We start from the raw sequence: 57,671 nt of genomic DNA, 5'->3' as shown, positions 1-57,671 counted from the left end.
CGAGGTCCCGGCGCTGATGTTCACCGAACCGATTCCGACCGCGGAGGTCGACGCACTATGACCAGCAACCTCGACGTCACGGACGGGCACAGTGGCGGGGGAGTACCCGACGAGTTCGCCGGCTACGACGATCTCCCGGCCGTGCAGCGCGGCGGTCGCGACGACAGCCCAGGGGCACCACGTTTCGACGGCGACGTCAGCGCTCTGCCCGATCGTGCCTGCTGGGCCCTCCAGAATCTTCTGACCCGCCGCTTCGTCAGTGGCGATCGTCAGCCCCAACTGTGGGCTTGGGTTGCCGAATACCAGGACCAACTCAGGATCCGGCTATCGGAGCTTGACCTGCGCCTGCGCATCGTCGATGAACTCGAGGTCGCCTTCGTGGAGCAGGCCGGGTATGAGTCACGTTGGGGCAGAAGGATACTCAAACGCGAGGCGATCCACACCTACGATGCGATCCTGGCCCTGCACCTGGCCAAGTACCTACGCGCATCTCGCGACGAGCGAGTGCTGATCACGCGGGAAGAGATCCATGAGTTGTTCGCCGGTGTCACCAACACCATCGACCGCGATCTGGCACTGTTCGACAAACGTATCGAGCACGCCATCGACAAGATGGACGAGTTGGAGTTCTTGCGGAGACATCGGGATGACCCGGACACGTTCACGGTCAGCCCGGTCATCTCGGCGGTGATGACCGCATCGGTGATCACCGACCTGCAAAAGCAGTTCGAGCAGTTCATCGGATCCGGGGAGACCGGCGACGACGCGCCTGCCGCCGAAGCGATCGAGTCGGCCGGAGCTGGTGGCGACGACAACGACGATGACGACGAAGGAGATGATTGGTGAGCGGACCGGTCGACCAATATCACCTGTCCCGACTGCAACTGATCAACTGGGGAGTCTTCGACGGCTACCATTCGATCCCGTTCAGTACCTCCGGATCACTGATCACCGGATCGTCGGGGAGCGGCAAATCCTCACTGCTGGATGCGATATCGCTGGCCTTCCTCCCAGATCACCGGCGCAACTTCAATGCCTCCGGCGACGCGACCGCCGCGGGATCGTCGAGCGGCAAACGCACCGTCGGAAAGTACGTGCGCGGCGCCTGGGGTGAACGCCGGGACGGGACCAACGCCCATCGCGAGATCATGTATCTGCGCGGGACCGGGCCTGCCTGGGCCGCCATCGCCGTCACATATACGTCGAGCTCCGGATCCTCGATCACCGGCCTTGTGCTGAAGTGGCTGGCGGCCGGCAAGATGACCGACGCACACAGTTCGTACTTCGTCCACGACGGCGACGTCGACATCGTCGACGTGTGCAACTCGTGGGCCGGCAACAACTACAACTCGGGCAAGTTCCGCGAAGAGGGCTGGCGAGGTGGGCCGGGCGAAGGCAAGTACCTGGCGACCCTGTACTCCCTGATCGGTATTCGCGGCTCCGACGCAGCCCAGCAGCTCCTCGGTAAGGCCAAATCGCTCAAGAGTGTCGGTGGCCTGGCCCAGTTCGTGCGGGAATTCATGCTGGACGAACCCACCAGCACCGCCGGGATCAAAGATGCGCTCGAGCAGATCGATCCGCTCGTCGAGGCGCGGGAACTCCTCGATGTGGCACGACGCAAGCGCACGATTCTGGGCAGCATCGAAACTCTCCAGGAGAGGTATGCGGCCGAGGCCGCCACGTTCACGGTCCTCGACACCATCGACACCGCCGCGGTGCGCGCCTACCTGAACAACCTGCGTCTGCGCACTGCCGAACCGGAGGTGGCCGACCTCGATGATCACATCGCTCGCCTCGACGCCGATCTCGCCGCACTGACCGGCCAGCACGACCAGCTCCGACAGGATCACAGTCACCTGTTGTCGCGGATCGCCACCTCGACAGGCGATCTCGCCCCGTTGCAGGAGCAGCTCGCGACCGCGCAGAAGGTCAGCAACGAGGCCTCCATGCGACGCACGACCTACGAGAACAAGATCTCGGGCCTCGGCGTCGGTATCCCCGACGATGCCGAGGAGTTCTGGTCACTGCGCGAGAGCCTCATGGAAGAGGCCACCCAGATCGACGGTCAGCTCGACGCGGGTAAGGCGCATTTCGCCGAGACCCTGGCCCGCGAAGTCGCGGCGCGCACCCAGCGTGACGCCGCGCAGGAGGAGCTGAGTCGTGTGGAGCAGGCAGGTTCGGCGCTCCCACGTGCCGAACACGAGATGCGCCGGGCCATCGCCAACTCCCTGCAAATCGACGAATCAGAGCTGCGCTATGTGGCCGAGATGGTGGAGTTGCATCCCGATGAGGAGCGGTGGCGGTCCGCGGTGGAGAAGGTACTCCGCAACGCGGGCCTACGACTTCTGGTTCCCGACAAGCATTTCCGGGCCGCACTGCGTTTTGTGAACAGCCACGACATGCGCGGCCGGATTCAGCTGCATCACGCCGAGAACCGTGCAGCACCCACCGCAGAACCCGGGACCTTGGGCGCGAAACTACGTGCAGTCGATCCGGATCACCCGTGCTCGGCGGAGGCGCTGTCCATCTTGACCCGGTTGGGGAATTACGTTTGCGTCGATTCGCCGGCCGACTTCGCCGATCACGCCAAGGCCGTGACCGACCAGGGGTTGCGAAAGGATTCGGCGAAACTCGCGATCAAAGACGATCGTCAAGCCCTGCGGCCGTCGCAACACATCTTCGTCGGCAACGTCGAATCGAAGATTGCCGCCCTGCGGGACGAATTCGATCACGAGCTTCGCGCCTATGACTCGGCGCGGGAAGCCAGCGCCGAACTCGACCACGACCGGACTGCTCGACAGCAACGTCGCGACGACTGCCGCCGGGTGTGTGAACAGTTCACCCAGTGGAGCGAGATCGATACCGATTCCGCCGACGATCGAGTCGACCAGCTCACCGAGCAGTACGAACTGTTGATGGAGGAACACCCCGACATCGAGGCGCTCCAGCGCAAAGCCGAGGACATCTGGGAGCAGGTGCGATCGGCGATCTCGCAGGCCGCCCTGGTGCGGGACAAGATCGCCACGCACGACCGCCGCCGCACCCAGCTCCTCGACCTCGTCGATCGACTCAAACCCGAACATGTTTCCGCACAGGCGGAGAAGACCCTCGACGGATTCCGAGAGGAATCTCCGGCCGCGCTCGATGTGCTTGCACCCGAGGCCTTTCGGCAGGAATTGATGAAGTCGGTGGTGAAGGATCGCGATCGGATGCGGTCGGACGCCCGCCGTTCACGTGACGAACTCGGGCGCATCCTCGACAGCTACGACGAGGAGTTCCCCGACGCGATCCCGAACGACAGCGACGACTTCGACGAGCGCTTACACGACTATGTCGCGTTGAGCCGCCGGATCGATGAACGCGAACTCCCTGCCGCATACGAGCGCATGCGACGTCTGATCACCGAACAGGCGCCCGGGGCGATCCTCAACCTGCACATGACCGCCGACGCCGAGGAACGTCGCATCGTCGACCAGATCGAGCGGGTCAACACCGGTCTGGCCGCCGTGGCCTTCAATCGGGGCACGCGCCTTCGGCTCCACCCCGGACGGAAGAACCTTGCGGCCGTCGCGGACCTCACCGAGAAGGCACGACAGATCTCGCAACGGACCACAGCTGTCAGCTTCGGCGACGACCAAGCCATCCTCGAGCAGTACGCCGACATCCTGCTGCTGCGAGAACGTCTGGGTGGTAACACGCCCGAGGATCGGCAGTGGACCCGCGACGCCCTCGACGTGCGTAACCGCTTCGACTTCTACTGCGAAGAACACGACGCTGTCACCGGGGAGACGATCCGCACCTACAGCAATGCCGGCGACAATTCCGGCGGCGAACAGGAGAAGCTGATGGCCTTCTGTCTTGCGGGCGCCCTCAGCTTCAACCTCGCGAGTCCACAGGGCGACGACAACCGACCCATCTTCGCTCAGCTCATGCTCGACGAGGCCTTCTCCAAATCGGATCCACAATTCGCGCAGCAGGCACTCTCGGCGTTCCGCAAGTTCGGTTTCCAGCTGATCATCGTCGCAACAGTGCAGAACACCAGCACCATTCAGCCCTATATCGACAACGTGATCATGGTGTCCAAGACCGAGGGGGCCGGCGCACGGCCGGTCGCCACCGCCATGTCGACGTCGATCCAGGCCTTCTCGGACCTGCGCAGGTCCACCGGGGGACAACTACCGGTGTGAGCGCCTACACGCGAGCGGCGACATATCGCGCGGCGTCGAAGGTCATGCCGTTCACCGTGTAGAGAACGTGCAGACCGTTGGGCTGTCCGACGGGGGCGCCGTTGCAGATGGTGTCGCCCGGGATGCAGTAGCGGACCGTCCGGGTCGCGAGCCGCGGATCGATCTTGATCGGGGGCGCCCCGACGTCACGGAGAAAACGATCCGACGGCGGGCCGAACATGACGATGGCCACGACCTTGCTCGCGGCCGCCGCGGGCAAGGGCGGCGGGATCTTGGACGTGTACTGCGCATATCGCGGCGGCAGCGAGATGCCTGCATTGGTTGCGTAGCCCGCCACCACGGCGCCCTGCGAATAGCCGCCGAGGACAATCTTGGTTCCCGGGCACCTCGAGGCCATGTACTTGACGCGTGCCTGCGCGTTGTTCACGCCGCTCACGACGGTCTGGGCGAACGCCAATCGGTTGTTGAAGTTGCTGCTCGCCGGATAATTCACCCCGTAAACGGCCACCGATTTGCCGGCCAGTTGGGTCCGGAGGGCCGCGTCGAAGGCAAGACCGGTCAACCCGACGGGCGGCGCGGGTTCGGCGGTGCCGCGCGCGAACACGACCTCCACGCCGGGGCACGCCTGCGCCTCCGCTCGCGGGGCCTGCGCCGTCAGGGTCGCGGCGCCGACCATGGCCACGCCGAGGAGAACCAGTAGCGAGCGTTTGATCATGCTCTTGGATGCTACGGCGTTCTGACCGGCACGTCTGCGTGTTCGCCGCACCCCGTGACCCGACTGCCAGGTGTCACGTCGCGCGCCGGCGCGGGATTCTGTCCGATTACCTCGAAATCTGATGTGGCGATTGGCAAGAGGTCGAGGTTCTCCCCGAGTTCGGGGATGGTCACGACACGATCCTCCAGGGCGCCCGATCCGATCAACTCGGCCCACCAGGAGATGTTCTTCGCCTGCTTCGCGCGTCGCGCTTGCCCCTTCCAGCGCGTAAGCGCCGGCCTCGCGAGGTACATCGGGGTGGCCGGGTCCTTCGCGACCTCGAGCAACCGCGATTGGCCCTTGTGCCGCTGCACCTGTGCACCATCCCGCCTGACACCCAAGCAGAGTCTGAGCACGTTGACGAATCGATAGGCCCACGTCAACGAGTTGTGGGGGGCATAGCAGACGTCCTCGACGGTCGGTCTCTCGGTCCGCGCGCCAGGAAGGCGGTCACGATCGAATCGGAGTCCCTGCCCCGCGGCCTCGGAGACCATCCACGCGAGCGTGAGATCCGACGGCGCCGACCGATCGAGACCGCCACCGATGTCCGAATGGACACCTTCGAACCAGACCTGCTGCAGATCGGTGGCGGGGTCGGCCTTCTTCTCCCACACGCACGGCTCGAACGTCAGGCGTCGCTCGTCGATGGCCAGCGCCTGGCGTGCGCAGTCGACCTGGTCACTGAGCTCGACATCGTGGAAGGCGTAATTGGATCGGGTCACCCCCGGGATTCCCAGGGCGCCGACGGTGTCGAAGACCCCGATGAACGTGATGCGGGGGCGCCCGTCCGGTGTTGCGAATCCGTACGTGTACTTGTGAATGGCTCGCTGCTGGGCCTCCCGACTGGCGCCCTGAGCCCGGTACGCCTCCAGCGCATCATCCAGAAGGTTCGACGACGACGCGGGCGGGCACGCGAGGTTGTCGCCCGTGAGCAATCCGACCCTCGCGATCATGCCGACCAGACTGCGCGCGGTGTAAGCACCGCGGCTGAATCCGAAGACATAGATCTCATCACCCGGCTCGTAATTCAAGGCGAGGAACCGATAGGCGTCGATCAGGTTGATGTCCAGGCCGCGTCCCAGCGCGCCGCCCAGCAAGCGGTCATACCAGGTTCCGCCGGTACCGACGCCACTGCAGTAATGCACCAACTGGATCGTGTCGTCGTCTGGTCGGGTCGTGATGGCTCGCGCGATCTTCTCGATGTTGGAGATCCGCGGGTCCTTCGACGATTTCCACGTGCCGTCGCAGCACACCACCAGACGTTTCACCGGATATCTCCTCGTTCATTGCATCCCTTGTCGGACAAGATCACCATGACAACGCGGCTGAGTTCGGGCACGAGTAGCGCGCTACCCGAGTGCGGTGCGGTTGACTACTCAGATGCCGATACGCACTGTTCACGGCCACAGCGCGGGACCCTGTCGGTGGCGATCGTCGATGCGGTAGGCGCGCTCAGAGGGTTTCCTTCCATCGAGGCGGCACCCAGGCGTTGTGAACCGGGTTGTCGGCGTGAGCTGTCTGCAGATGGGCGACAAGCGCATCCAGCGACTCGTTGGGGTTGTCGCGCGCCCATACGATCGACATCGGATAGACGGGTGTCGGGTCGACGATGGGGATTCGTCGGAGGTCATAGTGTGCCGGCCAGAGATAGCGTGAACCTTCGCCGACGAAAGTGGAGAGATCTGGTGAGTCGGCGATCTCGGCGAGGAGCACTTCACCGCCGAAGTTCGGCCCGAGCACGTCGATCCGGAGTCCGAACGTGGTGGCGAGCTCGGAGTAGTACGCACCCCAGTCGGTCGTCGAGGGCAGGCCGGGCATCCAGACCCGATGCCGTTCCAGCTCGGCCAGTACGATGACGTCGTTGTCGGCCAATGGATGCCAGGGTCCGACGAGTAACTGGTGGGCATCGTCGATGACATGAGCCGAGCGGAGCGTTCGTGGCAATCGCTTCGTGTTCCACACGGTCCGGAACGTGGCGTCGACGGTTCCATTGGCGACGGCCGCGAAGGCCGCGTCGGTGTCGATGTCGGGAAGGGCGACCACGTCGAGCGTGATGTCGGGGTGCTGCCGATAGAAGGCGTGCACCCGAACGGCCGGTGCGATGCGTCGGTTGATGACGTCGACACGCAGGGGACGGCGCTGCGGTGTGACCGACGCCAGCGCACGGTCCTCGGCCCGCAGCAACTCACGAGCGTGGGGGAGCAGGGCTTGCCCGTCGACGCTGAGGCCGACGCCGCGGGCGTTACGCGTGAGCAGTTGTACTCCCAGGCCGCGTTCGAGGGCCGCCATGCGTTTCGACACCGCCTGCTGAGTGATGGAGAGACGGTCGGCGGCCGCCTGGAACTGTCCGGCATCGACGATCGCGACGAAGGTGCGTACCCCGTCAAGGTCCATGCGACCCACGGTAATGAACAACCAATGGTTGTGCCGCGCCGATCGCCCGGTTGTTTGTGTGTCCGTCTGCATCGGCGTTTCATCGGTCGTGATTCGGACCCGGTTGGCAAGCGGAAGGGGGTCGGCATGGGGATCCGGCGCGCTCTCGGGCGACAGTTCGAGTGCTTGTGGGCGGCCTATGCGGTCAGCACCTTCGGCACCTGGATCGGATTCGGCGCGCTGTCGGTTGTCGCGATCACTGTGTTGGACGCGGGCCCGGCGGAGGTTGCCGCGTTGTCCGCGGCGGGCCTCGCGGTGGGCGCGGTGGTCGCCGTGCCCGTGGGCCCGTGGGTGGAGTTCCGTCGCAAGCGGCCCGTGATGATCGCCGCGGACCTGATCCGGCTGTGCGCATTCGCATCGCTGCCGATCGCATACGCGTTCGGGGTGTTGACGATCGGCCAGCTGATCGCGGTCTCCGTGGTCGCGACAGCGTCGAGGATCGCGTCCGACGCGGCGAGCGGGCCCCTGGTCAAGACGCTCGTACATAGAGACGACCTGCTGACCGCGAACAGCCGATTCGAGTCGACGAGATGGTCGGCGACCGTCGTCGGTCCCACGTTGGGCGGTGCGCTGATAGGACTGTTCGGTCCGTTCGTGACGATCTGCGTCGACGCGATGAGCTATCTGCTCTCCGCACTGGGGGTCGCTGCCATGGGCTCGTCGGAGCCGCAGCGGAAAAGGGCGACCCCGGCACGGTTGACCGATCTCGCCGACGGCTGGCGCATCATCGTCGGTCAGCGCACCCTGCGACGGTTGTTCGCCAACACCGTGTTGGTCAACGGTCTCATCATGGCCGGGGAACCCGTCCTCGCCGTTCTGATGCTCGGCCAACTGAGCTTCCCGATGTGGCAATACGGTCTGGCGTTCTCATTGCCGTGCGTCGGCGGACTCATCGGATCGCGGCTGGCAGGCGCCGTCGTCCACCGGCTGGGCCAATCCAGGGCGTTGCTGGTCACCGGCGTGCTGCGCGCATGGTGGCCGATCGGTCTCGCGGTGGTGGGACCCGGCCTCGGCGGCCTGGCAGTCGTCATGGTCGTCGAGCTGGGTCTGATCGTCTGCTGCAGCGTGTTCAACCCGGTATACGTCACCTACCGACAACAACTCATCGAGACCGAGCAACTCTCTCGGGTGATCGCGGCGTGGTCGATCAGCACCAGCCTGTGCATCGCGGCGCTCACGGCCGCCGGCGGGCTGCTCGCGACGATCACCACTCCTCGCACAGCCTTGGTGGTGGCGGGAGTCGCCTTGCTCGCCACTCCCGCCCTCCTGATCAGACGCTCCGCCGACGTCGCTGTGTCACCCGAGGCGCGGCCGGCCGAGGCCTCCGGAGTCCACTGACCGGAGTCACATCTCAGCTACGGCGGAACGCGAGGACCGGAATGGTGCGAACCCCGGCGGTCTTCTTCTCGTAGTCCGCGAATCCCGGGTAGCGCCGGGCCTGTTCTGCGTAGATACGATCGCGGTCTTCGCCGGTCACTTCGGTCACCGAGACCGCCTGCGTGTCGGTGCCGAGTTCGATCTGGGCCCGCCCGGCCGTGGTGGCGTTGTAGTACCAGGCCGGATTGCTCGGCGCGCCCGCCTTCGATGCGAAGACGTACATGGTGGCGTCATCCTTCTCATCGGGCAGGTACATCATCGGTGTGACGGTCTCCCGGCCGGATTTACGTCCGACGTGGTGGAGCAACAGCATCGGAGCTCCCTCGAAGTTGCCGCCGACCTTGCCTTCGTTCGCCCGGAACTCGTTGATTATCTGGGTGTTCCAGTCGTCGTATTCGCTCATGTGGCCGCTCGCTCACGTCGAAGGGATGGTGACGTCGAGCCTACGGGTGCGTGCCATGCACTGTCTTCGGTCCGCGACCGGCGTGCGAGATTCCGGTCGACGTCTCCGCGAGTAAAGAGTCGGGAACACAGGCCGCGCGGGCGGCATCCAATCCTGGTGGCGAGCATCATCTGACCGGCCGCGTCGAGTTCACCTGCCCCCGCAGGCGCTGTGAGTCCGCACGCCGGAGAGGCGTGCGGACTCACAGATGGTCATGCGAAGTGGTCGTCAGCCTCGTGCCGACTCCAGCGCCTCGTTGAAGGTCTTGCTCGGACGCATCACGGCAGCGGTCATCTCGGGGTCGGGTGCGTAATAGCCCCCGATGTCCACCGAGGCGCCCTGCACCTCGTTCAATTCCGCGACGATGGTGTCCTCGTTCTCGGCCAGCGTGTCGGCCAGCGGGCCGAAGCGCTTCCGGAGTTCCTCGTCGTCGGTCTGCGCGGCCAGCTCCTGCGCCCAGTACATCGCGAGGTAGTACTGGCTCCCACGATTGTCGAGTTCACCGGACGTACGCGACGGACCCTTGTCGTTCTCCAGCAGCTTGCCGGTCGCCGCGTCCAGTGTCTTCGCCAGGATCTCGGCGCGCTTGTCCCCGGTCTTCTTCCCGAGATCTTCCAGACTGACCGCCAGCGCCAGGAACTCACCGAGCGAATCCCAGCGCAGGTGGTTCTCCTCGAGGAGCTGCTTGACGTGCTTGGGTGCCGAACCACCGGCTCCGGTCTCGTACAGACCGCCACCGGCCATCAGTGGCACGATCGAGAGCATCTTGGCGCTGGTACCCAGTTCGAGGATCGGGAACAGGTCGGTCAAGTAGTCGCGCAAGATGTTCCCGGTCGCGGCGATGGTGTCCATCCCGCGGATCACCCGTTCGAGCGTGTACCGCATCGCTCGGACCTGCGACATGATCTGGATGTCGAGACCGTCGGTGTCCTCGTCCTTCAGATAGGTGTTCACCTTGGCGATCAGCTCGTTCTCGTGCGGACGGTAAGGATCGAGCCAGAACAGCACCGGCATACCCGAATCCCGTGCACGCGTGACGGCAAGTTTGACCCAATCGCGGATCGGGGCATCCTTCACGATGCACAACCGCCAGATGTCCCCCTCCTCGACGTTCTGCGTCAGCAGGACTTCACCGGTCGCGATGTCGGTGATGTTTGCGACGCCCGTCTGGGGAACCTCGAACGTCTTGTCGTGGGACCCGTACTCCTCGGCCTTCTGTGCCATGAGGCCCACATTGGGCACGGTACCCATGGTCGTCGGATCGAACGCGCCGTTGGTCTTACAGAAGTTGATCATCTCCTGGTAGATGCGCGCGAAGGTCGACTCCGGATTGACGGCCTTGGTGTCCTTCATACGGCCGTCCGCGCCGTACATCTTGCCGCCCGCGCGGATCATCGCGGGCATCGAAGCGTCAACGATGACATCGCTGGGGGAGTGAAAGTTCGAGATGCCACGCGCCGAGTCGACCATCGCCAGCTCAGGACGGTGCTCGTGGCACTTGTGCAGGTCATCGATGATCTCTTCGCGCTGCGCACTCGGCAGCGACTCGATCTTGCTGTACAGATCCGACAAACCGTTGTTGACGTTGACGCCCAGTTCGTCGAACAGTTCACCGTGCTTGGCGAAGGCATCCTTGTAGAAAACCTTCACGGCGTGACCGAACACGATGGGATGCGAGACACGCATCATGGTCGCCTTGACGTGCAGGGAGAACATGACGCCGGTCTTGTAGGCGTCCTCGATCTGATCTTCGTAGAACTCGACCAGCGCCGTCTTGCTCATGAACATGCTGTCGATCACGTCGCCGTCGTCGAGTTTCACCTTCGGCTTGAGCACGAGTGTCTCGCCGCCCTCGGTGATCAGCTCCATCTTGACCTCGCGGTCGCCGTCGACGGTCATCGACTTCTCACCGTGGTAGAAGTCGCCTTCAGTCATATGCGCGACATGCGTCCGCGATGCCATCGACCACTCACCCATGCTGTGGGGATGCTTACGCGCGTACGCCTTGACGGCCTTGGGGGCGCGCCGGTCGGAATTGCCCTCACGCAGCACCGGATTCACGGCACTGCCCAAGCACTTGGTGTACCGATCCCGGATCCTTGCCTCGTCGTCGGTCTTCGGGTTCCCGGTGAAGTCGGGGATCGCGTACCCCTTCTCCTGGAGCTCCTTGATCGCGGCCAGCAACTGCGGAACCGAGGCGCTGATGTTCGGCAGCTTGATGATGTTGGTGGCCGGATCCTGAGTGAGGCGACCGAGCTCGCCCAGGTTGTCCGGTAGCCGCTGCTCCTCGGTGAGGTAGTCGGAGAACTCGGCGAGGATCCGGGCCGCCACCGAGATGTCACTGGTCTCGACGTTGATGTCGGCCGCATCGGCAAAAGCGCGGATGACCGGCAGAAAAGCCTGCGTCGCGAGCATCGGCGCCTCGTCGGTCAGTGTATAGATGATGGTCGGCTGCTCCGCGCTCATAATCCTGCCTTCGTCTTCAGTTTCGGTCACGCACCACATCGGTCTGCTTGCCTCAGCTTTACCAGTATCGCGCCGGATGAGGCTGGGTGCCCACCAATGCGAGCGATGGTGGGCATCGCTCGGTGATAGATCACCTACGGTCTTACAAGAACCGACAATCGCTTCGACAACCGGGGGAACAATGGCGAGTGATGACGAGGTGGACCGCCCGACTATCGCAGCGTTGCTCAACCGGGCGTCGCGGGAGTTCGGGGACGTCGACTACACCGTCTCACCCAGTGACCGCATGACCTATGCCGAGGCCGAGGAGCGCTCTGCGCTGGTTGCACGGTGGCTGCTCACCCGGCACGTCGGCAAAGGCTGCCGGGTCGGTCTGTTCTTCACCAGCGGCGTCGAATGGACCGTCTGGTGGCTGGCCGTCAGCCGGATCGGCGCGGTCGCCGTGCCGCTGAGCACCCTGTATCCGCCGGCCGAGCTGGCGCGGGTGCTGCGCCTCGCGGACGTACAGGTGCTGGTCGCGCCGACCGAGATCCTCGGCGTCGACATCCCCGACAAACTCGAGGCCGCACTGTCCGGTCTCGACGGTCAGCGCGCCGGTCGGATCCGGCTCACCGCCACTCCCTTCCTGCGCGACATCGTCCTCACCGGTCGATCCGATCGGTCGTGGGCGACCCACTGGCGGCCCGACGACACGTCGTTGGTCGAGCGGGCACTTCTCGACTCCGTCGAGAGCGAGGTCTCGCCCGCCGACGTCGCCCTGATGATCCACACATCGGGCTCCACCGCACTGCCCAAAGGGGTGGTGCACACCCACGGCACCGTCGTTCGGCAGACCTCACAGTGGGTCCAGATGCTGCAGGCGAGCAACGGCGGGGCTGCCATGCCGGTCGTGTTGTGCGCGATGCCGGTGTTCTGGATCGGCGGCATTCTTGCCGCCGCCGGAGCCCTGCACGCCCCGGCGACGGTGCTGACGATTCCTCGTCACGATCCCGGCCCCGCACTCGACCTCATCGAGCGAGAACAGGCCACCGGGTATGTCGGGTGGCCGGCGTTCCTCCAGCAGTTGCGGGGCGACCCGTCGTTCGACGATCGTGACCTGTCGCGCGCCCCGATCCTCCGCGAAGGCCCTGCCGACATCGCCATGATCAACTCACCGCGAGGGCATCCGATCCACCGCACCATGACCGAGACCGCAGGCGGTTGGGCGGCCACCGAGAAGCGGATCGTCGACGGCGACGGTGCTGCGGTCCCGGTGGGCGCGATCGGCGAGCTCTGGATCCGAGGCACCGGCGTGATGGCCGGTTACAACAAGCGGGAACGGTCGGAGGTCTTCGACCCAGACGGGTGGTTCCGCACCGGCGACCAGGTCTACGAACTCCCCGACGACCCGCGGCTCTTCTACGTGGGACGCGACACCGAGATGATCAAGGCGGCGGGTTCGAACGTGTCACCTCGTGAGGTCGAGGCCGTCATCGAGGAGTTCCCGGATGTGGCGCACTGCCTCGTCGTCGGAGTCGACCATCCGACCCGAGGCGAGGAGGTGGTTGCTCTCGTGGTGCCGGCCGGCGGCGCGGTCGATGCCGCCGACCTGGATCGTCGCACCCGCGACCAACTGTCCCGGTACAAGGTGCCGACCACCTGGTTCACCGCGCGTCTCGACGAGCTCCCGCTGTTCCCGACCGGCAAACCGGATCGGCGCGCCCTACGGGCGAAGATGACCGAGGGAACCCTCGGCCTGCGACTCTGAGTCGCGAACCCCCATCTTCCCCCCAACCCCAAAAACCCAGCCGCGACGGTTTCCCTCATCCGCGACCCCGAAATGCCGTCGCGGATGACGGGAACCGTCGCGGCTGGGCGAGGTGGGTTGTGGGAGGGGAAGAGGGGAGGCCTACCGGAGTGCGTCGGCGATTCGCCGCCACTGCGCGCGTGGGACCGCCCGCTGGTCTGCCTGCAGCACCTGCAGGCAGACGTGGTCGGCGCCCGCGGCACGGTGTTGGTCGATCCGCGCGAGCACGGCCGACTCGTCTCCCCACGCGATGATCGCATCGAAGAGCCGGTCGCTGACGGAGTCCAGATCGTCGTCGGAGAAGCCGAGGCGGCGTAAGTTGTTCGCGTAATTCGGCATTGCCAGATAGCCGCGCAGCCATGGGGTGCCGATCGAGCGAGCCTCGTCACGATCGGTGGTCAGGACCACGGTCTGTTCCGGTGCGAGCAGGGGACCGTCACCGAGAGACGTTCGGGCGATCGCGGTGTGCTCCGGCGTCACCAGGTACGGGTGCGCGCCACGGCTGCGCTCGGCCGACAGGGCGAGCATTTTGGGACCGAGGGCCGCCAGCACCCGACTGTCGGTCGGGACCGGATTCTCCGCGTCGTCGAGCCCGTCCAGGAAGGCCTTCGTGGTAGCCAACGGCTTTCGGTAGCGCCCGGCTTCCTGCGCGTCGATCAGGGGCGCGTGGCTGATCCCGAGCCCGAGCAGGAACCGGGGGCCGTGCTCGGACGTCAGTCGCGCATGCGCCGCAGCCACCTCGTGCGGCTCGTGCATCCACATGTTGAGAATCCCGGTCGCGATGACGACGTTCGTGGTCGCGCCGAGCAGATTGGCGACCGAGTCGAGAACCGGACCACCCACATCGGGGATCCACAGGGCCGTGAAGCCCAGTTCGTCCAGTTCCGATGCAGCGTCCGCGGCTTCGCCCGGATCTCCGTAGCGCAATGGCGAACTCCAGATACCTACCCCGTTGAGATTCACGTACCCGACCCTACTGGTCGACGGAGCCCCATTCTGGACAGATTCTTCGATCACCGATCTGACAAAAGACTTGAAGATGAAGCCGACTTCAACTATATCTCATAGGACTCAGATCACAGTGTCCGGTTCCGCCGCATTGCGTCACACCCATCCGCCCCGGACGGTCGCGACGCGCTCATCAACGAAAGTGGTGTCCTTCGTGAGCTGTTCACGGATCGGTGCGCGACCGCACCATCGAGTCCCCGGCCAGGGGACGACTCGCGATCGGGTGTCGACGTGACCCCGCCCCGGGAGCCCGGGCAGGCCATGTCGCTCTTCGACGTCGCCGGGAAGTCTGTCGTCGTCACCGGCGGAACCCGCGGCATCGGGATGATGATCGCGCGGGGCTTCCTGCAGGCAGGAGCGCGCGTGATCATCTCGTCCCGCAAGGCAGAAGCCTGCGAGCAGGCGCTCACCGAATTGTCCGCCTCGGGCGATGTGGCGGCCCTGGCCGCCGATCTGTCGACCCCGGTCGGTGTCGAGGCGTTGTCCCGGTTCGTGGCAGACGAATTCGATCGAGTCGATGTCCTCGTCAACAATGCGGGCGCCACCTGGGGTGCGCCAGTCGACGAGTTCCCGCAGAACGGCTTCGAGAAGGTCCTCAATCTCAACATCACGTCTGTGTTCGAGATGACGCAGGCACTGCTGCCGCTGCTCCGTGCCGCCGCTTCCGACGGACCGGCACGGGTGATCAACATCGGATCCATCGACGGCATGGTCGTCTCCCACACCGACAACTTCTCCTACGGAGCGTCGAAGGCGGCCGTCCACATGCTCACCCGCAAGCTGGCGGCCACGCTGGCCCCGGAACAGATCACCGTCAACGCGATTGCGCCGGGACCGTTCCCGTCGAAGATGATGGCGTTCATGCTCGACGACCCGGACATGCGTTCCCAGGTCGAAGCCGGCGTGCCGCTCGGACGAGTCGGCACGCCCGACGACATCGCCGGTACGGCGATCTTCCTGTCCTCACGGGCGGGGGCATACCTCACCGGAGTGGTCATACCGGTCGACGGAGGAATGAGCGGCACCCGATGACCCCCCTGACGCGCACCAGCTCGACCATCTCGACAACCACAGCCGGACAACAGGTTTCGCGGACCTGCCGGATATGACCGACCCAATTCGACCCTTGCAGACGGGAAATCGCGTGACACAGACCAATGCAGAACCAGACAAGGAACGAATCGCAGGCTCGCCGACAGGCGGTCTACACTCGCTCTGGGACCGCAAGCTCGATCACTATCCGCTCCCGGCGGCACGATACCGATACCTGGCCATCACGGTGCTGGCGACGGTCATCTTGTACTACCAGCTCTACATCCAGGGCGCCGTGGCGACAAAGATCATCGTGTCGTTCGGCATGACCTTCACCCAGTTCGTCGTCGTCTCGATCGTCGGGAACCTCCTGGGCGCCTTCGCATCTCTGGCGGCGGGCCTGGCGGATCGTTGGGGCCGCGCCAACCTGGTGGTCATCGGCCTGTTCATCACCGGCCTGCTGGTGCTGTTCGCGCTCCCACATGCGCCGAACACCTTGTGGTACATCATCTTCTTCGCTGTGCTGAGCATTGTCGAGGGCATGATCCTGGTGGCGACACCTGCGTTGATCCGGGACTTCTCGCCGCAGGTCGGACGTGCTCAAGCGATGGGATTCTGGACGATGGGCCCCGTGCTCGGCAGTCTCGTCGTGACCATGGTGTCGAGCAATACACTCGACAACCACCCGGATTGGCGGTTTCAGTTCTACGTCTGCGGGATCGCCGGTTTGATCGTCGCGGTGATCGCGCTGGTCGGCCTCCGCGAATTGTCGCCAGGGCTCCGTGACCAGTTGATGGTCAGCCTGAACGAACGGGCCCTGATCGAGGCGCGGGCCGGCGGTCTCGACACCGAGACCGCCCTGCGCGGGCATTGGCGCCAGATGATGCGGTTCGACATCGTCGGACCGGCGATCGCGATCAGCCTGTTCCTCATGTTCTATTACATCGCGGTCGGGTTCTTCGTCGTCTACTTCGCCACCACATTCGGCTACTCGGAGGCTCGTGCCAACGCCCTGGCGAACTGGTATTGGATCGCCAACGCGATCGCCCTCATCGTCGCCGGTGTGGTCTCCGACAAGATCCGGGTGCGCAAGCCGCTCATGGCCATCGGGACCGTGATCTCCGTGATCGGCACCGCGATCTTCGCGATGCTCAGCACCCATGCCGATACGAGCTATTACACCTTCGCACTGGTGCTCGTGGTCATCGCGGTGGGTGGCGGCATCGCCTACTGCGCATGGATGGCCAGTTTCACCGAGACCGTCGAGCGCCACAATCCGGCCGCCACTGCGACCGGTCTGGCGATCTGGGGATGGACTGTTCGCATCACGGTGACGCTGGCACTCATTGTGCTGACCTTTGTGGTGCCGGCCACCTCGACTCTGGTCGACCAGGGAACGCGGGTCTCCCACATCGTCGCCGAGTATCCGGAACAAGTCGCGACCGCGAGTGCCGTCGAGCCGGCGACCCTGAGCGCGCTGGCCGCGAATCCACGCGATGTGCGGGCAGGCGTGGCCGCCGTGGGGCAGTTGATGGGTGCGGGCCTCGCGGCGACCCCGCGGGAGGCAGCGGCTCGCCTGCAACAATTGAGCACCGACCCGATTCCGCCGGGGGATCAGGCGTACCTGGCCGAACATGCGGCCGATGTCCAACAAGCCCAGAAGGACAACCCGGGTCAGTGGAAGATCTGGTGGTGGATCTGCGTCGTCGCCCAGATCTTGTTCGTGCCGTTCATCTTTGTGCTGAGCGGGCGGTGGAATCCGCGCCGGGCCCGGGAGGACGCACTCGCCCACGAAGCGATGATCCAACGCGAACTCGCCGCGCTGCACCGCGGCTGACCGCGGCGACGAGGGGTCACCGGAGGGCGTCTAGCAGTGCGGTCCGGAACTCCGGGTTCCGGACCGCACCCAGGTGGTCACCGGGCACTCGGATCAGTGTGGCCGACAGCCTTTTCGCGAGGACCTCGGGCCGATTCGCGAGATCGTCGTCGACACCGGCGATCACCACGGCGATCTGGACCGAGATCTGTTCGAAGGCGATCGGCTCGGTGTTGACCGCCTCGGCCTGCGCCGCCAGCGCAAGCCGGTCGTTGTCCGATGCGTCGGCGAACAGCCGGAATCGGCGGGCGGCCGGGTCGGTCACGGTCGCCGGGTCGTCGGCACGCAGGGCGTCGGCGAGGGCACGCTGGTCGATCACCCTGGTGTCGACACCACCGAGGTCCACCACGCCCGCACCGACACCGCCCACGACGAGCCGCCGAATCCGATTGTCGTGCACCGCAGTCAGCAATGAGACGATCGCGCCCATCGAGTACCCGACCAGATCCACTTCGGTCAGGTCCAGCGAGTCGAACAACTCCACTAGGTCCCGCGCCATGCGGCTCTCGCCGTAACTGGCGGAATCATGCGGTTTATCCGATTCTCCGTGCCCACGCGCATCGACCAATATCACCTGACGGCCTTCGGCCACAAGAGCATCCACCAGTCCGGCCGCCATCCAGTTCTGTGCACCACTGGACGCGAATCCGTGCTGCAGGACGACCGGTGGTCGGCCGGAGGCATTCCCGCCAGTAGCGTCCCCGCCAGAAGCGTCCCCGAACGTGCGGTAGGAGATGGCGACCTGGTCGCCGACGATGAATCGATGCGCTGCCGTGTTCACGCTTTGCACCCTAGCGAATGGTTGACGATGTGAACCATCGTCGACCGTCGGCAATCCATCCCGCCCGCGTAGGCGCGGATCATGATGCGTGCCGTCTTACTCGATGCACCGGGCCCGCCGGAATCTCTGACCATCCGCTCGGTTCCGCCTCCCACACCTGCGGTCGGCTGGGTTCTCATACGAATCAGGTCATTTGGCCTGAACCGATCAGAGTTGCATTTTCGGCGGGGGATGGGATCGTTCGGCAGTTTCTCGATGACGTTGCCGCCGGCCGTGCCACCGTCCCGATCGGTCATTTTTACAATTCGACGAGGTCGCCACGGCACACCGCGACATGGAAGACGGCACGCTGCTCGGCAAGGGCGTTGTGCTGACGGAATGACCGACACGTCGGGGCGCGGCCGACCCGACCACGGAGGGCTGCAGACCCGCCTCAGTCGGTGAGGGACACCCGCGTGATCTCGGAAAGCTCTCCACCTTCACGTGGCTGTTCGAAGACGACCCGAGCGGTACGCCCGTCGGTCATCAGGGTGGCGATGGTGTTGCCGAAAAACGGACCCCCGACGTCGGACCAGTTGATGGGCAGCGGGGGAGATCCGAGGTGCCGGGCCCACGCGCGGGTCAGGCGAGCGGCTCGCGGCGACCACGCATGCTCCAGAACCGGCTTGACGTATCCGGGGACATGATTGTGCACAGGCGAGCACACCAGCTGGTGAACTGCGGTCGCCGTCGTACCGGGGTGGTCGGCCCGTGCCACATAGCTGTGATGTACGTCGCCGGAGAGAACGCAGACGGTGGCAGGAGCACGGCCGGACTGCGTGGCCACGCCGATGATCAGGTCGCTGAGCCTCCGGAACGACTCCATGAACGCCGGCCAATGCTCGAAATCGGTTGCCTGACGAATCTTTTCGGCAAGCCGTCCGCGGAGGCCGGTGCGGTTGGCCGCGATCTCGTTGATCGTCTGCAGGTCACCGAGCGCAGGGGGCAGCAGCCACGGCAGTGATGACCCCAGGATCAGGTGGTCGACTCGGTCGACACCGTCTGTCATCTGTTCCTCGAGCCAGGCGAACTCCCGATCACTCAACATCTTTCGGGAACCGCCCGACAGGATTCGACCGTTGCGCGAGTCGATCATGACGAGTCTGGCCGTTCCCAGATCCCATCGGTAACTGAACCGCAGACCCTTTTCTCCGTCGGCGTCGTCGTCGGCCCGGTCGGCGAGAGCGACCAGCAGCGGCCAGCAGTCACCGGTGGAGTCGACGACCTTTCGGTAATCGTCGTCGACGGCGAGTTCGGTGGGACTGAGATTGCCGAGATGCTGATACACCCAGTAGGAGGCGAGTCCCGCCCGAATCCGTTCCCGCCACCACGGCACGGAGCTCATCGAGGCACGCCACGCGGCGGAGGTGTTCCAGTCGTCGCGGATGTCGTGGTCGTCGAAGATCATCGCGATGGGCACTGTGGACATGAGCCATCGGATCTCCGGATCGCCCCACGTGTGCCGATAGAGCCCCTCGTACTCGGTGAAGCTCACAACCTCGTCGGGTGGACGTTTGGTACGAACCGAGCCGCTGCGGCGGCCGGCCAGGCGACGACGCGCCTCCGGGGTCAGCTCGTCGGCGTAGACCTGGTCGCCGAGCAGGATCACGACGTCGGGCAGCGCCGACACCGGTTGCCCGGTCAGTCGTGTGGCGTAGCAATCCAGTGCATCCGAACCGAGCTTTTCGTCCAGCGCGGCGTCGCCGGTCTTGGGGTAGCGACACGACCCGAAGACCACCCGAAGACTTTTGTCACGGTCGGCTCCGCGGGTCCGGATCACGCTCGGTGGGTAGCGGGACTCCTGGTGCGGCCACTCCTGCGTCCCGTTGACGTGAAGTCGGTACTCGGTGGTCGAGCCCGGCGTCAGACCGTCGACCACGACCAGCGCGTAGTGGCAGCCCCGAACCTCGAACGTCGACGCACGGCAGCCCAGTACCTCGACCTCGGCACGTTCGTCGGTCTGAACCCAGATCGTTGCGGTGGTCTCACCTACGTGACGCAAGATCGGACCGAGGACGAGAGCCATCGGTACAGCCTAGGTGGCGCCGGCGAGGCCGCCTCGTCGGCGCTCGACGGGTCACCGTGTGAAGAATGCGCACTTGCCACGTATCCGCGCAAGTGGCGACTTGCGCGGATACGTGGCAAGTGCGCGGGAGCGTTGCGGCGTGCGCACGTATGGCCTCGACGTGCAGGTCAGGCTGTATCTTCCACACCCCGACCGAAAACGTCACAGTGCCCGTACTCGCGCGTAGGGAATCGATTCGCCACAATCGTGCGAGGTGCGTCGCCGGCATCCAGCGCCGGCACGGAGCACACCGACCCCGTCCTCGGGCGTATCGGTCGAGACGGGCGCCGCGACCTCCGCGGCCGACACGTAGGAATCGAAGAGATTGGAGTCGGTGATGTTCACACGCATTGCCATCGTGAACCGCGGCGAGTCCGCCATGCGACTCATCCATGCCGTCCGCGGCCTGTCCGCGGAGACCGGCCGACCGATCGAGGTCGTCGCTCTTTACACCGATGCGGATCGCAACGCGACATTTGTGCGTGAAGCCGACATCGCCTACGACCTCGGGCCCGCTGCCGCGCGGCCCTATCTGAACCTCGAGGTCCTCGAGCGCGCACTCCTCGCGACCGGTGTCGACGCAGCCTGGGTCGGCTGGGGCTTCGTTGCGGAGGATCCGCTCTTCGCCGAACTGTGCGAGCGCATCGGCGTCACTTTCGTCGGGCCTTCGCCGGAGGCGATGCGCAAACTCGGCGACAAGATCGGCGCCAAGCTGATTGCCGAAGAGGTCGGCGTCCCGGTGGCGCCCTGGAGCCGTGGCGCCGTCGCGACCATCGACGACGCCGTGGCGGCCTCGGCCGAGATCGGGTACCCGCTGATGCTCAAGGCGACCGCGGGCGGCGGCGGCCGGGGTATTCGCGTCGTGACGAATGACGGCGATCTCCGCGAGGCCTACGAGCGCACCCGCGACGAGGCGGCCCGAGCCTTCGGCAGCGGCGTCGTTTTCCTCGAACGCCTCGTCACCGGCGCGCGTCACGTCGAGGTCCAGGTGATCGCCGATGGTCAGGGCACCGCCTGGGCGCTGGGCGTGCGTGATTGCTCGGTGCAGCGACGAAACCAGAAGGTCATCGAGGAGTCCGCGTCGCCGGTCCTCTCCGAGGCGCAGGTGGCCGAACTCAAGACGTCCGCCGAACGACTGGCCGTGGCCGTGGGCTATCGGGGCGCGGCAACCGTGGAGTTCCTCTATCACCCCGGCGAGCAACTGTTCGCGTTCCTCGAGGTCAACACTCGTCTGCAGGTCGAGCATCCGATCACCGAGGCCACCACCGGCTTCGACCTGGTCCGGGCGCAACTGCATGTGGCCTCGGGTGGCCGTCTCGAAGGCGAGCCACCGGCAGAACGCGGGCACGCCATCGAGGCCCGCCTCAACGCCGAGGATCCCGACCGCGACTTCGCGCCGTCTCCCGGCCGCATCGCACGTCTCGAACTGCCCGCCGGACCGGGCATCCGTGTCGACACCGGGGTCAGCGAGGGCGACACCATTCCCGCCGACTTCGACTCGATGATCGCCAAGATCATCGCCTACGGCCGCGACCGCGACGAGGCACTCGGACGTCTGCGCCGGGCGATGGTGCAGACCCGGGTGATCATCGAAGGCGGCGCGACCAACAAGAGCTTCGTCCTCGAATTGCTCAACCAGCCCGAGGTGATCGACGGCAGCGCCGACACCGGCTGGATCGATCGGGTGCGGGCCGAGGGGCGACTGGTCGCCCATCGTCACTCGGCGGTCGCGCTGGCCGCAGCGGCCATCGACGCCTACGAGGAAGGCGAGTCGGTGGAACGTCATCGGCTGCTGTCCACCGCGTCGGGTGGTCGGCCACAGGTGCAGCACGACAGCGGGCGTCCGCTCGATCTCAAGCTGCGGGGTGTCGGTTACCGGGTCCGCGTCGCGCGGATCGGCGCGCACCGTTTCCGTATCGGCATCGAAGCCGGCGAGCAGACCCGCACCGCCGACGTCGACCTCGAACGTTTTGACGAGCACACCGCTCAGATCGTCCTGAACGGCGTCCGCTACCGACTGGTGACCGACACCCACGGACCGATCCACCTCGTCGACGTCGACGGGGTCACTCATCGGGTCAGTCGCGACGAGGGCGGCGTGGTCCGCTCACCCGCCCCCGCGCTGGTCGTCGCCACTCCACTGGAGGTTGGCGCCGAGGTCGAGGCAGGCGCACCCGTACTGGTGCTGGAGAGCATGAAGATGGAGACGGTCCTGCGCGCGCCGGTCCGGAGCCGCTTGAAGGAAAGCCTGGTGTCGGTCGGCACGCAGGTGGAGACCGGTGTGCCGTTGCTGCGCCTGGAACCGCTCAGCGATGACGACGAGGCCGAGACGCCCGACGACGCGACCGCCGACGTCGACATCGAACTGCCCGACGAGCCCGTGGACGTGTCACCGCAGGAGCGCACCGGACGCAGCCTGGAGGATCTCCGCAGCCTGCTGCTGGGGTACGACGTGGACCCACACGATCGCACCCGACTGCTCGACGACTACCTCACCACCCGCCGCGTGGCGATCGAGAGCGGTCGTCGCCCGCTCGCCGACGAACTCGAACTGATCACCGTATTCGCCGACCTCGCCAAGCTGAGCCAGAATCGGCCGTCGGGGGAGGCCATCGGCGACGAGCGCGTGCACAGTTCACGCGAGAGCTTCCACACCTATCTGCAGAGCCTCGACGTCGAGCGCGACGGACTGCCGGAGGCGTTCCACGCGCAACTGGGCCGAGCGCTCGCACACTACGGGGTGACCGATCTCGATCGCACCCCAGAGCTCGAGGCCGCGGTCTTCCGGATCTTCCTGGCCTTGCAGAACCCCGGCGACTCGGCCACCGTGCTCACCACCCTGCTGCGCGAGTGGCTCGGGGAGCCGACCCCGCGCGATGAGCTGAGGGATTCCGTCGGCACGGCGCTCGATCGGCTGGTGGCCGCGACTCAGGTGCGGTTCCCCGTCATCGCCGACCTCGCGCGTGGACTCATCTACGCGTGGTACGGACAGGAGCTGCTGCGTCGCAATCGCGCACGGGTCTACGACAATGTCCGCGATCATCTGCGCTATCTCGACGACAACCCCGATGCCGCAGACCGCGCCAAGCGCATCTCGGAGATGGTCCGCAGCACCGAGCCCCTGGTGCGGCTCCTCGCGCAACAGGTGGTGCGCGGCAAGGCCGACAACACCGTGATGCTGGAGGTCCTGACCCGTCGCTACTACGGGAACAAGGGACTCGCCGATGTGCGGATCCAGCAGGCGGGCGGCGCCCGTTTCGTGGTCGCCGAGCGGGAGGGCGCGAAGCTGGCGTCGGCGGCGGTCAGCTTCGACAATCTGGGACCTGCTCTGGCCGGACTGGCCGAACTGGCTCGCGACACCCCGTCCATCGATGCCGACATCTACCTGAGTTGGGAACAACAACCCGAGGACTTCGACGCGATGGCGTCGACTCTGCACGAGGTCATCGCGGCGACCCCGATGCCCAGCCAGGTACACCGCATCACCACCACGGTTGCCGGCAGTGGTGATGCGCTGATGCATCACCACTTCACCTTCCGGCCGTCTGCGACCGGCATGGCAGAAGAACGTCTGATCCGTGGCCTGCATCCCCACATCGCGCAGCGCATGCAGATGGAGCGCCTGCACAAATTCGATCTCACCCGGCTGAGCTCGTCCGACGACGAGGAGGTCTACCTCTTCCGGTGCGTCGCCCGCGACAACCCGTCCGACGACCGCCTCATCGCGTTCGCACAGGTGCGCGACCTCACCGCGGTGCGCGAACACGACGGCCGACTGCTGGCTCTGCCGACCGCCGAGACGATCCTGGCGTCGTGTGTCGATTCGATCCGACGGGCGCAGCGCCCGTCCGGCCGGACCGCCGACACCAACCGCATCATCATGTACATCTGGCCGCCGATGGACGTCACCGCCGAGGAACTCGCAGCGATCGCCGGATACATCCGGGCCATCGCTGCCGGCGTCGGGCTCGAGGAGGTTCAGCTGATCGCGCGTCGACGCGACCACGACACCGGGATCTTGTCGAAGGTCGCCGTGCGATTCTCGATCAACGCCACGGGTAGCTTCGACGTCAGCGTCGGTGAGCCTTCCGACGAGCCGATCGAACCCGTCGACGGGTATCGCCAGAAGGTGCTGCGCGCGGCGAAGCGCAACACCGTCTACCCGTACGAGCTGGCCGGCCTACTGGGCGAGTTCTCCGAGTACGACCTGAATGCCGAGCAGGTACTGGAGCCGGTGGACCGTCCGAAGGGCGGCAACACCGCCGCCATGGTGGTCGGGGTGGTCACCACACCGACCGACAAGTACCCGCAGGGCGTCACCCGAGTGGTGCTGCTCGGCGATCCGACAAAATCGCTCGGTGCACTGTCGGAACCGGAGTGCAGCCGGGTGATCGGAGCGCTGGACCTCGCCGAACGGATGCAGGTGCCGCTCGAGTGGTTTGCGCTGTCGTCGGGTGCCCGGATCTCCATGGACTCGGGAACCGAGAACATGGACTGGGTGGCGCGCGCACTCAAGCGCGTCGTCGAGTTCACCCAGGCAGGCGGTGAGATCAACATCGTGGTGGCGGGTATCAACGTCGGCGCGCAGCCGTACTGGAATGCCGAGGCCACGATGCTGATGCACACCAAGGGCATCCTGGTGATGACCCCGGATTCCGCGATGGTGCTGACCGGCAAGCAGTCCCTCGACTTCTCCGGTGGTGTTTCGGCCGAGGACAACTTCGGCATCGGCGGATACGACCGCGTGATGGGCCCCAACGGGCAGGCGCAGTACTGGGTGCCGAACCTGGGTGCTGCCAAGGATCTGCTGATGAGCCACTACGACCACACCTACGTCGTGCCCGGTGAGCAGACGCCGCGGCGGTCACTGACAAGCGACCCGGCCGATCGGGACATCTCCGATTATCCGCACGTTCTGGCGGGTAGCGACTTCACCACGGTCGGCCACATCTTCTCGTCCGAGACAAATCCGGATCGCAAGAAGCCCTTCGACATCCGGACGGTGATGCGCGCGCTGGCCGACCAGGACCACGTGGTGCTGGAACGCTGGGCGGGCATGGCCGACGCCGAGACGGCCGTGGTCTGCGATGTCCACCTGGGCGGGATCCCGGTGTGCCTGCTCGGGATCGAATCGCGGGAGGTGCAACGCCGCGGCTACAAGCCGACCGACGGTCCGGACACCTACACCGCCGGCACACTGTTCCCGCAGTCGTCGAAGAAGGCCGCGCGAGCGATCAACGTTGCCAGCGGCAACCGTCCGCTCGTGGTGCTCGCCAACCTGTCCGGTTTCGACGGTTCGCCCGAGTCGTTGCGGAAACTGCAGCTGGAGTACGGTGCGGAGATCGGTCGCGCGATCGTGAACTTCCAAGGGCCCATTGTGTTCTGCGTGATCTCGCGGTATCACGGCGGCGCCTTTGTGGTGTTCTCCAAGGCACTGAATCCGAATATGACCGTGCTGGCCATCGAAGGCTCGTACGCATCGGTGCTCGGCGGCGCCCCGGCCGCCGCGGTGGTGTTCGCCGGCGAGGTCGGCAAGCGCACCGCGGCCGACTCACGCATCCGCGAACTCGAGACGCGGGTGGCGGAGGCCTCCGGAACCGACCGATCGACGTTGAGCGCGGAGCTCGCGGAGATGCGCCAGTCCGTCCGAGCGGAGAAGATCGGCGAGGTGGCCGCGGAGTTCGACGCCGTCCACAGCATCCAGCGCGCCGTCGAGGTCGGCTCCGTCGATGCGGTGATCCGTGCCGCCGAGTTGCGGCCCCAGATCATCGGGGCGATCGAGGCGAGTACCGCTTGGTCGGGACAGGGTGCACAGGTAGGGGTTTCGTAACGCGACAGCCTGTCGACAGTGCCATGTCCCGGTAGAACGGGGCATGGCATCTGTTCGGCTGGCTATGTTGGGTTGCTGATCGGGAAAAGACGGGACATTCGGGTGCGCAGCTATCTGGCGCTCGACGATCGCGTCTCAACTGCCGGTCTTGCGCTCGTCGGGCGGTTCCCCGTCCTCCCTCCTGCCTTGACGCGGGCACCGCATCGAGGTAGCGACCGGTGGAACATCGTGGTGCGCAACCGCACTACCGGGCAACAAGCCACCGCCCACGGTGCCGGACAGTCGGCAACGACCGGAGAGCTGACCGCGCGAGCCGCCGTCGCGGCTGCCACGTCGCCGTCGTCGGGGAGCGTGACCGTCGCCGACCTGGCGACACCTGACGATCTGCGTCCCACACCGGGCGTCTCGGAGATCGTCGTTGGATGACCACGGGAGGCATGAGGCTCGGCAACTGTGCTGCCTCAACTCAGGTCTCTACCAGATTCGACGACCGACCACGGCGAGCCGCGTCGCGTCCTACCGTGTAATCGAGGGCACCTCGCGAGGAACTCGAGGACCTCCGAACCGCTTCCGACCACCAGGAGATCGAACATGACCGTCACCACCGAGTCGACCAGTGACCTCGTGGCCGAGCCGATGCGCTCGCGCCGCAACCACTGGAACAACCAGGTGCGTCGGCATGCGTTCATGACGCCCGACCGCACCGCTGTGACATATCTCGGGAAGGCGACCACGTGGCGAGAGCTCGACGAACGGTCGCGTTCGTTCGCCGCCGCCCTGCATCGCCGCGGCGTGCGGTTCGGCGATCGTGTCCTGATGGCCTTGCTCAATCGCACCGAGTACATCGAAGCGGTGTTGGGCGCCAACCTGATCGGCGCCATCCCGGTCCCGGTGAACATCCGGATGAGCCCAGCCGAGGTGGCCTTCCTCGTCACCGACAGCGGCGCCAGGGTGATCGTCACCGAGAAGCTGCTCGCACCGGTGGCGGAGGCGGTCAGTACATCCACGGGCGCCATCGACACCACGATCGTCGTCGATCGCGGGGACAACGGCACCCAACTGGACTACGAAACGCTCATCGCCGAGGACCCGACCGATCTGCCCGAGATCGACGTCCCGGAGGACACCGTCGCCGTGATCATGTACACCTCGGGAACAACCGGAAAACCCAAGGGTGCCATGCTGACCCACACGAATCTCCAGGCGCAGGCGGTGACCACGATCAGTGCGGCGCAGGGGAGCACCGACGACGACGTCGCCTCGGTGGTACCGCCCATCTTCCACATCGCCGGCCTCGCCGCGTTCGCGCCGGTGTTCTATCGCGGCATCCGGTCGGTGATACATCCACTCGGCGCATTCGATCCCGAGACGATGCTCGACACACTCGAACGCGAGGGCACCACCTCGGTCTTCATGGTCCCGGCCCAATGGCAGGCCGTGTGCGCCGCGCAGCAGGCCCGTCCTCGCGATCTCAAGCTGCGGACGATCAGCTGGGGAGCCGCTCCGGCGTCGGACTCCGTGCTCAACGCGATGAACGAGAACTTCCCCGCCGCACTCAACATGACCGCGTTCGGCCAGACCGAGATGTCGCCTGTCACATGCATTCTCGAAGGCAAGGATGCGCTACGCAAGATCGGTTCGATCGGTAAGGTCGTGCCGGCGGTGACCGCTCGCGTCGTCGACCCGATGATGAACGACGTGAAACCCGGAGAGGTCGGCGAGATCGTCTACCGCGGGCCGAACATGATGAAGGGCTACTGGCAGAACCCGCAGGCCACCGCGGATGCGTTCCGCGGCGGATGGTTCCACTCCGGCGACCTGGTGCGCCAGGACGACGAGGGCTTCCTCTACGTGGTGGATCGCGCCAAGGACATGATCATCTCCGGCGGCGAGAACATCTACTGCGCCGAGGTCGAGAACGTGCTGTACGGCCATCCCAAGATCGCCGAGGCAGCCATCATCGGCCGCGCTGATGACCGATGGGGAGAAGTGCCGGTGGGGATCGTGGTCCTCGCCGACGGCGTCGACGATCTCACCCTCGCCGAACTCGAGCCCTACCTCAATGAGAATCTGGCGCGCTTCAAGCATCCGAAGGATCTGGTCGTCCTTGATGAACTGCCGCGGAACGCCGGCGGCAAGGTGGTGAAACCCCGGCTGCGCGAAGCATATGGGAGCAAGGACGCCGGGCTGGCCGACTGATCGCACTGCGCGAGAGTCAGCGGCGGGCGTCGATCAGGTGCCGGGTCGAATGCGCGACGAATGGCCGGCCTGCACGCATGTCCGCGGCCATCTCGCACAACGTGTTCGCATACGTGCCGATCGAGAAGTCGGCCACCCACCACACGCACTTGCGGAGAATCCACACCACGGCGGGCGTTGCTCGGTTGCGCGGCCGTCCAGCCAATCGAAGCCCCACCCACTCACGTCGGCGGACGCGGCCTCCGCGACGAGCGACTCGAAGGACCGCATCCCCACACCGCGTCCGCTACTTCGAGTAGTCGTAGAACCCCTTGCCGGCCTTCTTGCCGAGATATCCGGCATCGACCATCCGCTGCAACAGCGGCGGGGGAGCGAGATGCGGTTCGCGGAACTCCTGATACAGCGATTCGGCGACGTCGAGGACCACGTCGAGACCGACGGTATCGCTCAACGTGAGCGGCCCCATCGGGTGTGCGCAGCCGTTGATCATGCCGGCGTCGATGTCTTCCTTTGTCGCGTAACCGCTCTCGTACATACGAATCGCGCTGACGAGATACGGGATGAGCAAGGCGTTGACGACGAAGCCGCCGCGGTCACCGGCCTGGATGGTCCGCTTGCCCAGATGGTCGCGGGCATACGTGGTGACGGTGTCGATCGCCTCGGTCGAGCTGGCGAGACTCGCGATGATCTCGACCAGGGGCATCACCGGCACCGGATTGAAGAAATGCACGCCCACCACCCGGGACGGATCGGCGACATTCTTCGCCACCCGGATGATCGGGATGGACGAGGTGTTGGTCGCGAGAATCGCGTCGGCGGCCGTCACCTGATCGAGTTCGGCGAAGAAGCCGACCTTCAGGGACTCGATCTCGGGCAGGGCCTCGATCACCAGTTCCCGGTCACCGAAGTCGGCGATGGACCTGGTGGTCCGCAGTCGGGCGAGCGACTCCGTGGCCTGCTCCTCGGTGATCTTGCCCGCCTTCGCACCGCGTGCCAGCGACTTCTCGATCCGAGCGCGAGCGGCGTCGGCCGCGTCCTGGTCACGTTCGAGAACCAGAACCTCGTCGCCCGCGCGTGCGGCCACCTCGGCGATCCCGGCGCCCATCGTCCCGCCGCCCACTACTCCCAGGTGTGTCACGTGTAAAGCCTCCCGTGTCGAGATCGGATATCGGGCGTCGACGGCTCTGCGCCGTCGACGCACTCTGATGACAACCTAACGGGCTCGGCCCGGCACGTCTCGATCGGATCAGGCAACCGGCGGTCCTGACCGCGGAACTTTTCATCGCGTGGCCGCATCCAACCCAGTGTTCACACCGACCGGAAGCGACGCGAGGGGCCAGAAAATGACAGTCAGCAGCATGAATGACGAGCCGAGCACCGAGCTCGATCGCACAGACGACCCATGCGTGGTGCGCAGGCACCCGCTGGAACGGTTACGCAAGCTGGTGGTCGCGGCACTGACCATGACCGCGCTGCTGATGGGTCTGGGTCTGTCGACAGCAGCTCCGGCATCGGCGGGCCCGCCGGATTGCTCGTCGTTGCCGGCCCGGATAGCCGCCCACAATCAGGAGGTCGAGCAGCAGACCGCCTATGCGCGATCGGTGAATGCATCGGGCGGGGGCACGCCGGCGCAGGTCGCTCAGTACGAGGCGCAGAAGGCGCGCGACAACGCCGAACAGAGGGCCCTGGCCGAAGAGCAGGCTGGGTGTAGCCGACGGGCCGGTGGCCCGGCGCAGGAGAGGGGCCGTGAAGCGACTGTCCCGCGACCCGAATGGCCCGCGGCCGGTCACGCGAATCAGCTTCCCAAGTCGGGCAGTATGCCCTATGTTCCGCCGAAGAGTGCCCACAGCCGCCCCAAGTCGGTCCGGAACGGCGGATTCGTCGACAACAAGGGCCGCACGTGGACGTGGGACAAGTCTCGTCATGGTGGGGAACACTGGGACGTGGTGGATCGCAGCGGTCACCATGTGAACGTGTATCCCAACGGCCATGTCCGCGGTTAGGAGAGGCAGGAACAGGTGATGGAACTTCTGACAGGCGTGGATCCCGGCCTCCTTCCCGATTGGGCCGATCCGAGGCTGGTCGTACGGATCAGCGGGTACGGCGACGCCCTCTTCGCAATCGTGGGGAACCCCCACACCTTCCGCGGTCTCGTCGCAGTCAACGATCTCGCGGCCGGACAGAACATGTCGGTACGGCCATCACAGATCCTCGATGCCACCGAATATGCGGAAGGCTGGCTTCAGGGATACCTCAGCGGCAACGAACCCTCGCCGCCACCCAACGATGCGCTGGAAGAGTTGCGCTGGGATCGTGAACGGGCATTGTTCCACATGTATGAACGCGAAATGCCGCCATCATCTCAGGGCCGGTACGTCGTGGACGCCATCCGATCCTCCGACGGTATCCCCGAGATCGAGGCTTATCGGGCGGTCGCGACCATCTTCGCCGAACTGTCTGTCTCGCATGGACTATGGCGTCACAACAGTTGGCTCCCGGTGACCGCGGACCGCGCATCGCTACCCGCGGTCGGGATGATCACCGCCGACGAGGTCGCTGCCGCCTTCCGGTGTGTCAATCCCGCTTACGCGACCGACGGCACTATCGACACGTGGCAGAGCACGCTGCGCGTGATCAACGTTCACAGTGGCGCGGTCGCGGCGGGCCTGGTCGAAATCCTTATCGAGCTCGACACCAGCGGGTCGTCGGTCGACCGGCTTCACGTCGTGGTCAATGTGGAACGGCCAGACCGGATCGCGGCCGACGACCACACGACTTCCGAGAATCTGCTCGAAGACGTGTTGAGGGCGGTCATCGTCGGCGTCGACCCCGACGTAGCGTCTGTGGCCCACGGTGCCGCCCTCTACGAGGGGGAGCCGTTCTCGATTGATCCGCCTGACGAATCCGACGACCCCACACCGCCCATACTGCCAGGATTCCTGACCTACGTCGCCACGCGGCTGCAACCCGACCTGGATCCGATCGCCCCGCTGCCGTTCGATCGTCAACCGGTCGGTTCTGGAGTCCTCATCCGGCACCGAGGTGGCCTCACCATGACCGCCGAGACCGCGAACGAGCTTTCTCGGGCACTGAACTCGAGTACATCGGCACGGTGATGACGACACCGGGCGGACACGACTACTCGCAGACGACGACTCACAGACATAGCCTTCGAAGCGCATCGAGAGCACTCTCGGCGTCGGCGATCTCATCGGCCATACCGGATTCCCCGCGCAAATGTTCGAGCGTAGCCATCCACTCCGGGATCCGCTGCGCGACAATGGCACGGTCCGGAGATGCCGTGGAGACCGAACTCAGGGTGGTCGCGAACTGCATGACGTGATACGGCCAATGGGTGCTGGTATTCCATTGCGACACAGCGAGGTCAACCCCTCCAGGAGTGTCGAGGGTGGAGCCGGGGATGACATACCCCCCGTATGCCTGCGCGACCCGGCCGGACGGATGATCCTCGGCCGACCAGTCGGCGATCTCGGCGATCGGCATGGTCTTCACGCGCTGGCCGACGTTGTCGATCGGACGGTCGAGTACGCGGTAGGACAACCCCCGATCGGAGATGCAGAATCCACCGAGGACCCAGCCGACGTCGCGGCCGCTCCCCAAACGGCGGAAGGTCGTCTCGCGCCAGACCTCACCCTCCGGGGTGATCACCGTCGGAGGGTTTCCCCACGCCCACGCACCGTCGCGGTAACCCCATCCGATGTACGCGTTGCCGTTGCCGATGTCGGCGGGCCGAACGGCACGCAGGATCATTCCTGAGCCTGATTGGAACGCGGTGGAGATGACGTAGACCCATCCGTCGTCCGGATCGAAATCCCACGTCCACGACTGCGCCAGGCCGTCGTGCAGGTCTGCCGCGAAGGTGGCCTCGGGTCCCATGTGGCCCCACGTGACGCCGTTGTCCGACGATCGCCATATCTCGGTCCAGTGCACGGTGGGGAAACCTCGTACGACGATGGCGTGCAGGTAAAGGTCGTCTCCCACGCGAAGCAGATCGCTCGGGATCACCGTGGAGAAACCACCGCGATGCCACGGGGGAGAGTCGTGGATATAGGGCCAGAGCTGGCGTGCATAGGTCGGATCCGGTCCGCCGGCGCGCTCCCAGACCACCTGCCCCTCGGTGCTCCGGTTCCCGATCAACACCACCGGCGAACGCCAGTCCGCCGACCCCGCCCGCGCCTTGCGGTAGGTGTCGCCGAACACGGCGACGATGTCGCCGTTGGGAGCCTGCACCATTGCACCGAGATCGGCAGCGCCCACACCGAACTGGGTGGACAGGCCCGGACCGGTGAGGTCTCCGACCTTCATACTCCCAGCTGTTCGACGACCTCGTCTCCATCTCATCAGCGCTGCCTCGGTGTCTCCATACGGGTTCGGCTGCCATCTGGCCGCGAGCCTACGCCGCTCGCGGTATGTCGTTCCATGAATCGCACGAGGGTTGACATACAACCATATGGTTGTATGTTTGAAGGGTGACCGATGCGGACGAGGACAGGGCAGACGCCCTGTTCCACGCGCTCTCCGATCGCACACGACGGGACATCATGCGTCGTGTACTGACCGGCGAGCGTTCGGTCTCGGTATTGGCGGCCGAGTACGACATGAGCTTTGCCGCCGTACAGAAGCATGTCGCCGTGCTCGAACGCGCCGGCCTGCTCACCAAACGTCGCCACGGCCGCGAGCAACTCGCGACCGGCGACGTCACCGCGGTGCGCGCGGTGGCGACCCTGCTCACCGAGCTCGAGGCGGTCTGGCGGGGCCGGATCGCGCGCATCGACGAACTCATCGCAACGGAATCATCACAGGAGGACTGATCAATGCCTGTCACCAATGTCACCCATGACATCGACTCCCGCACCCTCACCATCACCGCCGAGTTCGCCGCACCGGCGGCACGTATCTGGCAGTTGTACGCCGATCCGCGCCAGCTCGAAAAGATCTGGGGCCCACCGACGTATCCCGCGACGGTCGTCGAACACGACTTCACTCCCGGTGGTCGCGTCACGTACTACATGACGAGTCCCGAAGGGGAGAAGTTCGGCGGCTACTGGGTGCTCAAGACGATCGACGAACCGAACGGGTTCACCTTCGAGGACGGCTTCGCCGACGACGACTTCAGACCGATCGAGTCCATGCCGGTGTCGACGAACACCTATGCATTCGAAGAACGAGACGGTCAGACGGTCGCGACCTACGTCAGCGCTTACGAAACCGCCGAAGCGTTGGAGAAGGTGCTCGAGATGGGCATCGTCGAAGGGGCGTCCGGAGCCATCAATCAGATCGATACGTTGGTCGCCGGATAGAGACCCATGTGGTCGAGCACATCCGGCCGTCGGCCAACCACTTCAGAACGCCCCGATCGCGTGCCGATATCGGTCGGCGTCCTCCGAAAGGCATTGCGCCAGTTCGTCAGATCGTTCGATGGTGAAGTCGCCGTCCAGCCGTGTGAGAGTGGCCGCGACGCCGACGACGGTCTGGCCACCCAGCACGGCACGGGACGTGTGGTCGTCGATCGGGGTCACCGTGCCCTCGGCAGAGGCGATTTGTCCGTCAACTCGTCGGCGGGCGCATGCAAGGTCACTCATTTCGGCCTCATGGGCGGCCAACGCGATCGGAGCCGGCGCTCAGGTCGTGTGGTGGAGGCGACCGGCCAATCCGGCAACGCAACCCTCGACCCACAGATCCGATGACTTCGGCCCCCGGGATCAGTCTGTCCTGTACGGGCAACAACGATCAGGAGCACACAATGGCTGCAACCACGCGAATCATCAGCGTTTCCATCCCGGTCGGGGATCAGGACAAGGCGATCGACTTCTACACCCAGACACTGGGGTGCGAGTTGGTCAACGATATGGAGCTGTGGCCGGGTGCAAGACTTGTGGAGGTCCGTCCACCCGGTTCGACCGTTTCGCTGCTTCTCCTCCCACCGAACAGCGAGATCCCGGTGGCCGTCCGACTCGGTACGACCGATGCGGATGAGGCGCACGCTCGCCTGACGGCAGCGGGCGCCACCGTGCACAACGACGAGCCGCTTCGCTGGGAGGGTGTCCCGCCGATGTTCGCCTTTGCCGACGGTGACGGCAACACGCTCGTCTACCTCGAAGAGGGCGAGCCGACGGGCGCCTGAGATCCGCAATCATCATCGAACTCCGTGGCATGCTCCTCGCCGGACAAGGCGTCGACGGTCCGGAACCGTGTCAGTCGACCAGCAGCACGATCTTGCCTCGGCCGTGCCCTTTCTCGCCGAATCGGTGCGCCTCGGCGACCTCGGTCAACGGGAATGTCTGTACCGGCGGGAGATCGAAGCGCCCGGAGGCGATCAGGTCGGCGATCCCGGCGAGCGCGTGGTGGGCGCGTCCGGAGTCACCGCGGCTGAACCGCACGCCATGTTCCTGGGCTCCGGCGAAATCGGCGATGGTCACGACGTGGTCCGCACCACCGGTGAGCTCGACGAGCTCGGGCAGGACACCGCTCCCGGCCACGTCGAGCGCGAGGTCGACGCCGGTGGGTGAAATCGCACGAACCCGCTCGACGAGTCCGTCGCCGTAGGCGACCGGCTCGGCCCCTATCGACCGGAGGTACTCGTGACTGGCTGGACTCGCGGTGCCGATCACGCACGCGCCGCGGGCCGCGGCGAGTTGGACCGCAGCACTCCCAACGCTGCCGGAGGCCCCGCTGATGAGGACCGTGCTGCCGTCACCAGCGCCGAGTTGGTCGAGCGCGCGCGTGGCTGTCTCGACGGCAGCCGGTAGAGCCGCCGCACCGGCGAAATCCAGCGATGACGGGATGGGTGCATAGTGTGACAGCACAGCAAGTTTCGCTTGGCTCGCACCGTCATCGGAGAATCCATACACGCGATCGCCGTGGTTCACGTTGTCGACGCCGACGCCGATCTCGTCGACAACGCCCGCCGCCTCGTAACCGATGGTCTGCGGCAGATCCGGATCCATCAGACCGCTGCGCTTCTTCCAATCACTCGCGCTCACACCGGCCGCACGCACCGCAATTCGAATCTGGCCCGGACCCGGATGGGGGTCCGGAAGATCCGCGATCTCCAGGACCTCGGGACCGCCGAACCTGCTGAAACGTGCTGCCTTCATCGCTCGCTCCGATCTGCCCCCGGCCGTCGCACCACCCGAGGCCCAACCGTACCGGCTCTCAAGGGGGTATCAGTCCGGACACAGCGGCGTCGACGGCGCCGAGATCGTCGTGGGCGATCGCACCGATGTAGCCATCCGGTCGGATGAGAAACACCGTGTCCGAGGTGATTCCGTAGGTCGTCGCGAAATCACCGGCGACGTCCGCGAGGACCACAGTCGAGGCGTCGCGTTCGACCTCGGCCGAATTGATCGCCACGGTGCGCAGTTGCGCACCGACACTCGGCCATCCGAGCTGGCCGAGATACTCGGCAGCGGTCGGCCCGTGGCCGACCAAGGTGAAGTGCGGGCCCGCATAGAGATCGAAGAGGCGCACCGGGCCGCCACCGTCGGCTCGCAACAGCCGGGAGTCGGGGGCGCGGTCGCCGACCCGCAGCGTGCGGGTGGACTCTGCGTGCGCCGGGGCCAGTGGCCCGCCCCGATACGTGATGTTCAACTGGCGCTCGTCGTCGCCCCGCTTGAGTGCTGACGGATCGAGCTTGTTGAGCTTTTCATAGTTCTTGGTGGACAGCCCGAGCACACGCGCGGCGATCGGTTGTCGTTCGGCCTCATAGGTATCGAGCAGACTTGCCGGTGCGCCGGCCAGTACCTGAGACAGTTTCCAACCGAGGTTGTAAGCATCTTGGACGCCGGTGTTGAGGCCTTGGGCCCCGGCCGGGGTGTGGACGTGAGCGGCGTCGCCTGCGAGAAATATGCGCCGGTCACGATAGTGCTGTGCCAGCCGAATATTGGGACGAAACACCGATTTCCAGGAGATCTCACCGAGCTGTATCCGTCCATTGCCGGTGCGGGTGCGGACGAGATCGGTGAGTGCGTCGTCGGCGAGATCGGCGGTGTCGTCGTCGCGGATGCGGATCATCCATTGGAATTGCCCGGAATTGGGCAATGGGCATGCGCCGGTGAATTTGCCTCCCAGCGCCGGCCAGATATGCCAGCGATCGCGCCTCAGCCCGTGTGTCACGGCGTCGAGGATGATCATCCGGTCCGCATCATCGGTGGTTCCTTCGAACGGGATCGACTGCGATTTCCGGACACTGCTACCGCCGCCGTCCGCACCCACCGCGAACCGCGCGCAGGTCTCTGTGGTGCCGTCGGCGCCGACGATGGTCGCCGTCACCGATTCATCGTTCTGGTGGATGCCGATGAGTTCGGAGCGATATTCGACGGTGGTACCGAGAGCGTCGAGTCGTGCATGAAGGGCGGCGACAGTGCTGTGCTGGGCAATGAGCCAGGTACTGGGGTAGGGCACGTCGGTGCTCGGGTCCTCGACCGCGACCATTCGCTTCGGAATGGTGAGTGGGCCGAGGTGGATTCCCATCGACGGGTAGGTACTGCCCGCGGCCTCGATCTCGTCGATGACACCGAGGTCGGCGAACACCTCGAGACTGCGCGGCTGAATCCCCTTGGCGCGCGAGCCTTCGAAGCCGGCGGGGGCTCGATCGATGATCCGGACTGTGTGGCCGCGGCGGACGAGATCGATCGCGAGCGTGGTGCCGGTCGGCCCTGCTCCGACGATCAGGACGTCGACGGGTTCGTTGGAGGTCATCAGGATTCAGTGCTCGGAGAGTGAGGTGAGGAATGTGGTGAAGACGTCGGCGACGTCGTCGGGCCGCTCGTAGGAAGCCATGTGTCCACAGTTGGGGATGACGTGGGTGCGCGCAGGTCCGAGTAGCGCCTCCACTTCGGGCAGTCGGCCGACCGGAGTGACAGCATCCTCGGCGCCCCAGACCGGCAGAGTGGGGATACCCGACGACTGCTGGCGACGGTACAGGTCGTGCCGATTGACGAGGGGGTAGTCGGCGACTGTCGAGAGGAGTACAGCGACCCGACCAGTTTGTCCATCAGCACACCGACGCTGGCGTACGGCAGCAGACCGACACCACGAGGCAACCGCTGTTCCATGCCGGCGGGACCGACCAAGCCCACCGAGTGCAGCGTCGGCGAGTGGTGACGGACGTACGACATCGCAATCACCGCCCCAGCGATGATCGATGATCCGACGACATGACGCGGCTGTACATCTTCTACCGATCACCGCGCTCGCGAGCCATCGCCAAGCCACCGTTTCGCCCGAAATCACAACCCCTTGTCGCCGAGCCACGTCAGCGCGGCGGTCGCAACCTCTTCCCACCCGTCGTCGATCGTGAGTGAGTGTCCGCGACCGTCGAACTCCTGGTATTCGGTGACCGACGCGCCACCGGAATACATCGCGAACACCTCGCGAGTGACCTTTGCCGGGACAGTATGGTCGTCGGAGCCCGAGGTCAACAGCAGTGGTCCCCGAACGGCATCGTGGGTGTCGACGGCAGCGGGAGATCCACGATGGAAGTTTGCGGTGGCGTCCTCGAACAGCGGACGGCCCGGTCCCGGGATGGTCCATTTCTCGTGCAGCTCGTCCGATGCCTCCTCACTGAGGGTGTTCCCGAAGGCGTAGTGGAATTGCTTGGCCGTCAACGAGACAGCCTTCTTTCGGTTGCCCGGATTGGACAACACCGGGAATGCCGACTTCAACTGAGAGAAGGGGAGTGCCTTGACACCCTTGATGGGCGCCGGGTCGATCGCGACCGCCGCCGCGACCAGGTCGTTGGCGAGCAACTCCTGCGCGATCAGCCCTCCGAACGAGTGCCCGATCGCGATCGGCTTGACGTCCGGTGTGCCGATCAGGTCGGCGTAGTGCTCACATATCTGCTGTATCCCAACGTCGTTCATTCCGTCGGGGTTGGCGCGCGTCAGCTCCACCGTGTCGCCGTCGCCTGGCCACCCGGGCGCCGTGGCGGCGTAGCCATGCTTGCCGAAGAAATCGATCCAGGGATCCCACGCACTCGAGTGGATCCACAGGCCGTGGATGAACAGAATCGGATTGGTCTTGTTGTCGCTGGCGCTCATGAATCGGGTCCGATCGTCGATGGGTGGGCGAAATGGTGAACGGTCTTGTCGTCTGGGCGATCACAGCGTGGTGATCAAGCCGCCGTCGATCGTGAAGTCGGCGCCGGTCACGTTCGCCGACCTGTCGCTCGCCAGGTACACGACGAGGTCGGCTACTTCTTGCGGCGTGGTGAAGCGTCCCGTCACCGACTCTGCCGCCGCGTGCTGCGCAACGTCATCGGCCGATCCGCCTGCGGCGCGTGCAATCGACTCGGCCACCCCGCCTTTCCCGAGCCAGAGCGCGGTCGAGACGGGGCCCGGGCTGATCGTGTTCACCCGAATATTCTGCGCGCCGTACTCTTTCGACAGAGATTTGCAGAGGTTTGTCACCGCAGCCTTGACAGCGCTGTAGTCGACCACGCCGGGATCCGGCAGGAATGCGTTGACCGAACCGATGGTGACCACCGATCCACCACCGCGCCTGATCATCTGGGGTATCGCGGCCCTGGTGGTTCGCACCGTTGCCATCACCCCGAGAGTCCAGGACGCCAGCCATTGTTCGTCTGTGACACTGATGAAACCATCGGGACGTGGTGTCACCGCGCCGGCATTGTTGACGAGGATGTCGACACCACCGACCTCTTCGGCGCGGTTGATCAGCTCGATCGGTCCTTCTGGCGTCGACAGGTCCACCGCCACATGGGTGACGAGGCCGGTGTCCTCCAGGGTCGCCAATTCGGGTCCCCGGCTTCGTGAACCGGCGATGACATGAACTCCCTCTTCGGTCAACGCGGTTGCCACCGCCAGTCCGATGCCTTTGCTCGCACCGGTGACAACTGCGAGCCTTCCCGCAAGACCGAGGTCCATCCCATGTCCACTCGTCGAAGGTGGTCGTACGGTAAGCCGCCCCGGTGTCGCAGCGACCAGGCATGGAGCGGTCGGCCGGGTGCCTGAACCCGTGATGGCGCGACTACGTACTTGGGGACTTTATCGCTGTTCGACCCGCGAGGAGAAGCAACGAGAGAGATCGCCCCGAACGGGCGGGGGGGGGGTGGCAGCGGCATCTCGCACCCTCGCAGACGATTACGCAGCGGTCATCGGCCACATTGTTCACGGGCCACATTGCGAGAGTCGATTGCGCCCCATCCGTGTCGAACGCGGATGGGGCGCAATCTGCGTGAGATCGATCGGCTATTGCGGCGCCACCACGGTGCCGTTGACGGTGACCTCGACCTGATCGGTCGACTCGGTCCAGGTGATCTTGCCGTGTTCGAACGTCGACGTCTTGACGCCATCCGCATCGGTTTCGTCGCTGGTGGCGACGCCGAGCGGACCTTGCGACCCGCCCTTGCCATCGGGCGCAGGCTTGCCCGTCTCATCGCGGGTAACGTTCCACGCATCACGGATCTTGCCCCACGTTATGTAGGCAGGCGTGCCGGCGTCGGCGTTCTTGGCGGTGATGACCCCGCCGTCGAACTGCTGGAACACCACACCGTTGTCCCCGGTGCCCGAGGCATCCGCACCGGTCTTCGGAGCGCCGAGATCGGCCTTCTGCTTCTCCGTGGCCGTCTGATATTTCGCCGCGATCGGGCCGGACAGCGTCACCTTGGTGCCGTCGGCAGCGGTCAGTTCGACGGATCCGTTCGCGCCGGAAGCCTCGCCGGACGCCTCCGCGGAGCCCGATGCACCTGACTCCGAACCCATCACCGCCGATGATGCCGCGGACGCTGTAGACGAGTCACTGCTGTCATCGCTACAACCTGCCACACCGAGCGTGGCGATCGAGGCAGCCGCGGCAATGGCGACAACCCGTCGAGTGGTCTGCTTCATGATGTCCCTTTCGGTTTCTCAGAGCACTTACCTGATGGGTCGACGCACGAAGCGCACCCGGGACGACCGTAACGAGAACAACGTCGGCAAATACAGGGTTTGCCAGAAAGAATTCTGGAGCTCCATACAGTCGCGCGCCGCGCAGGAGTGGTGCCAAGGAACGTCCGACACGCCCTCCTAGGCAGCGACTCGGCCAATGCCTCAGTCGCACAGACAGGTTCGAACGAACGTGCTAACCGCCGCCGGTGGGATGGAAATCGTAGGCGGACTCAGCATGCTGGCCGTCGTCGATTCCGTCGATCTCGTGCTCGCGGTCGGCCCGCAGCCCGATCGTGTACTTGAGGGCCAGCCCGATGACACAGGTGACCGCGGCGGCGTACCCGAGTACCGCAACCACGGCAACGGCCTGTCGCCACAGTTGGTCGACACCGCCACCGTAGAAGAGGCCGTCGACGCCGGCCGGTGCCGAACGCGAGGCGACGAGCCCGATCATCAACATGCCGACGACGCCGCTGACGAAATGGACACCGACGACGTCAAGTGAGTCGTCATACCGCCAGCGGAACTTCAGTTCGATCGCGTACGAACTGATCGCACCAGCGACCACACCGACCGCCAGCGCGCCCAGGGGAGTCACCGCCGAGCACGAAGGTGTGATCGCGACGAGGCCCGCGATCACACCTGATGCCGCGCCGAAGGATGTCGGTCGGCCGTGGCGGACCTGCTCGACGACGAGCCACGCAACCATCGATGCGGCCCCGGCCCCCAGCGTGTTGACCGCGATCATCGCGGCCGAACCGTTGGCTTCCAGCGCCGAACCGGCATTGAAACCGAACCACCCGAACCACAGCAGGCCGGCACCGAGCATGACGAACGGGAGGTTGTGTGGGCGCATCGGGTCCTTGGGCCAGCCCCTCCGGCGGCCCAGCAGGAGTGCCAGGATCAGCGCAGACGCACCCGAGTTGATCTCGACCGCGGTACCCCCGGCGAAGTCGATCGCCTTGAGGTGGGAGACGATCCAGCCGCCGTTCTCCTCGGTCAGGCCGGGTGCACTGAACACCCAGTGGGCGACGGGGACATAGACGACCAATGACCAGACCGTGGCGAAAACCACCCACGAGATGAAACGCATACGGTCGGCGACGGCACCCGCGATCAGCGCGACGGTCACCATCGCGAAGCCGGCCTGGAAGGCGACGAAGAGGATCGCCGGGATCGTTCCGACAAGAGGGATACCGGCCTGGTGTGCGGGGTCGTGGCCGTAGGTGTGATGCAGGCCCGGGAACGAACCGAAGCTGCCGATCAGCCCGGCGTGATCGTCGCCGAACGCCAGTGAGTAGCCCACCACGACCCAGATGATCCACACGATCGGGATCGCCGACAGACACATCATCATCATGTTCAGAACACTCTTGGACCTGACCATGCCGCCGTAGAACAAGGCGAGGGCAGGAGTCATGAGCAGCACGAGCGCGAACGCCGTGAGCATCCATGCCGTGTCGGCGCTGTCGGGGACACCGTACTTCGGGAACATGGCCGCCTTCCGTCGCGTGCGAGCGTCGAGAGTCTATCGGCTCGATGACGTTGCGCAGCAGAGGGTTAGATGATCGCGAACAGGACAATCAGGACATACCGGATGCGTGCGTGTCCTCGAGTCGGCCGGTCATACGCACGATCCGCAGTCACTCGAATGCCGTCACCGACACCGTCTGCCACAGTGAGTGGTCGCAGCCGGCCGGCACCTCGACCACATCTGGCCCCGCGTTGGCGGCCTCCACACAGAGGAACCCCCGCCAGTGCGATCCGACGTCGGCCATTCCCGACGCCACTTCCTCACCCGGATTCCACACCACGGCGGTTTGCCCGCCGCGGACCGACACCTCGATGGTCCGTTGCAGTCCCGGATCGACCAGACGGTAGTGGCCGCCGGCCCGCGGGTAGACCCGATCACTGCGTGGGTCATCGTTCTGTAGAACCCAATCGCCGTGCTGGATCTGGGATCGCAGGCCGTCGAACTTGTCCAGGTAGGTCGAGCCGTCGAGACCTTCGACGCGAACACGAGCCACATCGGAGACCTGGAAGTAGTTGTGGAACGCCTCGGTCATCGTGACGGTCTCGGCACCCGGGTTGTGGGTGTGCAGTCCCTGCTCCAGTGTGGTGCCGACACGAACCGTCATCCGCAGATTCAGATGTAGGTGATTCAGACCTTCGGGTGTCAGTTCCAGTTCGGTATCGCCGGATTCGGTCGTGCGTCCCGCGACCACCGACCAGCGCGCGGTGCGTGCGTAGCCGTGCGAGGGCACCTCATCGGTCTGTCCCTCACGCGCGAAGTACGGCCAGCACACGGGTGTTCCACCGCGAATGGGGGTCGGCGGGGGAGCGACGAGTGGAGACACCCAGAGCACGTCGTCGACCATGCCTGCCGGCATGAATGACAGCACCTGACCGCCGAACACCGAGATGGCAGCCGTGGCATGCGGGGTCGACACGAGGATTGCATCGAATCCGTGGACCGAGCCGAACCGCACGCCGTCGAGACCATCTGGTGCCGTCACGAATCCCAGCATGGCACAGCATCGTCTGCCCGGCGCCCGTGTTCGCGCGGTATCGGCACGACTATTGCTCGTCGTCACCCTCATCGGCGTCGGATCGGTCGGCGTTGCCTTCGCCGTCGCGCCGATGTTCGGGCGAGCTACCGGAGGGAGGATTGTCGAAAGTCACGTCGATCTCCTGGAATCCCTTGCTGCGCTGGGCCTGCGCTTGCGCCGAGTAAGCTGCTTCGTCTCCGGGCATGAGGACGACGTTGTCGGTGAACGGGGTCAGGAGCGACCTCGGATAGAGGCCGTCGACCCGCACCGCGTTGAACTCGAGGCAGATGACCACCATCACCGCGGCGAGATAGAGGAATGCCAGGAGGCCGAGCACGACTGCGAAAACGCCATTGGTGGCGCTCGCATTGGCGATGACGCGCTGGACAAAGACACTCCCGAATGTCTGTAACACCTGCCACCCGACAGCTGCGGCCAACGCACCCGGGAGCACGTCCCGGATGCTCACCGGACGGGCTGTGCCGAACCGGAACCCGACGACGAACACAGCGGTGTAGAGGATCAGCGACCCGAGCATCGCGAGCACTCGACCGTCGCCCCCGAGGTCGATGGCGGCGGTCACGCCGTTGAGCACCGTCAAACCGATGACCGCCAGGCCCACCGTCGACAGCAGCAACGAGCCCTTGATCCGCACCCGGATCGGATTCGGTCGCTCGTTGCGGGGAACCGCCCATACGATGTTCATCGCGTTCTGAATCGCCACGGAGACGCCGAGGGCACCGTATATCGCGCTCACCACGCCGATGGTCACCGCGGTCGTACTGCCGCTCAGCTGACCCGATTCGCCCAACTGATCGCCCACGACCGGGATCTGAGAGAGTGCCGAGTCGACGATGCGCTCCTGGAGGTCCGGGTTGTCCTCGAGCAGGAAACCGAGCACCGACGTGAGTACCAGCAGCAGCGGAAACAGCGAGATGAATCCGTAGTAGGTGATGAGTGCGGCGAGATAGCCGCCCTGATCGTCGAAGAATTTGTAGGCGACGGCCAGCGGAAAACCGGACTTCGGGTACTTGCGCTGGAAATTGTCGATGCGGTCTGACAGCGACACCCGCGCCACCTTTCCGTCGAAACCAACGCGTTCACCGCCGCAGGCGCCGGCAATCGGGGGCCGTGGCGGCGCCGAGTCTACGGGGTTTGCGTCGCTGAACGCGCAGTACACGCCGGTGGCAGCGATGCCGACAACTCAACGGGGCAATGACGCCCAGCGATCACGTCACCCCGGTGACACGGGCGCGGTCCAGACGCCCACCAGCAAGTCGACGAGGCCGAGGGCGAGCTCGTCCCAGGTGGTTCGCGCTGTGGGGATTCCGGCGGCGCGTGCACGTTCGAAGTCCGCGCACATCCCGACGGTGAGGAAGAAAGCACACTCCGCGCGCTCGGCACGCAGCTGTGGCGGCAGAAACGGCAACGTCTCCACCAGTCCCTGATAAGTGAGTAGGTTGGTCGGAGACGACACCAGCGATTCGTCGAGCAGGATGCTGCGCAGCTCGGGGTCAGCAATGAGTTGGGCACAGAATCTGGCGAAATAGGACGTCGCCCCGAGCTCGTCGAACCCGCCGGTGAAGGGGAGCACCTGACATTCGATCCACTGGCGGATACCGGCGTGGCGATCCATTCGATCGAACATTGCCTCGCGCTCGACCTCGATGCGCAGGTTGAACCTCTCGACCAAGGCCCGAACCAGATCGAGTCGGCTGTCGAAGTAGTAGCCGACCACCGCCGGATTGCCCTGGCCGGCCGCGTCGGCTATCTGCCGGTTCGACACTGCGTATATTCCACGCTCGGCAAACAGCCGTTCTGCTGTGGCCAGGAGCAGTTCCGTCGTTGCCCGGGCCTTGCGACCGCGCGTCGTGGTTTGCCCCTCGGCGTCATTACCGCCGACCTCGACCGTGTCTGTCATCCATCTACGTTCCCATGCGAATCGTTCGGCGAGCCCCCAGAACCCCCAGAACCCCCAGAACACACCGTAGGCAGGCGCCGCCCGGGCCCCGACAGGTGGCACGGGCCGGATTCGGTGGGTGCGCCTGAGCCACGCGCGGACAGGCGCTGTCTACCGTTGTCACATGACCGAACCGCATGAGTGGTCCGCGGAGTTCACGGCCAGAGCCGCGCGCCGGACGGCAGAGCCCGAGCCCGACTGGACGCATGCATCCCGATTACACCCCGCGGTGGTGCGGAGCGTGCAGAAGTTTCAGGTCGGAGAAAGCGGCGACGGCGCCCACCTGATCGCCAACGCGGCGACCGTGAGCGATCGAGATTACGAAACCGCCATCCGACTGTTTGTCGCCGAGGAACAGAACCACGCACGAATGCTTGCCGGGATACTCGGGTCTGCCGGAGCTCCGACGAAACGGGCGCACTGGTCCGATACCGTGTTCGTCCACCTTCGCCGACTCCTGGGCTTGAGACTCGAACTGATGGTCCTGGCAATCGCGGAGATCGTCGCGCTGCGTTACTACCGTGCGCTTGCCGATGGTGGAGACGATGAGCTGCTGACAGACGTTTCCGAGCGGATCCTCGACGACGAGCGGCACCACGTCCCGTTCCAGTGCCGTCGGCTCAACGTGGCCTTCGACGGAATGCGGGCGCCGGCCAGGATTCTTGTCAAAAACGCATGGCGCACACTCGCACTGGGCGTCGTGGTGGTGGTGGCAGTCGACCACGGTTCCGCACTCCGCGCGTGCGGGGTCACCCGGCGAACCTTTGTTGTCGACACGATGCAGCTGTTCGACGCCGCCGCCGCGATGGTCTTCGACGGCGTCCCGATGAGGGCCTGGAGCTACGACGAGGGATCAGGTCGTCGTAGGTGACACGTCGGCGGCATGCGCCCTCGACAACACGGACCTCATGAATGTTGTTCAGCACCTGAGGCTTCCGTCCTTCGACTGGTCGCGCGGGTTGTGTGCGCGCTCGGTCGTCGGTTCCTCTGAGTAGCTGGGCGGAGTAAGGTCCGTAAGGAAGGCCGTCCTCGTCCGTCACCAGAATGGGACGGTTCCGTCGAGGAGGCAGCCATGTCCACCACCGATCCCGGGACAGCGACCTCGTTCGTCGACGTGACCGACTATGTGTCCGGCCCATACGCACCGGTCGCCGATGAGATCACTGCATTCGATCTTCCCGTCGACGGAGAGTTGCCTGCCGAGTTGAACGGACGGTACGTCCGCAACGGGCCGAACCCTACCGACATCAGATCCCTCGATCTTCGCGCGCATCATTGGTTTACCGGGGACGGCATGGTGCACGGAATCCGGCTACGCGACGGCAAGGCAGACTGGTATCGCAATCGTCTCGTCGGGTCGGCGAAGATCTCCGCTGCTCGCGGCCTTCCGGATATCTCTGGCCCCAATTGGAGCGGGAACCAGGTCGGGCCGAACACAAATGTTGCCGGGTTCGCCGGTACCACCTGGGCCGTGATGGAGGCCGGTAGCTGCCCGGTCGAGCTTGACTACGAGTTGCAGACCGTGGGCCGCAACGACTTCTACGGAACTCTTCCCGGCGCCTTCACCGCCCACCCGAAGCGGGATCCGAGCACCGGCGAGCTGCATGCGATGGTCTACGCGTGGGCGCAATGGATGGATCATGTCCAGTACGTCGTCGTGGGTGCCGATGGCAGAGTGCGTCATACGCTCGACATCCCGCTGCCGGGCATGACGATGCTCCACGACATGTCCCTGACCCCCAACTGGGCGATCGTCTACGACCAGCCCTGCACCGTTGACATCGATGTCGCCATGACCGGCCGGTTCCCCTTCCGGTGGAATCCCGACTACGGCAACCGGATCGGTTTGCTGCCGCGCATCGGTGATGGCGGTACGGGTGCCACCGCAGCAGACATCGTCTGGATCGACGTCCCGCTCGGCTATGTCTTCCACCCCATGAACGCGTTCGAACGCGTCGACGGCACCGTGGTGATCGACGTCTGCAACTACCAGAAGATGTTCGCAGCAGATGTTTTCGGCCCGTTCGGGGATGGACTCAGTCGGCTGGAGCGGTGGGAGATCAATCCACGGCAACGCTCCTGTTCGGTCACCGTGATCGATGAGACCCCCAACGAGTTCCCGGTGCACCGGGGATCTGTGGGGCTCCAGGAGAACCGGTACGGCTACTGCTCAGCGCCTTCACTCGATCGTTCGCAGGGCTGGCCCACCCTCAAGCATGACCTCCTGACCGGCGAACGGCGCGTATTCGACCACGGGCCGGGCAGAGCGGCAGGGGAGCCCGTCTTCGTGGGGCGGCCCGGCGGCGACGATTCCGAGGACGACGGCTGGCTCATCACGTTCGTCCACGACATCGAGGCGGCGACGGCGGAGTTCGTCGTCATGGATGCACAGGAGTTCGACCGCCGCGGGTATGTCGCACGAGTGGCGCTGCCACAACGCATTCCGTTCGGATTCCACGGCAATTGGATCAGCGACGAATCGGTTCCGCCGCCTGGGTGATACACCCGCGTTCGCCGTCCGTTGTCTCAGTCCGGGTCAGCGAAGTGGGCGCCTCGACGTTCCATACCGGCAGCGACCGCTTCGAGTTGGTTGACCGAACCCATCAGTCCGACCTGCAGCTCACTCTCCAGCATCAGTGCCGTTGCCCTGTCCGCCCCGTTCCATGTCTCGTCGTAGAGTCGTTTGGCCGAGCGGACGGCATGGGGCGACTTGCCGGCGATCTCGTGAGCCAGTTCGAGTGCCGCAGCCAGCGGGTCGTCGACGACGCGGGTGGCGAGCCCCAAGCCGTGGGCTTCGGTACCCGAGATGATGCGGCCGGTGAAGGTGAGCTCCTTGGCGACGTCGGCAGCTACCAGGCGGGGGAGTGTCTGCGTGATGCCCATGTCCGGCACCAGGCCCCATTTGACCTCCATGATCGACAGCCGCGCATCCGGCGTCACGTAACGGATGTCGGCACCCAGGGCGATCTGGAGGCCGCCACCGAAACAATTGCCGGTGATCGCGGCGATGACCGGCACCGGGATCCGTGCCCAATCCGTCGAGACTCGCTGCGCATGGTTGGCCAGATGACCGGGCTCGCGTGTCAGCAGCGATGCTGCTCCGCCGCCCTGGCCCAGCGCCGAGATATCCAATCCGGAGCAGAAGCTCTTGCCCGCACCGTGGAGGACCACTGCACGGACCCGACGATCAGTGGCCAGGGCCCCGGTCGTGTCCAAGATCGCATCGAACATCGCGGGATCCAGCGCGTTGTGCTTCTCGCCGCGATCCAAGGTCACCGTGGCGACGCCGTCATCGCCGACGTCGACGCGTACCCGGTGTTCGCCCATCGACAATTCTCCTCGTCGGTTCCGTCAAGCCGTGTGCAAATGTTGCGAAGCGTGCTCGGCCATTCTAAGGATCGCGCCTGCCGAACCGTCTGCAAATGCGCCGGCAGACCTGACAGGACCGGCCCACCCACTCGCCGTTCCGTCGGTCGGGCGTGGGTTCTGCCTGGTCATCACCCCCTTCCGTGACGACGTTCACGGTCTTACACGTGCCGCCGGACGGCACGACAGCGCGCGACAGCCTGGCGACAGCGTGCGGCAGGACCACGACAGAGCCGGTCCCTAGCGTTGGCCGCAATTCCGCTACCCCTCCGGGAAGGAGATCCCGATGACCACCACCACACGAACCGCGACGTCGACAACGTCGCGCACCTACACCTCGCTCGCTGCGGCGTGGATTCCGCTCGCCGCCCTGTGCCTGGCCTTCTTCGTCGAGATGGTCGACAACACATTGTTGTCGATTGCTTTGCCGACGATCGGGCGCGACCTGGGCGGTAGCACCACGGCGTTGCAGTGGGTGACCGGTGCATACTCATTGACCTTCGGCGGACTTCTACTGACCGCAGGCTCGATCGCCGACCGATTCGGACGCCGGCGGGTGTTACTGGCCGGGCTCGCCGCATTCGGCACACTGAGTCTGCTCGTCGTGGCCGTGTCCACCACCGGCGAACTCATTGCGCTGCGCGCCGCGCTCGGTGTCGCCGCCGCGGCGATGGCCCCGATCACGAACTCACTGGTGTTCCGTCTCTTCGACGACGAGAAGCTACGGATGCGTGCGATGACGGTGATGATCGTCGTGGGTATGGCCGGCTTCGTCCTCGGTCCGCTGCTCGGTGGCACCGCGCTGGCACATGTGCGGTGGGAGTGGCTTCTGGTCGTGAATGCCCCGATCGCACTGATTGCCGCGATCGGCGTCCGATTGGGCGTCGCCGCCGACCGACCCGATGGCCTCACCAAGGATGCGCTCGACCTTCCCGGCGCACTGCTCAGCATCACCACGATCGGACTCGCGTGCTGGTCGATGACCAGCGGTGTCGAGCACGGTTGGCTGTCCACGCTCACCATCGGCTCCATCGTCGGTGCCGTCATCGCCGGCGCGGCATTTGTCCGGCACGAGTTGCGGACCGCATCGCCGATGCTGGACGTGCGACTGTTCGCCAACGGCACGGTCCGCGGTGCCACCATCGCCCAGGCCGGGACCGCGATCGCGATGGCTGCCACCATGTTCGGACTCATCTTGCACTTCCAGTACGCCTACGGCTGGAGCCCCGTCAAAGCCGGCCTGGCAAACCTGCCGATCATCATCACGATGCTTCTCGCGTCACCGCTCTCGGAGTGGCTCGCCGCACGTTTCGGTCATCGCATCGCCTGCCTGATCGGTGCGCTCTGCCTGGCCGGCTCGATGGGCGGCCTCGCTTGGGGCGTCGAACACGGCTACGCCGCAATCGCCGTCTCGATGGTCGTGATGACCATCGGCCTGCGCACCGTGATGACCATCTGCGCCGTTGCGCTGGTCAACGCGATGCCGGCCAACCGCACGTCGATCGGCACCGCTCTCAACGACACCGCGCAGGAAGTCGGTACCAGCCTGGGCACCGCCATCGTCGGTACTCTCATCGCCGCTCTGGTGACCACGCAACTACCCGCCGGCATCTGGAGCGGCGATCTCGTCGAGTCCTTCTTCCACGGCGAACGGATCACCTACGCCATCTTGGCGATCGTCGTCGGGGTGATCACCGCGGTTGGCGCTCTCACGCTGACCAATTCGCGTGCCACCGAAGAATGACGCTGTGACGAGAACGCGACATCGAGAGCCTCAGGACACGAGTTCAGCGCCTCGCCCGCAGGATTCGGCTCGCGCGCAATGCATGCGGCGGGTCGCTCTCGAACTCCGCTGACCCGTCGAGATAGCTGTCGATGAGCTCGGCGGCGGAATGGTCTTCGATGTCGGTGAAGCCACGAGCACGCAGGTGTCCCGCGATGTCTGCGGGAGTGAAGTAGCTGAACCACGGCTCGCCGGCCGCGGCCACGCGATTCGCACGTTCCTGTAACTGCGCTCGATCCTCGTCGGTGCCGGCCGGCTGCAGGTAGTCGAAGATGACTTCGGTCGGCGGGGTCTGACCGGCGATGTAGTCGAGGGTGGCGTGCACGGTATCCGAGGTCAGATAGAACACGACGCCCAGCCACACGAACACGGCTGGGTCAGACCTGCTGAATCCGCCGGACTCCAATTCTGTTGACAACAGATCGGTTTCGAAGTCAACGGGGACGAAGGCCAGGGTCTCGGGAACCTCGATTCCGGCCGCGACGAGTCGATCACGTTTCCACGCTTGCGTTGCGGGGTGGTCGACCTCGAACATTCGCAGGCACGGGTAGGGGTTGCGGTACGCGAAGGTGTCGAGACCTGCGCCCAGGATCACGACCTGCCGCACGCCCGCTGCGGCGGCCGCGCCCACCCGGTCTTCGGCAAATCGAGCACGAGCGGCAAAGAACAGGCGACGCGGTCGAAAGGTGGCGCCGCTCCCGGGACGATCCTCGGTGGGCTCGGCCAGACCGGTCAGCTCGTCGGCGGTCACTCCGACGAGGCGCGCCACGAGTGGATCGGTGAGGATTGTTGGCCGGTCGGCGATTTGGTGGTACGCGCGAGCGTACGCGGTCGCGAGCGCCGTTTGGCTGGGCTGCTCGTCATCCATGGTCACGAACCTACTCACGAACGTCGATTCCAGCGAACCACGGCACGTCGAGATGGACCCGCACGTGCAGCTCCTCGCGCCACTGTCGATCTCAGGTCGGCGTCGAGGAGATCTTCTCCAGGAACTCGACGGCGACCTGGTATTGCGGTTCCCCGCAATTCGGGCATTCGTTGCCACCACCGGGGATGTTGAGCCAGTATCCGGTGGCACCGGCGGTCTTGGCGGCGTTGTAGACCTCGATCATGTCGTCGGCGGTCACCTGCCGGCCGTTGGGGTTGGTGCTGACTCCTGCCAATACCGGAGCACCACTGGGATTGGCAGCGTAGGCGGCCTGTACGGCTTCCTTGACGAACGAGGTCGCGTACTGGGTCGCCTCCGTGCGCTGCGCCTGGATCTCGAAGCCGTCGGCGATCGCAGCACCCGGGGTGACCAACCGGTCGATGAACGCCTGATAGAGCGCATCCCCCGACAACCCGGGTTCGAGCACATTCATCAAGTTGATGGCGGGCGCGAAGATCACGCCCTTGCCGTAGCGATGGGCCACATCCTCGGCACGACGCAGCGCGCCGATCGGATCGCGCTGCTCCGGTTTCGGCGTCAACGACCACGCCTCCAGATCCAATAACAGCCAATGCATGGAATCCGGTACCTGTCCGGCGCTCAGTGCGGTCCCCAGGTCGGCCGCGCTGCGAAAGCTGAAGGTCGGGGTTCCGTTCGGCAGGTGACTGTTGGCGTGGACCTTCTGGACCAGCATCAGCGTCGAATGATTGTTCAGATTGTCGAGCTCCGACCTCGGCAGGCCGGCGTCGGCCAGGCCGGGTACCGACCCGGAGACCACGATCCAACGCGGGGAGGGCACCGACGGCGTCGACGGGGCGGCATCCGCACACGCCCAGACCGCGTTCGCCGCAAGGATCAGCACGAGCGCAGCCACCAGCAGACGCCACTTTCGTCGCACCTCATACTCCCAACGATATCCGGCGAATGTTCTGACCAGACGGTCATGACGCCCACATCGGTAGTGCCAGTGACCTTACCGGGCTCATCCGATCTGAGGTGTAGCGGCGACGGGCTGATCTGGTCGGGTTGTGGGTCGGGGTCCCCTGATGATGTGGGTTCCTACCGCGCCCAGGGCCGCGTACCGATGACCGCGGTGCGTTCCGGAACGGAGCCCGATAAATCGTTGGTACAGTCTCTTTGCCCCAGAATGTATCGTTGATATATGGAGTCAGGTAAGGCGCGCCTGGTGGCGGCGGCGCAATCGCTGCTGGCTGAGCATCCGCATCGCGAGCCGAGCACGCGCGAACTGTATGAGGCGGCCGGGGTGGCGGCGCCCACGCTGTACCACCACTTCGGCGACAAAGGCGGTCTGCTCCAGGTCGTCACGGAGGACGCCTTCACCGCGTACCTGGAGCGCAAGCGCGCCGTTCCTCGCTCCGGTGACCTGCTGGTCGACTTCGCGGCGGGCTGGGACATGCACATCGGTTTTGGCGTGGAACACCCGGTCTTGTACGCGCTCATGCACGACCGCGAGGAGGAGCGCAGTACCCGGGCGGCGCAGATCGCTGAGGAGGAACTGCGCCGCGGGCTGGAGCGCCTCGCCGAAGCGGGACTGCTCCGGATGGACGTGGACGAGGCAACCGCGTTGACGATGGCGATGGCGATCGGGTGCGTCACCCAGCTCAATCACAGCGGCGGGTCGGCTACCGGGCCCCTGGCACGTTCGATGTGCAGGGCGTTGTTGTCCGAGCTCACCGGCCGCTCATCGGAACCCACCGACGCCGAGCAGGCCGCCCGGCTACTGCTCGCCAGACTCGGCTCCGCCGCCGCCCTGTTCACCCAGGCCGAGGAGGCCCTGCTGCGGCAGTGGTTGCGCGTCCTGACCGAAGGCTCGGCACCTGTGCGGAACATACGAGAGGACGGACCAGACGAATGACAGATTCCACCAATGAGGAGTTCACCGGCACCCATCCGCTGGGAGGTAAGGATCGCGTCCCGCGTCTTGGGTACGGTGCCATGCAGTTGGCCGGGCCCGGAGTGATCGGCCTGCCAGATGACGTCACCGGTGCGATCGAGATTCTGCGCCAGGCCGTGGACAAGGGGTACGGTTCTTCGACACCGCAAACGCCTACGGTCCTCGTACGGTCAATCAGCTCATCGGACGGGCATTGAGTCCGCTCGCCGACGAGATCGTGATCGGGAACAAGGTCGGAGCATTGCGCGGTCCCGCCGGCGAGTGGCTGACCGACAGCCGACCCGACACGGTGCGAACGCAGGTCGAAGACGCCCTGCTCGACATGCGTACCGAGTCCAGCTCCCTCACCTACCTCCGGCTGTGGGGCGACAGCCAGGCACCAGGAAACACACCGGCCGAGAACGTGCCGCTCGAGGAGTCGCTCGGCGCGCTCATCGAGCTGCGCGAGGAGGGCAGGATCCGCCACATCGGGCTGTCCGGTGCCTCTCCCGAGATGTTGGAGCGTGCCCAACAGATCACACCCATCGCTGCCGTCCAGAATCGCTTCAACCTGATCGACCGCAGCGGCATCGAGGTCCTGGCGGCCTGCGAACGCGACGGCATCGCGTTCGTGCCCTACTTCCCCCTCGCCACCGGCGCCCTCGGCGAGCCCGAAGCGCTCACGCGGCCGGCCCGCCGACTCGGCGTCCCAACGTCCACGGTCGCTCTGGCCTGGTTGCTTCGACGCTCGCCCGTGATCATCCCGATCCCCGGCACCAAGTCCTCCGAACATCTGGCCGACAACATCCACGCGACCGAGATCGCACCGCACCTCACCGATGACGAGATCCGGGTGCTGACCGCGGTCGAGGACGAGGACTCCGCGACACTGAACACGATGTCCACGCAAATGGTCGACGCCCTGACACGGCGCCGCAGCGCGTCGGTTTGAGCTGACAGCGAGAGCGTTCAGGAGCCTTTTCGCGTGAACACCCGCGATCAGTGACCTCGAATCGGCCCCGCGGCAGATGACTGTCTGAGGGGGGCGTCTGGGATGGCTCGGCTGTGCTGTTCGGTGAACTAGGGGCACCGTCACCGTGTGTTTCGGCGATGGCTCCTGTGACTGCGCGAATATCATCGAGGCGACCAAGGGCCAGAGGTATTACTACGGCATCCGGCTCTACCGGCCCCGCGACGTCGACCAAGCTCGCGTCTTCATCGACGCGATACGCGCCAATCCCATTGTGGCAAAGGTCAGTTGAACACTTCGCGACAGCACGTGTGATCGACCTACGTGCTCACCGTGGGTGGTTCGTCGTCAGGGTCCGAGTCTCGTTGCTCTGCTGCGCGGCGTTGTTCGCGTGCAGCTTGGCGTTGCTGTTCGGCCCGATCACGTAGTCGTTGCAGGAATTCACGATCGGCATCGGGGTCTTCGGGGATGTAGCGTCCGGGCCGGTCGTACTCGGGAAAGTCGCCGGCCGCACCGGGCCGGTCGCGGCGGGGAAGGTCGTCGGCAGTGGGCCTGCCGAAGGCCAGCCACAGCAACGCGCCGATCAGGGGCACGATCACAACCAGCAATGCCCATGCCGGTTTCGGCATACCGCGCACCATCACGCTGTCAGTGGTGAGGATGTCGACCATCGCGAGCACCAGAATGACCAGGTAGATCAGACCGAGATAGGGCATCTGCCTTCACCTCCCGGGCGCGAAGTCGTGACGGCGGTCCAACTGAACCGCGGGCCCTGACCTTTGTGCGCCTGCGTCGTCATTCGACGAACAGCCCCCGCAGCGCTGCCCACACCGTTCACGCACACCGTTCCTCCGCCGAGGCCTCCGCGCACGCACGCCGTTGGCCACCATCATCGTCTCCCCACCGAAATCGCCCGCGGGCGCCAGCGCGTTACCGCACGCTGCCTGGCACTATCAGATGTGGCGTCAATGACCTGGCCATCGGTGGACTGTGGCGTCTGAGTTCGCTTGCAGAGTCGGTGAATCGTCTGCGACGGATACGATCTGCGCCGGGGAGGCGCACAGCGGAGGCCATAGCGCGGCCGCGTATCAGCGCGTCGGTGCCCAAGTCGCGGGATACGCCCGATAGGTACCGAATGGCAGGCGGGCGTCATAGACCATTTTGCCGGACGGCGTGAACTCGGAGATATGTGGCGCCATTCCCCAGCCGACGAGAGTGTTCCCGTTCGGAATCGGCTGAGCGTCTCCCATCGCGAAAGCCACCAGGTTGTCGGGGTGGGTCTGGTTGCGCACCAGGGTGGCCTGGTGGGTCGCGTGGTTGAGGTGGATCCACTGCACACTCGACAGGCCGTCGGTCTCGAAACCGCTCGAGTTGTTGTTGAACAGCCGAATGGTGTTCGGGCCTGCGAACTCGGCGTCGTGCTGGAAGGCGAACTGCACGCCGCGTCCCAGTGTGAAGGTCGAGTGCTTACCGCCGAGTCGCCACGTGATCGCGCCGCTCCGGACGTCGACGTCGTAGACCGTGGACGTGTCCCGCATCGAGATCACCAGGTCCCCGTCGGGATCGAGGGCGATCGAGTTGATGTGGTAGGGGTCGTAGGCGTCGCTACCAGGGGTCTTGCCGGTGACCGTCGAGTCCGTCAGCGGCACATGCTGGGCAGCGCTCCAACGCATCAGCACACGCTTGGTGGCCACGTCGACGACCGAGGCGACAGCGTCGTACATCTTGGCGGTCTTCGGGCCACCGATCGCGGTCAGATCGGCGTCGACCTCGTGGTAGGAGGTGACCAGCGCGCGGCCATCGGGGGTCAGCCGGAATTCGTGCACATCGGTGGGAGCGCCACCGGCATCGAGCTTTTCGATGACATGACCGTGCTCGTCGGCGATGTAGTCGGCACCCGAGCCATGTCCGCCGACCGTTTCGCCCTGCCACCAGGTCAGCACCCGTTTGCCATGGTAGGTCTGGGTGCGGAAATTGGAGACGTCCTGACCCGCAGGCGGGTCGTAGCGCCAGACCTCTCGCCCGGACTTGTCGACGACGATGTTGGCCGATTTGGCCGCCGGGATTCCCGAGGCCGCTTTGCCGACGCCGGGCACAAGCGCCGCTGCGCTGATGCCGCTGCTGTAGTAGATGTAGCCGGGCGTGGCGCCCGCGTTCACATCAACGGTGTACTTCGGCGCCCCGATGGGCAGACTGGGCAGGGGTGCTGCCATCGCGGTTACGGCAAGCGGGCCCGCGCCGATGCCGATCGACAGCGCCATAGCGGCGGTAGCGGTGCGACGGAGTCGTCGGGAGATCCGGGCCATGGTCGTTCCTCACTGGTTGTTCCGTGTGCGTCGCCATTCACGTGCGTGAGGTGGTCTGTACCAAGCCGGCACTGGGCGGTCGTACCACAAGAGTGATACCACGCGAATCTGAGAGCCCGACGCCGCGCTTATTGATCTCTGCTTCGGCGTCGTCGGGCGTGTACACCCTGTCGAGTGGATGGCGCCGTAAGCGACGAGGTCGACTTCGGTCGGGGAGAGAGGTTCTCCAACAATGCCATTCGCGCCAGATCTACTCGCCACACCTTGCCGGCCTTGTCGCAATTGGGAGGTTTGGGCAGTAAGGGTTCCATGGAAATGGTTACGCCCGTTGGGCTGTCGACGTTCAGAATGCGTGTAGTCACGTCGGTGATCGTCAATCAGGCTTGGGTGAGTATCCGAGAATGGCGTAGACCGACGAGGAAACCCGTTCGGCCACTGCCGCATCGGACGACATGTCGAGCTTGCCGTCGAGGTGGAGGAAAGCCAGGCCGTGAACGAGTGCCCAGACCGCGGTCGCCATCGGCTCCGACGCCGCGTCGGCTAAGGCCTGCTCGACGATCGAACCCAGGTAATCGTGAACTGCCGCGACGGCAGTGACGCGGTCGGGGCTGGCGGTGCCACATCCTTCGGTGAACATCACCCGGAAGAGACCCGGTCGGCGCAGGGCGAAGTTCACGTACGCAATCGCAACCGCGGCCAGATCCGCAGACGTGATGGGTGCCGGGTTGGCCTTGTTCAAGTCCTGCGCGAGTTCGGTGTAGCCCACGGCTGCAACGGCTGACAACAAGGCGTTGCGGTCAGGGAAGTGGCGGTAGGGTGCCGCGGTGGACACTCCGGCACGACGTGCGGCAGCGCGCAGCGACAATGCCTGTGCACCATCCGTTTCGAGCAACTCGACAGCAGCCCGTATGAGTGCACTGGGCAGATCGCCATGGTGGTAACGGGTGTCGGATGTCATGGCGCAGTGGCCGCACTTGTCGATGGTTCTGGGGGAATCAGCAGGACCTTGCCCACCGAGGCGGGGGAGTCGAGCATTGCGTGGCCGCGTTCGGCGTCCGCGAGCGGCAGGGTTGCCGAGATGACCGGGCGGATCAGACCCTGTTCGACGAGCGGCAATTGACCTCGCCGGTGAACCCGCCCTGCATACCGATGATCACCAGTCGGCCGCACACGGCGAGCGCGTCAACGTTACTGGAGAGATAGCTACCGCCCATGATGTCCAGAATCACTTCGGCCTGTCCGGCGAGTTCGGTCGCAAACTCCTGATCCCGGTAGTTGATGACGATGTCGGCACCCAGATCTCGGCAGCGTTGCCACTTTCTCCTCGGAGCCAACAGTCACATCGACCTTCGCGCCGAGTGCCTTACCGACCTGGATGGCATGTGTACCGTTGCCCCTGCCGCCGCCATGCACGAGCAGTGTCTCGCCTGCTCGTAGGCCGGCGGACCAGACCGTGCTGGCGACCTCGGGCAAGGCGCCGCCTCGACCAGCGAGAGACCGGCCGGCACCGGGAGCAGTTGATCAGCCGGGACAACGACGTACGTGGCATAACCGCCGCCTGCGATCAACACGCAGACCGGTTGGCCCAGTGCGAGACCGTCGACTTCGTTGCCGAGCGTGACGATCGTGCCCGACACCTCCATGCCCATGATGTTGGCAGGTCCCCGATAGTCGGTCCAGGCCGTTCTAGAGCCAGTTCCTACGTGCAGTTGATCAGTCGATCTCGCATCC

At 65.3% G+C, this 57,671-nt stretch carries 50 protein-coding genes and 2 pseudogenes (1 of these 52 running past the window's edge); 21 read left to right on the top strand and 31 right to left on the bottom strand.

Annotated features, from left to right (window positions below; translation table 11 throughout):
- The 3 genes in view from ACPXCG_RS21800 to ACPXCG_RS21790 are tightly spaced (each overlapping or abutting the next) and all read left to right on the top strand, a layout consistent with a single transcriptional unit that may run on beyond the window.
- On the top strand, window positions 1-61 hold the final stretch of the coding sequence (locus ACPXCG_RS21800) for a DUF3375 domain-containing protein (protein ID WP_425794347.1). 1,400 nt of this gene lie to the left of the window's left edge; 61 of the gene's 1,461 nt are visible here — the last part of the coding sequence; its start codon lies beyond the left edge, outside the window; it ends in the stop codon at window positions 59-61.
- The gene (locus ACPXCG_RS21795) at window positions 58-846 is read left to right on the top strand and encodes a DUF4194 domain-containing protein (protein WP_425794346.1); all 789 of its coding nucleotides are present in this window, start codon (window positions 58-60) and stop codon (window positions 844-846) included. The genes ACPXCG_RS21800 and ACPXCG_RS21795 overlap by 4 nt, the downstream gene beginning before the upstream one ends.
- Window positions 843-4,187, top strand: coding sequence for an ATP-binding protein (locus tag ACPXCG_RS21790; RefSeq protein WP_425794344.1), 3,345 nt, complete (start codon window positions 843-845; stop codon window positions 4,185-4,187). Before ACPXCG_RS21795 ends, ACPXCG_RS21790 begins: the two co-directional genes overlap by 4 nt.
- Before the next feature lie 4 nt (window positions 4,188-4,191).
- Here the strand turns inward: ACPXCG_RS21790 and ACPXCG_RS21785 are convergent, their stop codons facing one another.
- From ACPXCG_RS21785 to ACPXCG_RS21775, 3 genes are all read right to left on the bottom strand, one after another.
- Window positions 4,192-4,902 (bottom strand): cutinase family protein, encoded by a 711-nt coding sequence (locus tag ACPXCG_RS21785; protein WP_425794343.1) that lies wholly within the window; start codon window positions 4,900-4,902, stop codon window positions 4,192-4,194.
- Window positions 4,903-4,913: 11 nt separating this feature from the next.
- Window positions 4,914-6,209 (bottom strand): DUF2235 domain-containing protein, encoded by a 1,296-nt coding sequence (locus ACPXCG_RS21780; protein ID WP_425794342.1) that lies wholly within the window; start codon window positions 6,207-6,209, stop codon window positions 4,914-4,916.
- Between the two features lie 184 nt (window positions 6,210-6,393).
- Complete coding sequence (locus ACPXCG_RS21775) at window positions 6,394-7,335, bottom strand: LysR family transcriptional regulator (protein ID WP_425794341.1); 942 nt, start codon at window positions 7,333-7,335, stop codon at window positions 6,394-6,396.
- A gap of 126 nt (window positions 7,336-7,461) precedes the next feature.
- Here ACPXCG_RS21775 and ACPXCG_RS21770 point away from each other — a divergent pair, with 126 nt between their 5' ends.
- Window positions 7,462-8,712, top strand: a complete 1,251-nt coding sequence (locus tag ACPXCG_RS21770; RefSeq protein ID WP_425794339.1) for an MFS transporter — start codon at window positions 7,462-7,464, stop codon at window positions 8,710-8,712.
- Between the two features lie 13 nt (window positions 8,713-8,725).
- On the opposite strand, the gene ACPXCG_RS21765 is transcribed toward ACPXCG_RS21770, so the two are convergent.
- Together ACPXCG_RS21765 and ACPXCG_RS21760 are read right to left on the bottom strand one after the other, a co-directional pair.
- Window positions 8,726-9,154, bottom strand: coding sequence for a nitroreductase/quinone reductase family protein (locus ACPXCG_RS21765; RefSeq protein WP_425794338.1), 429 nt, complete (start codon window positions 9,152-9,154; stop codon window positions 8,726-8,728).
- A 267-nt stretch (window positions 9,155-9,421) separates the two neighbouring features.
- Entirely contained in the window at window positions 9,422-11,659 is a 2,238-nt protein-coding gene (locus tag ACPXCG_RS21760) for an NADP-dependent isocitrate dehydrogenase (protein ID WP_425794336.1), read from the bottom strand.
- Between the two features lie 181 nt (window positions 11,660-11,840).
- Here ACPXCG_RS21760 and ACPXCG_RS21755 point away from each other — a divergent pair, with 181 nt between their 5' ends.
- The gene (locus ACPXCG_RS21755) at window positions 11,841-13,406 is read left to right on the top strand and encodes a class I adenylate-forming enzyme family protein (RefSeq protein ID WP_425794335.1); all 1,566 of its coding nucleotides are present in this window, start codon (window positions 11,841-11,843) and stop codon (window positions 13,404-13,406) included.
- Window positions 13,407-13,547: 141 nt separating this feature from the next.
- Here ACPXCG_RS21755 and ACPXCG_RS21750 read toward each other — a convergent pair whose 3' ends face one another.
- On the bottom strand, window positions 13,548-14,408 hold the full coding sequence (locus tag ACPXCG_RS21750) for an LLM class F420-dependent oxidoreductase (protein ID WP_425794334.1): 861 nt from the start codon (window positions 14,406-14,408) through the stop codon (window positions 13,548-13,550).
- Window positions 14,409-14,714: 306 nt separating this feature from the next.
- Between ACPXCG_RS21750 and ACPXCG_RS21745 the strand changes: the two genes are divergently transcribed.
- Together ACPXCG_RS21745 and ACPXCG_RS21740 are read left to right on the top strand one after the other, a co-directional pair.
- Window positions 14,715-15,485: a glucose 1-dehydrogenase gene (locus tag ACPXCG_RS21745; protein ID WP_425794517.1), complete on the top strand. Its 771-nt coding sequence runs from the start codon at window positions 14,715-14,717 to the stop codon at window positions 15,483-15,485.
- Between the two features lie 112 nt (window positions 15,486-15,597).
- On the top strand, window positions 15,598-17,322 hold the full coding sequence (locus ACPXCG_RS21740; RefSeq protein WP_425794333.1) for an MFS transporter: 1,725 nt from the start codon (window positions 15,598-15,600) through the stop codon (window positions 17,320-17,322).
- A 16-nt stretch (window positions 17,323-17,338) separates the two neighbouring features.
- On the opposite strand, the gene ACPXCG_RS21735 is transcribed toward ACPXCG_RS21740, so the two are convergent.
- The 3 genes from ACPXCG_RS21735 to ACPXCG_RS21725 form a co-directional block, all read right to left on the bottom strand.
- On the bottom strand, window positions 17,339-18,142 hold the full coding sequence (locus ACPXCG_RS21735; protein ID WP_425794331.1) for an alpha/beta fold hydrolase: 804 nt from the start codon (window positions 18,140-18,142) through the stop codon (window positions 17,339-17,341).
- Window positions 18,139-18,438 carry a hypothetical protein gene (locus tag ACPXCG_RS21730; protein ID WP_425794330.1) on the bottom strand — a complete coding sequence of 100 codons (300 nt, stop codon included), beginning with the start codon at window positions 18,436-18,438 and terminating at the stop codon, window positions 18,139-18,141. Before ACPXCG_RS21730 ends, ACPXCG_RS21735 begins: the two co-directional genes overlap by 4 nt.
- 137 nt (window positions 18,439-18,575) lie before the next feature.
- Complete coding sequence (locus ACPXCG_RS21725; RefSeq protein ID WP_425794329.1) at window positions 18,576-20,207, bottom strand: alkaline phosphatase D family protein; 1,632 nt, start codon at window positions 20,205-20,207, stop codon at window positions 18,576-18,578.
- 376 nt (window positions 20,208-20,583) lie between these two features.
- Here ACPXCG_RS21725 and ACPXCG_RS21720 point away from each other — a divergent pair, with 376 nt between their 5' ends.
- The 3 genes from ACPXCG_RS21720 to fadD5 all read left to right on the top strand — a co-directional run bounded on the left by ACPXCG_RS21720 (window position 20,584) and on the right by fadD5 (window position 28,275).
- The gene (locus ACPXCG_RS21720) at window positions 20,584-26,076 is read left to right on the top strand and encodes a carboxyl transferase domain-containing protein (RefSeq protein ID WP_425794328.1); all 5,493 of its coding nucleotides are present in this window, start codon (window positions 20,584-20,586) and stop codon (window positions 26,074-26,076) included.
- Between the two features lie 231 nt (window positions 26,077-26,307).
- On the top strand, window positions 26,308-26,502 hold the full coding sequence (locus ACPXCG_RS21715) for a hypothetical protein (protein ID WP_425794327.1): 195 nt from the start codon (window positions 26,308-26,310) through the stop codon (window positions 26,500-26,502).
- Between the two features lie 165 nt (window positions 26,503-26,667).
- On the top strand, window positions 26,668-28,275 hold the full coding sequence (gene fadD5, locus ACPXCG_RS21710) for a fatty-acid--CoA ligase FadD5 (RefSeq protein ID WP_425794326.1): 1,608 nt from the start codon (window positions 26,668-26,670) through the stop codon (window positions 28,273-28,275).
- 16 nt (window positions 28,276-28,291) lie between these two features.
- On the opposite strand, the gene ACPXCG_RS21705 is transcribed toward fadD5, so the two are convergent.
- The 3 genes and pseudogenes from ACPXCG_RS21705 to ACPXCG_RS21695 form a co-directional block, all read right to left on the bottom strand.
- Window positions 28,292-28,480: a hypothetical protein gene (locus ACPXCG_RS21705; RefSeq protein WP_425794538.1), complete on the bottom strand. Its 189-nt coding sequence runs from the start codon at window positions 28,478-28,480 to the stop codon at window positions 28,292-28,294.
- Window positions 28,441-28,545: pseudogene (locus ACPXCG_RS21700) on the bottom strand (class I SAM-dependent methyltransferase); the annotation flags it as partial. The gene ACPXCG_RS21705 and the pseudogene ACPXCG_RS21700, both read right to left, overlap by 40 nt.
- A gap of 16 nt (window positions 28,546-28,561) precedes the next feature.
- Complete coding sequence (locus tag ACPXCG_RS21695) at window positions 28,562-29,413, bottom strand: 3-hydroxybutyryl-CoA dehydrogenase (RefSeq protein WP_425794325.1); 852 nt, start codon at window positions 29,411-29,413, stop codon at window positions 28,562-28,564.
- Window positions 29,414-29,633: 220 nt separating this feature from the next.
- On the opposite strand from ACPXCG_RS21695, the gene ACPXCG_RS21690 reads away from it, so the two are divergent.
- The gene (locus ACPXCG_RS21690; RefSeq protein WP_425794324.1) at window positions 29,634-30,278 is read left to right on the top strand and encodes a hypothetical protein; all 645 of its coding nucleotides are present in this window, start codon (window positions 29,634-29,636) and stop codon (window positions 30,276-30,278) included.
- Window positions 30,279-30,296: 18 nt separating this feature from the next.
- A complete protein-coding gene (locus ACPXCG_RS21685; RefSeq protein WP_425794323.1) occupies window positions 30,297-31,391 on the top strand; it encodes a hypothetical protein in 1,095 nt (364 codons plus the stop codon).
- A gap of 40 nt (window positions 31,392-31,431) precedes the next feature.
- Here ACPXCG_RS21685 and ACPXCG_RS21680 read toward each other — a convergent pair whose 3' ends face one another.
- Window positions 31,432-32,601 carry a DUF4185 domain-containing protein gene (locus ACPXCG_RS21680; protein ID WP_425794322.1) on the bottom strand — a complete coding sequence of 390 codons (1,170 nt, stop codon included), beginning with the start codon at window positions 32,599-32,601 and terminating at the stop codon, window positions 31,432-31,434.
- Between the two features lie 164 nt (window positions 32,602-32,765).
- On the opposite strand from ACPXCG_RS21680, the gene ACPXCG_RS21675 reads away from it, so the two are divergent.
- Together ACPXCG_RS21675 and ACPXCG_RS21670 are read left to right on the top strand one after the other, a co-directional pair.
- Window positions 32,766-33,107 (top strand): ArsR/SmtB family transcription factor, encoded by a 342-nt coding sequence (locus tag ACPXCG_RS21675; RefSeq protein ID WP_425794321.1) that lies wholly within the window; start codon window positions 32,766-32,768, stop codon window positions 33,105-33,107.
- A 3-nt stretch (window positions 33,108-33,110) separates the two neighbouring features.
- Window positions 33,111-33,596, top strand: a complete 486-nt coding sequence (locus ACPXCG_RS21670) for an SRPBCC family protein (protein WP_425794320.1) — start codon at window positions 33,111-33,113, stop codon at window positions 33,594-33,596.
- Window positions 33,597-33,638: 42 nt separating this feature from the next.
- Here the strand turns inward: ACPXCG_RS21670 and ACPXCG_RS21665 are convergent, their stop codons facing one another.
- Window positions 33,639-33,878 (bottom strand): hypothetical protein, encoded by a 240-nt coding sequence (locus ACPXCG_RS21665; protein ID WP_425794319.1) that lies wholly within the window; start codon window positions 33,876-33,878, stop codon window positions 33,639-33,641.
- A 161-nt stretch (window positions 33,879-34,039) separates the two neighbouring features.
- On the opposite strand from ACPXCG_RS21665, the gene ACPXCG_RS21660 reads away from it, so the two are divergent.
- Window positions 34,040-34,420, top strand: coding sequence for a VOC family protein (locus ACPXCG_RS21660; protein ID WP_425794318.1), 381 nt, complete (start codon window positions 34,040-34,042; stop codon window positions 34,418-34,420).
- A gap of 70 nt (window positions 34,421-34,490) precedes the next feature.
- Here ACPXCG_RS21660 and ACPXCG_RS21655 read toward each other — a convergent pair whose 3' ends face one another.
- The 10 genes from ACPXCG_RS21655 to ACPXCG_RS21610 form a co-directional block, all read right to left on the bottom strand.
- Window positions 34,491-35,393, bottom strand: a complete 903-nt coding sequence (locus ACPXCG_RS21655; protein WP_425794317.1) for an NADP-dependent oxidoreductase — start codon at window positions 35,391-35,393, stop codon at window positions 34,491-34,493.
- 58 nt (window positions 35,394-35,451) lie between these two features.
- A complete protein-coding gene (locus ACPXCG_RS21650; RefSeq protein WP_425794315.1) occupies window positions 35,452-36,996 on the bottom strand; it encodes an FAD-dependent monooxygenase in 1,545 nt (514 codons plus the stop codon).
- 6 nt (window positions 36,997-37,002) lie between these two features.
- The gene (locus tag ACPXCG_RS21645) at window positions 37,003-37,131 is read right to left on the bottom strand and encodes an alpha/beta fold hydrolase (protein ID WP_425794313.1); all 129 of its coding nucleotides are present in this window, start codon (window positions 37,129-37,131) and stop codon (window positions 37,003-37,005) included.
- 395 nt (window positions 37,132-37,526) lie between these two features.
- Window positions 37,527-38,336 carry an alpha/beta hydrolase gene (locus ACPXCG_RS21640; RefSeq protein ID WP_425794312.1) on the bottom strand — a complete coding sequence of 270 codons (810 nt, stop codon included), beginning with the start codon at window positions 38,334-38,336 and terminating at the stop codon, window positions 37,527-37,529.
- Between the two features lie 60 nt (window positions 38,337-38,396).
- The gene (locus tag ACPXCG_RS21635; RefSeq protein WP_425794311.1) at window positions 38,397-39,182 is read right to left on the bottom strand and encodes an SDR family NAD(P)-dependent oxidoreductase; all 786 of its coding nucleotides are present in this window, start codon (window positions 39,180-39,182) and stop codon (window positions 38,397-38,399) included.
- A 324-nt stretch (window positions 39,183-39,506) separates the two neighbouring features.
- Window positions 39,507-40,145 carry an LGFP repeat-containing protein gene (locus ACPXCG_RS21630; protein ID WP_425794310.1) on the bottom strand — a complete coding sequence of 213 codons (639 nt, stop codon included), beginning with the start codon at window positions 40,143-40,145 and terminating at the stop codon, window positions 39,507-39,509.
- Between the two features lie 232 nt (window positions 40,146-40,377).
- A complete protein-coding gene (locus tag ACPXCG_RS21625; protein WP_425794309.1) occupies window positions 40,378-41,679 on the bottom strand; it encodes an ammonium transporter in 1,302 nt (433 codons plus the stop codon).
- 148 nt (window positions 41,680-41,827) lie between these two features.
- Window positions 41,828-42,700 carry a D-hexose-6-phosphate mutarotase gene (locus ACPXCG_RS21620; RefSeq protein ID WP_425794308.1) on the bottom strand — a complete coding sequence of 291 codons (873 nt, stop codon included), beginning with the start codon at window positions 42,698-42,700 and terminating at the stop codon, window positions 41,828-41,830.
- A 61-nt stretch (window positions 42,701-42,761) separates the two neighbouring features.
- On the bottom strand, window positions 42,762-43,802 hold the full coding sequence (locus ACPXCG_RS21615) for a YihY/virulence factor BrkB family protein (RefSeq protein WP_425794307.1): 1,041 nt from the start codon (window positions 43,800-43,802) through the stop codon (window positions 42,762-42,764).
- A gap of 165 nt (window positions 43,803-43,967) precedes the next feature.
- Window positions 43,968-44,654: a TetR/AcrR family transcriptional regulator gene (locus tag ACPXCG_RS21610; RefSeq protein WP_425794306.1), complete on the bottom strand. Its 687-nt coding sequence runs from the start codon at window positions 44,652-44,654 to the stop codon at window positions 43,968-43,970.
- A gap of 163 nt (window positions 44,655-44,817) precedes the next feature.
- Here ACPXCG_RS21610 and ACPXCG_RS21605 point away from each other — a divergent pair, with 163 nt between their 5' ends.
- A complete protein-coding gene (locus tag ACPXCG_RS21605; protein ID WP_425794305.1) occupies window positions 44,818-45,564 on the top strand; it encodes a ferritin-like domain-containing protein in 747 nt (248 codons plus the stop codon).
- A gap of 201 nt (window positions 45,565-45,765) precedes the next feature.
- Entirely contained in the window at window positions 45,766-47,193 is a 1,428-nt protein-coding gene (locus ACPXCG_RS21600; RefSeq protein ID WP_425794304.1) for a carotenoid oxygenase family protein, read from the top strand.
- A 26-nt stretch (window positions 47,194-47,219) separates the two neighbouring features.
- Here the strand turns inward: ACPXCG_RS21600 and ACPXCG_RS21595 are convergent, their stop codons facing one another.
- Window positions 47,220-48,020, bottom strand: coding sequence for a crotonase/enoyl-CoA hydratase family protein (locus ACPXCG_RS21595; RefSeq protein WP_425794303.1), 801 nt, complete (start codon window positions 48,018-48,020; stop codon window positions 47,220-47,222).
- A 325-nt stretch (window positions 48,021-48,345) separates the two neighbouring features.
- Between ACPXCG_RS21595 and ACPXCG_RS21590 the strand changes: the two genes are divergently transcribed.
- On the top strand, window positions 48,346-49,803 hold the full coding sequence (locus ACPXCG_RS21590; RefSeq protein ID WP_425794302.1) for an MFS transporter: 1,458 nt from the start codon (window positions 48,346-48,348) through the stop codon (window positions 49,801-49,803).
- Between the two features lie 43 nt (window positions 49,804-49,846).
- On the opposite strand, the gene ACPXCG_RS21585 is transcribed toward ACPXCG_RS21590, so the two are convergent.
- Window positions 49,847-50,710 (bottom strand): class I SAM-dependent methyltransferase, encoded by an 864-nt coding sequence (locus ACPXCG_RS21585; protein WP_425794301.1) that lies wholly within the window; start codon window positions 50,708-50,710, stop codon window positions 49,847-49,849.
- A gap of 91 nt (window positions 50,711-50,801) precedes the next feature.
- The gene (locus tag ACPXCG_RS21580) at window positions 50,802-51,668 is read right to left on the bottom strand and encodes a hypothetical protein (RefSeq protein WP_425794300.1); all 867 of its coding nucleotides are present in this window, start codon (window positions 51,666-51,668) and stop codon (window positions 50,802-50,804) included.
- 264 nt (window positions 51,669-51,932) lie between these two features.
- Between ACPXCG_RS21580 and ACPXCG_RS21575 the strand changes: the two genes are divergently transcribed.
- From ACPXCG_RS21575 to ACPXCG_RS21565, 3 genes are read left to right on the top strand one after another with little or no spacing between them, the layout of a single operon-like run.
- Complete coding sequence (locus ACPXCG_RS21575; RefSeq protein WP_425794298.1) at window positions 51,933-52,646, top strand: TetR/AcrR family transcriptional regulator; 714 nt, start codon at window positions 51,933-51,935, stop codon at window positions 52,644-52,646.
- On the top strand, window positions 52,643-52,882 hold the full coding sequence (locus ACPXCG_RS21570; RefSeq protein ID WP_425794296.1) for a hypothetical protein: 240 nt from the start codon (window positions 52,643-52,645) through the stop codon (window positions 52,880-52,882). The genes ACPXCG_RS21575 and ACPXCG_RS21570 overlap by 4 nt, the downstream gene beginning before the upstream one ends.
- The gene (locus tag ACPXCG_RS21565; RefSeq protein WP_425794515.1) at window positions 52,867-53,616 is read left to right on the top strand and encodes an aldo/keto reductase; all 750 of its coding nucleotides are present in this window, start codon (window positions 52,867-52,869) and stop codon (window positions 53,614-53,616) included. Before ACPXCG_RS21570 ends, ACPXCG_RS21565 begins: the two co-directional genes overlap by 16 nt.
- Window positions 53,617-53,954: 338 nt before the next feature.
- Here the strand turns inward: ACPXCG_RS21565 and ACPXCG_RS21560 are convergent, their stop codons facing one another.
- From ACPXCG_RS21560 to ACPXCG_RS21545, 4 genes and pseudogenes are all read right to left on the bottom strand, one after another.
- Entirely contained in the window at window positions 53,955-54,350 is a 396-nt protein-coding gene (locus ACPXCG_RS21560) for a PLD nuclease N-terminal domain-containing protein (protein WP_425794295.1), read from the bottom strand.
- Between the two features lie 372 nt (window positions 54,351-54,722).
- A complete protein-coding gene (locus tag ACPXCG_RS21555) occupies window positions 54,723-55,940 on the bottom strand; it encodes an arylsulfotransferase family protein (RefSeq protein ID WP_425794294.1) in 1,218 nt (405 codons plus the stop codon).
- A gap of 373 nt (window positions 55,941-56,313) precedes the next feature.
- Window positions 56,314-56,898: a TetR/AcrR family transcriptional regulator gene (locus ACPXCG_RS21550; RefSeq protein ID WP_425794293.1), complete on the bottom strand. Its 585-nt coding sequence runs from the start codon at window positions 56,896-56,898 to the stop codon at window positions 56,314-56,316.
- Window positions 56,895-57,604: pseudogene (locus ACPXCG_RS21545) on the bottom strand (zinc-binding dehydrogenase); the annotation flags it as partial. The gene ACPXCG_RS21550 and the pseudogene ACPXCG_RS21545, both read right to left, overlap by 4 nt.
- Window positions 57,605-57,671: the final 67 nt, after the last annotated feature.

The sequence above is a fragment of the Gordonia sp. DT218 genome, from assembly GCF_049847105.1.
Classification (GTDB): domain Bacteria; phylum Actinomycetota; class Actinomycetes; order Mycobacteriales; family Mycobacteriaceae; genus Gordonia.
This window is presented reverse-complemented; position numbering and strand designations above follow the sequence as displayed.

What these genes read in the sequence shown, in the direction of transcription:
- ACPXCG_RS21795 (WP_425794346.1), top strand. Translation starts at nt 58, where the DNA reads ATGACCAGCAACCTCGACGTCACGGACGGGCACAGTGGCGGGGGAGTA.
- ACPXCG_RS21785 (WP_425794343.1), bottom strand. Translation starts at nt 4,902, where the DNA reads ATGATCAAACGCTCGCTACTGGTTCTCCTCGGCGTGGCCATGGTCGGC.
- ACPXCG_RS21775 (WP_425794341.1), bottom strand. Translation starts at nt 7,335, where the DNA reads ATGGACCTTGACGGGGTACGCACCTTCGTCGCGATCGTCGATGCCGGA.
- ACPXCG_RS21770 (WP_425794339.1), top strand. Translation starts at nt 7,462, where the DNA reads ATGGGGATCCGGCGCGCTCTCGGGCGACAGTTCGAGTGCTTGTGGGCG.
- ACPXCG_RS21765 (WP_425794338.1), bottom strand. Translation starts at nt 9,154, where the DNA reads ATGAGCGAATACGACGACTGGAACACCCAGATAATCAACGAGTTCCGG.
- ACPXCG_RS21760 (WP_425794336.1), bottom strand. Translation starts at nt 11,659, where the DNA reads ATGAGCGCGGAGCAGCCGACCATCATCTATACACTGACCGACGAGGCG.
- ACPXCG_RS21755 (WP_425794335.1), top strand. Translation starts at nt 11,841, where the DNA reads ATGGCGAGTGATGACGAGGTGGACCGCCCGACTATCGCAGCGTTGCTC.
- ACPXCG_RS21745 (WP_425794517.1), top strand. Translation starts at nt 14,715, where the DNA reads ATGTCGCTCTTCGACGTCGCCGGGAAGTCTGTCGTCGTCACCGGCGGA.
- ACPXCG_RS21730 (WP_425794330.1), bottom strand. Translation starts at nt 18,438, where the DNA reads ATGACCGATCGGGACGGTGGCACGGCCGGCGGCAACGTCATCGAGAAA.
- ACPXCG_RS21725 (WP_425794329.1), bottom strand. Translation starts at nt 20,207, where the DNA reads ATGGCTCTCGTCCTCGGTCCGATCTTGCGTCACGTAGGTGAGACCACC.
- ACPXCG_RS21720 (WP_425794328.1), top strand. Translation starts at nt 20,584, where the DNA reads ATGTTCACACGCATTGCCATCGTGAACCGCGGCGAGTCCGCCATGCGA.
- fadD5 (WP_425794326.1), top strand. Translation starts at nt 26,668, where the DNA reads ATGACCGTCACCACCGAGTCGACCAGTGACCTCGTGGCCGAGCCGATG.
- ACPXCG_RS21690 (WP_425794324.1), top strand. Translation starts at nt 29,634, where the DNA reads ATGAATGACGAGCCGAGCACCGAGCTCGATCGCACAGACGACCCATGC.
- ACPXCG_RS21685 (WP_425794323.1), top strand. Translation starts at nt 30,297, where the DNA reads ATGGAACTTCTGACAGGCGTGGATCCCGGCCTCCTTCCCGATTGGGCC.
- ACPXCG_RS21680 (WP_425794322.1), bottom strand. Translation starts at nt 32,601, where the DNA reads ATGAAGGTCGGAGACCTCACCGGTCCGGGCCTGTCCACCCAGTTCGGT.
- ACPXCG_RS21670 (WP_425794320.1), top strand. Translation starts at nt 33,111, where the DNA reads ATGCCTGTCACCAATGTCACCCATGACATCGACTCCCGCACCCTCACC.
- ACPXCG_RS21665 (WP_425794319.1), bottom strand. Translation starts at nt 33,878, where the DNA reads ATGAGTGACCTTGCATGCGCCCGCCGACGAGTTGACGGACAAATCGCC.
- ACPXCG_RS21660 (WP_425794318.1), top strand. Translation starts at nt 34,040, where the DNA reads ATGGCTGCAACCACGCGAATCATCAGCGTTTCCATCCCGGTCGGGGAT.
- ACPXCG_RS21655 (WP_425794317.1), bottom strand. Translation starts at nt 35,393, where the DNA reads ATGAAGGCAGCACGTTTCAGCAGGTTCGGCGGTCCCGAGGTCCTGGAG.
- ACPXCG_RS21650 (WP_425794315.1), bottom strand. Translation starts at nt 36,996, where the DNA reads ATGACCTCCAACGAACCCGTCGACGTCCTGATCGTCGGAGCAGGGCCG.
- ACPXCG_RS21640 (WP_425794312.1), bottom strand. Translation starts at nt 38,336, where the DNA reads ATGAGCGCCAGCGACAACAAGACCAATCCGATTCTGTTCATCCACGGC.
- ACPXCG_RS21635 (WP_425794311.1), bottom strand. Translation starts at nt 39,182, where the DNA reads ATGGACCTCGGTCTTGCGGGAAGGCTCGCAGTTGTCACCGGTGCGAGC.
- ACPXCG_RS21630 (WP_425794310.1), bottom strand. Translation starts at nt 40,145, where the DNA reads ATGAAGCAGACCACTCGACGGGTTGTCGCCATTGCCGCGGCTGCCTCG.
- ACPXCG_RS21625 (WP_425794309.1), bottom strand. Translation starts at nt 41,679, where the DNA reads ATGTTCCCGAAGTACGGTGTCCCCGACAGCGCCGACACGGCATGGATG.
- ACPXCG_RS21610 (WP_425794306.1), bottom strand. Translation starts at nt 44,654, where the DNA reads ATGACAGACACGGTCGAGGTCGGCGGTAATGACGCCGAGGGGCAAACC.
- ACPXCG_RS21605 (WP_425794305.1), top strand. Translation starts at nt 44,818, where the DNA reads ATGACCGAACCGCATGAGTGGTCCGCGGAGTTCACGGCCAGAGCCGCG.
- ACPXCG_RS21600 (WP_425794304.1), top strand. Translation starts at nt 45,766, where the DNA reads ATGTCCACCACCGATCCCGGGACAGCGACCTCGTTCGTCGACGTGACC.
- ACPXCG_RS21595 (WP_425794303.1), bottom strand. Translation starts at nt 48,020, where the DNA reads ATGGGCGAACACCGGGTACGCGTCGACGTCGGCGATGACGGCGTCGCC.
- ACPXCG_RS21590 (WP_425794302.1), top strand. Translation starts at nt 48,346, where the DNA reads ATGACCACCACCACACGAACCGCGACGTCGACAACGTCGCGCACCTAC.
- ACPXCG_RS21585 (WP_425794301.1), bottom strand. Translation starts at nt 50,710, where the DNA reads ATGGATGACGAGCAGCCCAGCCAAACGGCGCTCGCGACCGCGTACGCT.
- ACPXCG_RS21575 (WP_425794298.1), top strand. Translation starts at nt 51,933, where the DNA reads ATGGAGTCAGGTAAGGCGCGCCTGGTGGCGGCGGCGCAATCGCTGCTG.
- ACPXCG_RS21570 (WP_425794296.1), top strand. Translation starts at nt 52,643, where the DNA reads ATGACAGATTCCACCAATGAGGAGTTCACCGGCACCCATCCGCTGGGA.
- ACPXCG_RS21560 (WP_425794295.1), bottom strand. Translation starts at nt 54,350, where the DNA reads ATGCCCTATCTCGGTCTGATCTACCTGGTCATTCTGGTGCTCGCGATG.
- ACPXCG_RS21555 (WP_425794294.1), bottom strand. Translation starts at nt 55,940, where the DNA reads ATGGCCCGGATCTCCCGACGACTCCGTCGCACCGCTACCGCCGCTATG.
- ACPXCG_RS21550 (WP_425794293.1), bottom strand. Translation starts at nt 56,898, where the DNA reads ATGACATCCGACACCCGTTACCACCATGGCGATCTGCCCAGTGCACTC.